This is a genomic window from Frankia sp. AvcI1 (assembly GCF_001420875.1).
GTDB classification, from domain to species: domain Bacteria; phylum Actinomycetota; class Actinomycetes; order Frankiales; family Frankiaceae; genus Frankia; species Frankia alni.
On record NZ_LJFZ01000008.1, the window covers coordinates 184272 to 241942 of the forward strand.

The following is a 57671-nucleotide window of genomic DNA, read 5'->3' on the forward strand; positions in this document are numbered from 1 at the left end:
CACGTGCTCGGGTGGAAAGGAGGTGTCGGTGAAGTAGCGCCAGATGGCGCGGTCCTCCGCCGCGGGCAGGAGGACGACCTCGGCGGTCTCGACGGCCCGGCCGGCCCGGCCGATCTGCTGGTAGTAGGAGATCGGCGACGACGGCGCCCCGACGTGCGCGACGAAGCCCAGATCCGGCTTGTCGAAGCCCATCCCGAGCGCGCTGGTGGCGACGAGCGCCTTCACCCGGTTCGCGAGCAGGTCCTCCTCGGCGGCGATGCGTTCGGCGGCCTCGGTGCCCCCGTGGTAGCAGGCGACCGGGTACCCCTCGCCGCGCAGGAAGGCGGTCAGCTCCTCCGCCGCCGCCTTGGTCAGCGTGTAGACGATCCCGGAGCCGGGCAGCTCACCCAGCCGTTCGGCGAGCCAACCGAAGCGATGCTCGGCCCGGGGCAGGTCGACGACGGCGAGCCGCAGGCTCTCGCGGTCGAGCGACCCGCGCAGTACCAGCGTGCCCGGCGTCGCCCCTGACTCTGACCCCGCCCCGGCGCCGGCACCCGCACCCGCCCCGGCGCCGGCACCGGCACCGGCACCGGCACCAAGCTGCTCGCTGACGTCCTCGACCACCCGCTGGTTGGCGGTCGCGGTGGTGGCTAGGACCGGGACCTGCGGACGCAGCCCGGCGATCAGGGTCCGCAGGCGGCGGTAGTCGGGGCGGAAGTCGTGCCCCCAGTCGGAGATGCAGTGCGCTTCGTCGACCACGAGCAGGCCGGTGGTCGCGGCGAGCTCGGNCAGGTAGTCGTCGCGGAAGGTCGGGTTGTTCAGCCGTTCCGGCCCGACGAGCAGCACATCGAGGTCGCCGGCGCGCAACGCCGCGTAGACCTCGTCCCACTCGGTGACATTGCCAGAGTGGATCTCACCCGCACGGATCCCCAGCCGGGAGGCGGCCGCCGCCTGGTTACGGATGAGCGCGAGCAGCGGCGAGACGATCACCGTCGGCCCGGTACGCCGACCCAGGTCCGCCGGACCGAGTCCGGCCTCGCCGCGCAGCAGGGCGGTGGCGAGGAAGTACACCGCCGACTTGCCCCAACCGGTGCGCTGCACCAGCAGCACCCGACGCCGGTGGGTGACCAACGCGTCGATCGCCTGCCACTGGTCCTCCCGCAGCACCGCGGCCGGCCCGGCCAACGCGCGCAGCAGCTCCTCCGCCCGCGTCCGCAGCGCCCCGCCGCCAGCCGCCAGCGCGGCCGCCGCCGCGGGTACGACGGCCACGCCGGCCGGCTGTGAGCTGGTCCCCGCCACGGACCCGTCGGCCCCCGGATGCGCTGAGGTCGTCTCGTCTGCTGCCATGCCCAGGTGTCTACCCGATGCCACCGACAAAGCCGGAACGGCCCAGGTCAGGCACTGAGCCATGGGCCGTGGGCCGTGGGCCGTGGGCCAGCGAAGGTCGGCATGATCTCGCCGAAAGTCATCCCCGGCCGATACCGAAGTACCTACGTCATAGAAGAATCCGAGCCGATCAGCTGCTTGGACGGGGCGACGTCTTCGGCGACGCTCGAACGACCGGCGCGTACCGCGCGGATACCAAGCCACCCGACCGCACTGCCCACCGCGAGGGAGACGACGGTCAGAACCAGGTGGACGGTGAAGAATCNGGTCGGGCCGTCATCCCAGGAACGATCATCCTTCCAGATGTTCCGCAGGAAATTCGGCCAGATCGCCCACGTCCAGACGCCAACCGCGATCAAGAACCAGGACGCGCGCTTCGACAGAGTCACCCCACCAGCCTCGCACCCACAGCCCCCCGTGGCCGCTCTGTGGGCGCGCGATTTCAGCCACGTTGATCGACATAGAGTGAGATAGCGGCCGGAGTCGCGACGGGCTCGTTGCTCGAGCTGTCTTGCATCGGTCCACCCGACCGACTGGCTGCGGATCGCGGACCTGGTCAACCAGGACCGCAACCTGCCCTGGGCACCGTGGATGCATCAGTGATCGCCTGCGCGGAACGACTCGGCGTCGATGAGGTCGCCACCGTCGACCGCCGACACTTCACCGTTGTCAAAGCCAGTCGGACGCTCACACTCCTGTCCTAGTCGATCACCGATCGGGGCGGCGTGGCTTCCGGAATGTGACGTGCACACGCGTCCAGCGAGACGCTCCTTCGCGAGTAACCCACCGTTCGACCCTCGCAGCGGTTGTCGTCGTTCTCGCNGNCTCATCAAGCGTTTGCGAGACGCCAAATTTCGGTCATTTCGCTCCGGAGGTACGCCCAGCGTCCCGGTGCACTGCCGATTTCTCTTTCCGGTCCACCACGTTCTTCTCGGGCGAGCCCGTCGGACCAGCGCGCCGCCCCGCATCGCGGTCGATGTGCGGCCGGTATAGTTCACCTCCGGCGAGTATCGCCGTAAAGCAGTGATGATGTGCGTGCCGGGGGCTGCATGACGTCGCGAGGGTTTTCTACGCAGCGTTACCGCTGCCTTCTGCTCACCGCGATCCTTCCGCTGGTGGTGGCCGCATGTTCGGGGTCGTCGTCCGGTCCCGCGGGAGCGCCGGCGGCATCCACTCCCATCGCACTGTCAGGGTCGTCGGAACCGGCGGACCATTCCCCGCCTGCGGACACCGTCGCGCCGCGTCCGGAGCACCCCACACCGGCCGATGCCTCGCCCTCGGCCGGCTCCGCCTGGTCGCCGCTCGCCGCGTCTCCCTCGCCGGCCGACTCCCCCTCCCGGTCCCCCCACGTTCCTCGGCAGGACGTCGGCTTACCGGGTCACGGCAGCCCGCGGCCGGCCAGCTCGGCGCATCACGGTGCGCCGACGCCTGGCCCGACCCGACCGGCGTCCCCCGACGCAGTGCAGGCGCGTCCGGCAGCGGGTGGGCCTTCGCCGACCGCGACACCGATGCCCTCGGCCGCCCGTGCCCCCTCCCAGACGGCCGCTGACCAGCCCGCAGGGCCGGCGGCTGCCGGTGACCAGGCAGAACCGGCACGTAGCCGAGCCGAGCCCGCCACGCCGTCCCCCGCTGGCTCCAGCGTCCTCAACGCCCACGATCTTCCGCCCGCAGGAGTGGATCTCAGCCTTGGCGCAGCCATCGGCGGCGATCTTCCCACCTGCCGGGAAATCGCCCAGGAATACAGCGGGCCGGCCCCGGTCATCCTCGTCAACGGGGTGGACCNCACCGGCGCGGACCTGGGCCTCCTGCGGAAATACCAGGTCTGCCCGGTCGGATTCGATCCAGGCACGCGCCTGGCCGTCGCGGTGACCGCGGCCTCCGGCGAGGTCGTACGTAGCACCGAAATCTGCATGGTCTGTGACTCCCCGGCAGATGCCGAGCTGCTGGACGCGCTGTACTGGACGCCCTTTCTCGGCACCCCGGCCGGCCGGTACACCGTCACGGCGACCGACGGCCGCCAGGTCTGGCGGACCGCGTTCACCCTGCTCCCAGGAGCCACCAGCCCGCTGATGGTCATCCGTGACTACGACAACGATCTGCATCCCGGCGACGAGGCCGTGGTGGAACTCGCCGGTTTCCGGNCGGGGGACCAGGTGGCGATCGACTTCTTCTTCGCCGGCGAGTCACAGGCGAAGGGCGAGTATCGGACGAGCGTCGTCCTACGGGCGGACGACCAGGGAAACGCGCGGTACCGGCTGGTCACCGACGAGGATGATCCCCGGGGCGGATGGAACCTGCTGGCCCGACCGGCAGGGGGATTCCCCTCGAAGCCGCCGCTCGCCGACATCATGGTGCCTTTCCACCTTGGCTGACCGGTCACGGGGACGGACGTGGGGCTGACCCCGGCTGAAGACCCTCGACGGAACATGAGGATGGGGCCGACACAGCGCCGGCCCGTCGAGNCTGGCGACACGAAGGACGTGGACGTCTTCGTGTCTCATGTGTCCGACGACGCCCCGTGGGCCACCTGGGTCGCGGCCGTCCTGGAGCAACGGGGCCTGTCAGCGCGAGTGCTCGCCTGGGACCTGCCTCCCGGCGTCAACTATGTGCTGTGGACGGACGCCCAGATGGCGGCCGCCCGGCTCACCATGGTGATCTCCTCCGCGGCCTACTTCGACACTCCGTGGAGTTCGCAGGTGTGGACGGGGGCACTCGTGTCCCGATCGGTGATCCCGCTGCGGGTGGAGGCCTGTCCGCTGCCCGGCATGCTGGCGACGATCGCCCACGTCGACCTGTTCGACGCGGACGAGACCGAGGCACGACGCCGTGTTCTCGTCGCCGCCGGCGTCGAGACGGTCGCGCGAGTCGCGACGCGCGGCTTTCCCACGGATCGGTCTACCGTCGGGATCGAGCCCACGACATTCCCGGGCGCCCCGCCGCCGTCCGAGGTCGGGTCGTCTGCTACCGAGGTCGGATCGTCGGCTGCCGAGGTCGGATCGCCGACCGCCGAAGTCGGATCGCCGACCGCCGAGGTCGGGGCATCGCCGACCGATACTCCGCCGGTATCGGCGGACGCGCCCCCCAGTCGTTCGTCCGGCGCTGACGCCGCCCGGTTACGACGGCGGCTGCCGCGGGCCGGCCTTGCCCTGCTGACTACGCGGGCGCTCATGGTGACCGTCGGCGTCGCGATAGTCGTCGCAGGCGCCGTCGCGGGCCTGCTCATGATCAGGGGCAACTCCGACGGGGTGCCATCCGCCCGGATGGTCAGCGATCTCCGGGTCGCCGTCACCGCGTTCGACGAGGTCGACGATGCCGGCCAGCGCCATCCGTCGGCATCGACGACCGACGCGGCCACGCTGGTCGCGGACCAGATGGTGCGCAGCCTCCAACCCGTCCAGCAGTCACTCGCCGTCCAGGTCTGGGGACCGTCGAAGATCGGACGGGCGCCCTCCGGCCGCGGCGACCAGGCCGGTTGGGCGGATCAGATAGTCCACAGGAGCAACGCGAACATCGTGGTGCGGGGCGTCCTGCGGCCGGCCGGCGCCGATCGCGTCGTGTTCACCCCGGAGTTCTTCATCGACCGGAGCCTCGTCCCCGGAGCCGAGGAACTGGCCGGCTACTACCAGTTCGGCACGCCCGTTGCGGCTCCCGCCGGGCTGGCCGACAATCCGGTCTTCCAGCGCGAAATACGCACAGTTCTTGCCGCCCGTGCCGGCGCGCTGGCCTGGTTCGTCCTCGGTGTCGGGCACTACGCGCTGGGCCACTATGACGAGNCCGCCGCCGATCTGCGGAAAGCCGCGGGCATGCCCGGCTGGCAGGACGCCGACGGCAAGGAGATCCTCTATCTGTTTCTGGGCAACGCCGCCGACAAGAAGGGTCGGTACGACGAGGCGATCGGCTGGTTCGGCAAGGCGACCGGCATCAATCCGCGATTCGGCCGCGCCCACACCGGCGCCGCCGAGGCCCGCTTTCACCTGTCCCGCGGACAGTGCACGACCGACACGGTGAAAGTCACCGATCTGCGCCAGTCAATCGACGTCTACCTCCTGGCGGCCGGCGAGGTGGCCCCTCCATATGAAAGGCTCACGAGAAGCAAGATCGACCTTGGCCTCGGGCGGGTCTATGCGTGCCTGAGTCAGGCGGCCGTGAGCGCGGACTGGGACGCGGCCCGGCGCCATTTCCGCCTCGCCATCGATGAGGGGACGGGGGATCCCGCCGGCCGGACCGTGCAGTCGGAGGCGTGGGTGGGCCTCGCGCTCGTCGAGCTTCCGCCGCGGGGGGTCGCCGATCCGGCGGCCTACCGGCGGGCCGTCGACGCCTACCGCAACGCCGTCGCCCTCGCGGACGGCTCGACGCGCAGCGCCCAACTGCTGTCCCTGCTCGGCCACGTCCAGTACATCAGCGGTGACCGCGCGGGTGCGCAGAAGTCGTTCGACCAGGCCGCGCAGCTGGATCCGACNAATCGTGCCCGTTACCTGGCCGAGTTCGCGAACCTGTCGAGCCCAGCCCCGTCAGCGCCGGCGCCGCAGGCCTGACGCCGCAGGCCTGACGCCGCGTGCGCCCGCCTGGCGAGCGGCTCGCCGACGGGCCCGGCCGGAGGGATTGGTGTTCGAGCGGGCTCAGGTGCGTAGCTGCTGGCGGGGGCCGGCGAAGGTGCGGATGACCTCGCCCAGCGTGGTGTCGGGCGGGTAGGCCGCGGGCTGGACCGCCGCGGCGGAGTCGTCGCCCGCCGGGCCGAACCGGATGGCCCACAGCATCGTCTCCGCGACCGGCAGAAGGGCGACCACGGCGTCGTTGTCGTCCTCCATCTGGGCGGTAAGCCAGCTGATCCGATCGGACTGGAGGGCGCAGACGAAGGTGACCTCGCCCGCGCCGCTCACGGGGCCTGAGCGCAGCTGCGCCCGCTGGCTCGCGACGCCGAGGGCGGCACCGAGCCGCTCGGCGACCCGCTCGCGCTCGTAGAGCTGGGTGTCCTGCGCCAGCCGGACGATGACGCCGTGCAGCTCACGCTCGCAGTGGACCTGGGGCTCGATCGCCGCGTCCTCGCCGAAGTACCAGGCGAGGACCTCGGGCAGCACGGCCCGCAGGTCCGCCGCGGCCNGCTGCACCATGGCGAGCCCCGGGTACTGCGGGGACCAGGCCGACCACGAGGGGCCGTCCTGACGCACGATGAGTGTGACGGGCCTACCCACGATGGATCATCTCCAGCGAACTCCTCCGCCGTCCCGCCGCTTTGATNAGTATCCGCGCTNGCGGGGGCGCCTGGGAGCCGTTTGCGCTAAAGGTCGTGCCGATTACGCCCAACACGGCTCTTTCCCCGCGCAACAATCACGCCGACGGACGCGCCGACCGCGGGACGTGGGGACATCGACCGGCGCCGGTCGTGNCCACGGCATCCCAGGCGAGACGAGACCCGATACCCGAGACACCGCCACGACAGAGGAGTCGAATACCGTGACGGACGGTAGCCATGGTCGTCATATCCGGCCGGACGAGGGGCCGCTGCTGCGCCGGCTGCGGCTGGCCGCGCTCGCCGACTCCCCCGCCGCCTTCTGGCAGACCCTCGAGGCGGCGCGGACCCAGCCGGCGGCCGAATGGGCGCGGCGTGCCGGCGCCGGGGCCGACTCCCCCGCAGAGCTGGTGGCGGTCGTGGAACAGGCCGGGGAGGCGGTCGGCATGGTCCAGGGATTCACCCCGACCGACNGGCCCTGGTTACGCGAGCTGGGCGCCATGTGGGTCGCGCCCCCGGCCCGGCGCACCGGCGCCGCAGACGTCCTGCTGGCGACCGCGGTGACCTGGGCCACCCGCGCCGGCGCCGAGGCGGTGAAGCTGTGGGTCGCGCCCACCAACTCACCGGCGCGACGGCTGTACCTTCGTCACGGCTTCGTCGTCCTCGGCGGTGCGCGGCCGATCACGGACGATCCGGCGGTCAAGACGTTCGTCCCGATGCTGCGCTCGCTGCACCCTCCGCGCGCCGGGCGGCGGCGATGACGTCGTGGACGAAGGAGAGCTTCGCCTGGACCGCGGGCGTCAGGACGAACGGATAGAGGTCGTCGCGCCCCATGCTGCGGTTGATCGCGTTGAGGGCGTAGGTCAGCGGCAGCCATTGAGCGACGATCTCGGCGAGCTCCCCCGAGCTCCGGTCGAGCCCGTCCACACCGAGCGGCGGCAGGTCGGCGGGCTCGGCGGCGAGGCTGCGTGGCGCGACCCCGAACGCGTCGAGGTCCGGGCCGGCCACCCGCAGACCGAACTCGGCGGCGGTTCGCAGCGTGTCGCGGATGTGCAGGTAGTGGGCGAAGGTTTCGGCCCAGTCCTCCCACGGGTGCATCGTGGCGTAGGCGCTGACATGGGTGTCGCGCCAGTTCGGCGGGGGACCGTCGGCGTAGTGCCGGTCGAGGGCGGCGGAGTAGTCGAGGCCAGCGTCGCCGAACAGCTCTCGGAACCGCGCGGCACGCTCGGGATCGGCGTCGACCAGCGAGGACCAGTAGTAGTGGCCGGTCTCGTGCCGGAAGTGCCCGAGCAGCGTGCGGTAGGGCTCCCCGAGCTGGGTGCGGACCGTCTCGCGGTGGGCGTCGTCGGATTCGGCCAGGTCCAGGGTGATGACGCCGTCGCTGTGCCCGGTCATCACCTTCTGCCTGGTGCTGCTCAGCAGGTCGAACGCGAGCCCGGTCGCCGGGTCGTCGAGGTGGGAGACGACGGGCAGGCCGAGTTCGAGCAGTTGGGCCACGAGCCGGCGCTTGGCCGCCTCCGCCCGTTCGAACTGCTCCTTGCCCACCGGATCGGTGTCCGCCGGCCGCGTCCGCGTGAGCCGGCAGCAGACGCACAGCCCACCGGCCGGCACGGGGATCAGCCAGTTGCAGCCGGCCAGCCGGGCGTTGGCGCAGCGTCGGTAGCGGCGCCGGCGCGACGCCGGAACGGCCTCGAGAAGATCCCGGGCGATCGGATCCGTCCCGGCGCCGGCGTCCGGCGCCGCGCCCGGCTGCGAGACCGCGCCCGGCTGGTGGACCGCCGGCCCCTCCGTCGCCGGCCCGTCGTCGAGCCCCGCCCCCACCTCCGCGACCGGCGGCAGCTCGAAGAACTCCGTCGCGGGTTCGAGGACATCGGCAGGGTCCGCGGTGCCCGGCGTCGGCGGCGAGTCGGGTACCAGGGTGAGGACCCGGCCACGCTCCGGCTCGAAGCCGAGCGGCGCCCCGCACCGCAGGCAGGCGGTGTTCTCGAAGAAGACGAGCTGCCCGCACCGAGCGCATCCGTTGACCTTCACCGTGTTCCCCTCATCTCACGGCGCCGATCCGCGGACGGCAACGGGACGAAACCCCAGATCCGCGGTGTACCGGCGCCAATCGGCCACGGNATANCCCGCCCCACCCCGAACGACCCCATCATGCGCAATCCCACTGCGAGTGACTGCGCGGCGACCCGAAGAGGATGAGGCGCCCCGGGGACCCTACCGACCACGCGCCACAGGTGACGCCTTCGCGACGGACGTCACGGATACCCCGGTAGGTCCGGTCACGGATGGGGCAGTTATCCTTGACACGCCCCCGAAGAATCCTCCACGGAGGACCAACGCGAGGAGGTGGCCGCTGTGAGTCCTGGCGGGTGCTCCAGTAACGGCCGCTTCCTGCTAGTGGACGCCAGCCGGCGTTGAGCTCCGGCCGGAGCGCGATGCGCCTCCGGCCCGCGTCCACGAACCCGGGGTTGACGACTCCCGGGGCACTGCTCGGAAGTCGGTCGAGGGTCGGCCCCGGTCCCCACGCGGGGTGCCGCATGGTCGACCGCTGCTTCTCCGGCCCGGGGTGACGTTCACCTGTCCCGCCGCGGCCTGACCGGCGCATCCGCGCGCCGGTGCCGACCTCTGGATCCGTGTCGCCCTCGGTCGGCGGATCTGATCGGGCAGTGCACGAGCAGGTGCGGTCGATTGATGTCGTGTCGACCTGAGGCCGCCGTGGCAACGGCGCGTGCGGCCTGCTCGAGGAGCGCGCGCACGTCGGCGGTGGCCGCCTGCGCGCGGGTGGGGAGCTTCCATGACCATCTCAGCAACGCGAACGACGGACCGTCGAGGTCTGGGCACCGATCGTCTCGATCTGCCGGTCTCCGGCCGGGGCGCGCTCCTTCCCCGGGTGGACCGGGAGACGGTCAGCCGCGTCGCGGAGACCATCGCCCGCTTCCTGGGCACCGGGCGCTATCTCGCGATCCAGACAGCCATCGTCATCGTCTGGATCGCCCTGAACATCGCGGTGCCGCTGATGCGCTGGGATCCCTACCCGTTCATTCTGCTGAACCTGGCCTTCTCCACCCAGGCCGCCTACGCTGCGCCGCTCATCCTGCTCGCCCAGAACCGTCAGGACGACCGCGACCGGGCTTCGCTCACCGAGGACCGGGCCGTCGCCGGCCGCATGCGTGAGGACACGGAGTTCCTGACCCGCGAGGTCGCAGCCCTGCGGCTCGCGCAGAGCGAGGCGGCGACGCGCCAGTACGTACGGGGGGAACTGGCCGGTCAGCTCGAGGCGCTGCGCGGAGACCTCGAAAGCCTGCTCCGGGAGGCCGTCGAGCTCCCCCGTCAGCCCCAGCCCGCCCGGCGATCCGGCGAACCCGCCCAGCCCGGCGCGTTCGTCCGCCCGGGTCCGTCGACCCACCCCGGTCCGTCGACCCACCCCGGTACCTCGGCCCACCCCGGTACCTCGGCCCGTTCCGGCGCGGACGACCGGAAGCCAGCCGGTTCGGCCGCCGCACCCTCCGCGGTCCGCGACGGCGGTGTGGGTTCCGCCGAGGATGCCGACGGGCCCGGCCTCCCCCGCCCCAGGGCGCCGAAGCGTCCCAAGGGCGCCAAGCGTGCCCGTATCGCCAAGATCGCGTCGGCGAACATGCCTGTCGACACCCCGACGGGCAGCGGCTCCCCGACCGAGGGAGCGCCGGCCGAGCAGTCGCCGGCCGAGGGATCGCCGGCGGACATGACGAGCCGCGACGGCGCCGACGAGCTCTCCCCGCCACCCTCCGGAGTCAGCCCGGCCGGCGGAGTCAGCCCGGCCGGGCACGCCGGTGGTATCTCCCGGACCGATGAGACCGATGAGACCAAGGCGGTCGAGGCGGTCGACGCCGGTCCCGAGCCGGCGCCGGCGCACCTCGTCGCGACTGCGATCGACGGTTCCCGACCCACCGCCGCGGGGATCCCGGGCGCGCCGGTGGCGACCGAACCTGGTGAGGCCGACCCGTCGGCGACCGACGCGGCCAGGGCAGACACGGGCGCCAGTGGCTCCGCCACCCATCGGGCGGGCCGGGCGGCACCGAGCCGCGGACATCATCGATCCCCGTTGCACGCCGGATCGGCCCGCCGATCGACGGAACACCCGAAATCAGCCGATTCGCCCACAGTGAACGCCACTTCGCGACACGTCTCGTGACCGCCCGCGCGAGAGCGGCCCAAGCCAGTAGCGTTCTGTAGGTGCGTGCCGGCCGGTCGTGTCGCTCCCGTCCAACCTTCCCAGCCGGTTCGCCCTTGCCAGCCGGTTCACCTTTGCCAGCCGGTTCAACACCGTCAGCCCCTCCCACTCTGCCGGCCCGTCCCACTCTGCCGGCCCGTCGCGCCCTGGTCCTCACCCTCACAGCCGTGGGCCTGCTGTTTGCCCCAGCGGTGTGGCTCGCCCCCGCCCTGGCCGCCGCCGCCGCGACGCCGGCGGCTCCCGGGGCGGGAGGCCAGGCCATCGGCGGTGCTCAGGCCGGCACCGGAGGCACCACGGGAGCGGGCGGCCAGGCGGGCGTCGACGCCCCGACGGCCCTGGCGGCTCCAGCGGCTCCAGACACACCCGCGCCGGCGCCCGCGGGCTCCCCCGCCCCGCCCGCACCGGCGGGGCTGACCGCGCAGGCCTGGCTGGTCGCGGACGCCGGCAGCGGCGCCGTCCTTGCCGCCTCCCGCCCGCACGCGCCGGATCTGCCGGCCAGCACCATGAAGATCCTCACCGCGCTGACCGTGCTCCCCGGCCTGCCGCCGGACCGGGTCATCACCGTCGACGAGAACGCCCCCCGCGTGGACGGCACCAAGGTCGGTCTGGTGCCCGGCGTCGGGTACACCGTCCGGGACCTGGCGACGGCGATGATGATCTCCAGTGGCAACGACGCGACGGTGGCCCTCGTCGAGGCCGCCGGCGGCACCGCGGCGGTCCTGGCCCGGATGAACGCGCTGGCCAGGTCACTGGGCACGCGCGANACGGTGGCCGGCGATCCGACCGGGCTGGACAGTCCGGGGCAGGTGACCAGCGTCTATGACCTCGCCGTGCTCGGCCGCGCCGCCCTCAACGACCCGAGCGTGCGGGGATACCTCACCATCCCGCGGGCGTCCCTCGCCGGGCGCGGCGACCAGCGCTTCGAGATCCAGAACCACAACGCGCTGCTGCGCACCTACGATGGCGCCGTCGGGGTGAAGAACGGGTACACGGTGGCGGCCGGTGCGACGTTCGTCGGGGCCGCCACCCGTGGCGGCCGGACGCTCATCGTCGCGTTGCTGCGCGCGGCCCCCGCCTACGGCACCGACGCACGCGCCCTGCTCGACTGGGGATTCGCGCACGCCGATCAGGTGACGCCGGTCGGCTACCTGCCGAACCCCGCGGCGTCCGTGGCCGGCGACGCTACCCGGCCGGTGGCCGCCGCGCAGGCGGTCGCGCGGCCCGCGGCGGCGCCCGTCCATCGAGCGGACCACTCGGGCGGTCTCGCCGGCGACATCGGCCCGATGACCTGGATCGCGCTTGCGCTCACAGCGGGCGCCTGCGTGATGACCGTCCTCACCCGACGCGCGGCCCGCGGCCGTCGCCGGCACCGCGAGTCGGGCCCGCCGGTGGTGGTGGGCACCTCACCGGCTGTGCCACGGGGCCGTTGCGCGAGTCGGCTCGGCGCGCGGCCGCGCCGAGCCGTGCCCCCTCAGCCCGACCCGCCGGAGGTCTCCGATGGATGGCGCCGGCGCAGCAGGGCGCGCAGCCTGGCGGTCAGCGTCGCGTCCGAGCGGGTGGCCACGGACCCGCCGGAGGAGTACGGCGTCGTGGAGGTCGACTCGTCGGGCTCCAGGCGGGAGGGCTGGCGGCCCGGCGAGGATCGCTTCGGCCGGGACAGGTCCGACGCGGACCCGTGCGACGGCGACGGGTCCGACCCGGGCGGGTCCGCCGGGGCGGTGCCCCGAGCGGACGGGGAGTCGGCCCCGTGGGGCACGGCGGGCCGCGAGGCGTCCCGGCTCGCGGACCCGTTCGGCCGGTGAGCCTCGGGGGGCACCGCCGTCCCCGAGGGGTACACGTCCGAGGCGTAGGGCGCGGTCACCGTCCAGGCGGCGGCGAACAGCGTCCAGCGCATCACGATGTTGATCCAGATGAGCAGTCCGACGATGACCGCGAACGTGCCGTAGACCGGGTTGCCCGTGGTCTTGCCGATCAGCCAGGTCCCCACCACCTTGAGGATCTCCAGCCCGACCGCGCCGAGGACCGCGCCGCGCGCCGACCGGCTCCGGTCGGTCTGCCCGGGCAACCGCCAGAACAGGTAGAGGAACACCGCGGTATCGATCGCGAGGGCGACGAGCAGCGCCAGGATGCCGGTGACCCACGCGGCGGCCGTGCTGCCGGACAGCCCGATCCAGTCCAGGAACGTCCCGGTCGCCGAGGTCGAAAGGCTGGTGACCACGAGCGAGGCCAGCAGCGTCAGCCCGAGACCGGCGAGGACCGTGATGTCCCGCAGCCGCCGCATGATGATGTTGCCGACGTCGATGTCCTGGTGCCAGATCAGCCGCAGGGCGTCGCGCAGCGCGTCGATCCAGGCGAGACCGGCGAGCAGCAGTCCGAGCAGGCCGACGATGCCGACACCGACCTTGGCGTTGCCGATCGACGTGACGTCGAGCCGGTCCGCCAGCCCCGGCAGGTAGTCGTTGATCTGCTTGGTCAGGCTGTCCTGCACGTCGGGGTAGGCGTCGACCACGAACCCCGTGACCGCGAAGGCGAGCGCGACGATCGGGAAGAACGACAGGAAGGCGAAGTACGTCGCCGACGCTGCCAGCCGGTCCCCGCCGTCGGCCGTGTACCGGGAGTACGCCCGAATGATGTGGTCAAGAAACGGACGTTTCGCCCTTACCGCCCCCGCGGTGTCGGAAACCGTGCCGACGCCGGCCCGAACCGCCTCACGAGGTTTTGTCACACCCGTCGATGTCCCCCCGCCGACGCCTGGTCATTCCCGTGAACCGAGGCCGGCGCGTCGCCCTCCGTCGCCATTCGGTTCGGACTCGTCCCCCTGCTGACCGAACGGATAGAAGCGTAGTTGCCGCCAGCGGAGGTCGACCCCTCTTTCGTAGAGGCCGAAGCCCTGGACCTCGAACTGTGCCTGATAGTCGGCCAGCGCCTCGTAGGCGCGGTCGAGACCGTCCTCGGCGATGTCGTGAGCCACGGTGACATGCGGGTGATAGGCGAAGTTCAGCGGCCGGTCCAGAGGGCCGGACCGCACCGCCGCCGCCAGCGTGGCGCAGCGGGCCGCACCCGCGACGAGAGCGACGAAGACAACGGGCGACAGTGGACGGAACGTCCCCGAACCCCGCAGACGAATCGTGAACGGAGCGTTCGGCGGGGCGATTCCCGCGAGATGGCGCTCGATCGCCGGCAGATCGGCCAGCCTGACCGTCGTCGGCCCGAGCAGGGTGACATGCGGAACGATGAGGGCGGCATTGGGATCCCCGAGCCGCTCCCGCCAGTCCTGCAGCTCGGTCCGGTAGGGCTCCGGAATGCCGATCGCGACGCCGATGTCGGCCAGGTCCACCGCGTCGGCCNGGCGGGCCGGATCCGCCGCGCGCACGACGGCGCCTGGTTCGAGCGACCTTTCACTCATGCGCGACCGGCACCGTGGCACGCGCGGCGCCCGTGACATCCCAGCCGAAGATCGTAACTCTCGGTACTTGCGGGCGCGCCATCACCGGGTCGGTGACCGGCCGTCGGGGTCGGTGTCGCCGAGGAAAGCATGCCGACATCATGGCCCACCGACCCCGCCTGTCTCCCGCGGACCAGAAGACCGCGACCCGATCACGCGCAGATCCGGCCAGAACGGCGACAACCCGCCATATGGATGCGGCTGATCGTGGGAGGATCCCGACAAGTGTCATCGGCGGCGGCTGCCCGCCCGTCGCTGCGCGGTCCGGTCACGCCGAGGGATTCACCACCTGGGGGCGGGCCTGCGCCAGCACGTCATCCGACAGGGGTGGCCACATGCGGCGCGCCCAGTCCCCGAAGTCCCGATCGCAGAGCGTGACGCAGGCGAGCCGGGCGACCGGATCCACCCACAGNAACGTGCCGGCCTGGCCAAAGTGGCCGAAGGTGGTCGGGGCGTTCGCGCCGCCGGTCCAGTGCGGATGCTTACTCCCGCGGATCTCGAATCCCAGTCCCCAGTCGTTCGGGTCCTGACGCCCGAAGCCCGGCAGGACACCGGTCAGCCCCGGGAAGGCGACCGAGGTCGCGGCCGCCGACGTCGCGGCCGACAGGAGGGTGGGGGCGAGCAGCTCGGCGGCGAAGGTGCGCAGATCGGCCAGGGTCGCCGTCACCCCGGCGGCCGCCGAGCCGATGAGGCTGGCCCGCCGCATCCCCAGCGGCTCGAACACGGCCTCGGCCAGGTAGTCGGCGAAGGCGATCCCCGTCGCCCGGGTGACCACCTCGGCCAGCCGGTCGAAGCCGGCGTTGGAGTAGATCCGGCGGGTGCCCGGTGCGGCGAGCACCTTGTCGCCCTCGAACGCCAACCCGGAGGCGTGGGCGAGCAGGTGCGCCACGGTGGACGACTCGGGGCCGNCCGGGTCGGCCAGCCCGATCGCGCCCTCCTCCACGGCGATGAGCACCGCGTAGGCGCTGAGCAGCTTCGACACCGAGGCAAGCCGGAACGGGTGATCGTCCGGGCCGGTCCGGCCGANCTCCCGCACCGTCCCGGTGCCGGAAGCGTCCTCGCGGCCGAGGACCGTGACCGCCACCGTCCCGACCGGCCACCGCGAAACCTGCTCCAGTGCGTCCACGCCACGCACTGTACGAACTGCGCCGCCGGGCCGTGGTCCCGACCGGACCCGGACGGATCCGACCTGACCCGGCCTGACCCGAACGGACCACGCCGACCCGGGCGACCCGCCCGCGCGGCGGGCGGGCCCACGCCAGGCACCGGGGGCGCCGGCGCACTGTCCCGCGGTCGGCTGCGAGACTGGCGGGCGTGCAGACCCCGTCCTCAGCGCCCCTCCCGTCCGACCCACGCCCCATCCCGGCGGGACCAGCGAAGGACATCGACACCATCACGACGGCGACCCCGATCGTGCGCGTCGACGAGTCGGTGGATCTACCCGACCGCACGATCGACGTGCTCATCGTCGGCGGCGGTCCGGCCGGCTGCGCGGCGGCGCTGGCGGCACTGCGGGAACGCCCCGAGGCCAGCGTCGTCATCGCGGACGCCGCCGCGTTCCCCCGGGACAAGACGTGCGGCGACGGCATCGCCCCGCACGGCCTGGACGTGCTGCGCGACCTCGGCGTCACCGACGCCGTCGCCGGCTACCGGCCGGTCGACCGGATGCGGCTGCGCACGCCGGGTGGCGCGGAGGTGGCCACCCCGTCGGTCCGGGCCAGCTACGTGGTTCCCCGGGAGGTCTTCGACGCCCGTCTCGTGGCCGCGGCCCGCGCCCGCGGCGCCCACCTGGTGCGACGCCGGGTGCGGACCCTGGAGCTCGCCGACCGGCCCCGGCCCGACGGGCGGGGGCGCGAACCCGTCGTCGTCGTCAACGGCACCCTGACGGCCCGGGTCGTCATCGGCGCGGACGGCGCGAACTCGGTCGTGCGACGCGGGCTGAACCTGGCGGCGAACCCGCCCGAGGCCATGGCGATCGCGGTGCGGGCGTATGCCGACCTCCCCGCCGACGAGCGTCCGCCCGAGCAGTTCATCCACATGACCGACGACGGCTGGCCGGCCTACGCATGGTCGTTTCCGATCGGCGACGGCCGGGCGAACATCGGCTACGGCATGCTGCGCTCCCGCCTGACCGGCGGCGACGACGGGACGAGCGCGAAGACGGTCCTGCACCGCACCCTGGCCCGGATGCTGCCGCAGACGCCGGCGGACCCGACCACGCTGCGGGCCCACCACCTGCCCCTGTCGACTCATCGGCCGCGCCAGCCCAACGGTCCGGTGCTCCTCGCCGGCGACGCGGCCTCGCTGATCAATCCCCTGACCGGGGAGGGCATCTACTACGCCCTGCTGTCCGGCTCCCTGGCCGGGCAGGCAGCGGTCGGCGTGGNGAACCCCACCGGCGCCGGCCGGCGCTACCGACGCTCGCTCGACGCCGAGCTCGGTCGGCACCTGCGGCACACCGCCCTGCTCGCCGGGCTCGTCGGCCGGCGCCGCACGATGATGGACGCCGCGGTGCGAGCCGCCCGCACCCGCACCGAGCTCTACGACACCCTCGTCGAGATCGGGCTCGGTCAGGGAACGATCCCGACCAGTTCCCTGACCCGGCTCGCCGTGCGGCGCACCATGTCCGGGCGGCGCTGACTCACGGTCCCAGGTAGGGCACCGCGGAGGTGAGCGTGATCACGGCTGCCCCGAACAGCATCAGGATCACGGTGTCGAACGCCCGCCCGCGCACCGCGAGCAGACCCACCCGCCGCGTCGGCAGCACGAGGCGGGCGAGTCCCGCCAGGGCCAGCACGACCCCGACCACCAGCATGCCGCGACGCCACCGGTCCTGATAGACGAGCGTCAACCCGACCATGACGCCCACCAGCACCGACGCAAACAGCATCTCGCGCCNCAGCCAGCCGACGATGCCGAGCCGACCGGCTCCGCTCCCGCCGGACACCGTGGACGCGGCAGGCCCGGCCGTCAGCCCGCGCCCGGCGGAAGCGTCCGGCGGCCCCGCCTGGGCATCGGGCCGCGAGGCCACGGATGCCACGGGTGCCCCGAGCGGCCCGCGGTCCGCGGAGTCGTCGGGTGGCCAGGCACGCACCGACAACTCCGCCGGATCCGGTCCGACTGCTCCCCCCGCGCGCCGGGCGGAAGGTCGCCGGTCCACCGCGGGACCCCTCGCCCCGAGTCGCGGGCGAGTGTCGGCCTCACGAGCCGCCCTGCGCTGCTCCTCGCCGCGCTGGTCCTCGCCGCGGCGCAGCCCGCCGCGCGCGGTACGGGTGGACGCCGGATCGGCCGGCGGCACCGGCGGCGCGGGTCGGTCCTCCCGGCGGCGCGGCTCGCGATGACGGTCGGCGTCGCCGCGGCCGCGTTCGTCGGGGTACCACGGCTGCGGCCGGACGCGCGCCGAGCGGTGCTCCGGCGCGGCACCCCGCCAGCCGGGTTCCCCGGCCGGGCCGCCCCGCGCATCCTTGCGGTTCCCCGGCTCGCCCCCGCCCCCGCCCCCGGGAACCCCGTCTCGGGGAAGAACCCCGTCCCGGTAAGTGGGTTCGTCCCGGGAAGTGGATTCGTCCCGGGAGACAGCCTCATCCCAGGAGGCGGCTGCGTTCGGGCTTTGAACCTCGTCCCGGCCTGCAGCCTCGGGCCGGTACCCAGCCTGGGGCCAACCCACGTCACCGGGCCAACCCTCATCACCGGGCCAACCCTCATCGCCGGGCCTGCGCGCATCCTCGGGTCGGAGCGGGTCGGGTCGGAACGGGTCGGAGCGGCGTGGGTCGGGCCGGCGTGGCGCGTCGGTCACCCCCACCTCCGGCGCCGGTCAGTGTCGTTGTCGGACGGGCCTGCCGTGCTGATCGTCGCGGTGCGACGCCGTCACCGACGGTCCCACCGCGACAGGACGCTGCAGAACACTCATCCAACCAGCATGACCGGATCCTCAGGACACACGGTAGGCCGTGCTCCGGCCGTCCACCGGTCACCTGTGAATCCGAAGCGGCCAGATCGTCCAAAAGTCGCGTGTTACTGACCCCCGACCGGGGATCACTGGCCAGAGGATTGCCCCAGCGCCCCGGATGCGGTCACCAGCGGTCACAGGGGAGCCGGCGCGTGCGATGCGGGGGGCGGGCAGGTCACGGACTAGCGTTGATCGATGGAAGCGAGGTTGGACAGAAGTGGACGGGCCGAGTCTGCGGATCGAGATCACCGGTGAGGTCATCTCTTTGCACACCGAGATCACGACGGTGGGGCGGGGACCGGGGGTCGACGTGCCGCTCGCCGATTCCAGCGTCTCCCGGCTGCACGCCGAGATCGTGCGGCGGGGCCCGTACCTCTACGTCTGGGATCAGGGGCTGTCTCGCAACGGCACCCGGGTCAACGGTCAGCCCGTCGGCCGGCGCATCCTCCATGACGGCGATGTCATCCGCTTTGGCGCGGCGGGCGTGCGCTTCCAGGACCGGCGCCCGCTGATCGAGTTCACCATCGAGGCGGGCGGCGGGTTGATGGGCCGGGACCGGACCGCAGAACTGCGCGTCCCCGACCCGCCCGATCTCACCCGCCGAGAATGGGACGTGCTGCGCGCGCTGTCCCGCCCGGCCGGCGCGCCGGGTGCTTTCGTCATCCCGTCATCGACGCGCGAGGTGGCCGAAAACCTCGTCGTCACCGAGGGGGCGGTCAAGCAGCACCTGCTGCGGCTCTACCGCAAGTTCGACATCGCGCCGGGACCGAACCGGCGGGGACGGTTGGCGAACGAGGTGATGCGGCTCGGGATCGTTCGCCCGCACGTGGCGGAGCCGATGCAGCACTCCTGAGCTCCCGAGCAGCGCACGCCGGGGCGATGGGCCCTATATCACATGCGGGTATGCAAGTGAGTCATCGCCCCATTCGGCCACATCGGGAACACAATGCTCAACACCCCCACCTGTGGGCCTCCCGCGCGCTTAGGGCAGACTTCCGGCCGCGGTGCCCACTTGGAGGGAGTTCGACGTGGCAGACGAATCGCCTCACAGCAAGAAGCTTCAGGAACTGATGTTCAGGGCCTGGGAGACCTTCGGTGACGCCCGACACCTGGACAGCGACGACAGGGTGTTCGTCCAGGCGTTGGCGCGGCAGACGGCCGACCGGATCTCGGTGCTGTACGGCGCGAGCTGGCGTGACGCCCTGGACTGGGTCGCCCAGCGCTACGTGCCCAACGGCGACCAGCCGGGCGGGACGGCGGCGGCGGCGAGCGCGCCGACGGCCACCACGGCGAACGGCAGCGCGACCGGCCGGCGGGGCTCCGCCGCCGCGGAGGCGAACGCCGCGTCCTGAAGCGGTGGCACCGGGCGGGGCGACGCGCCGCCGGACGGCGCCACCGACGAGTCATCCCGGGGTCCATCGGCGCCGGGATCTGATCCACGGCCGCCTGGTGCGCCGGTCCCCCCGGGGGGCGTGTGGTCCGCCGAGCACGGCACGGAGGCGGTCGCATCCAGCCCGCCCGAGGGTTCGGCGGAGCCGGAGTCGGACGGGCCGCGACCGCCGCCGCGCGCGTGGCCCCCGCCGGAGCTCCCCGCCGACGCCCACGAACCGCGTCCGGCGCCGGCGCCGGACGCGCCGGCTGCCCCGCCCCCGGGTCGAGCTGTCATCGAGCCGGAGCATCCGCGGCCGGCGCCACCGGCGCGGTGGGCCCCCCGGCGGTTCCGCTGAACCTGCCGGCAGGCTCCCCCGTCGCCCCACCGAGGGGCCGGCGTCAGTGCGCGAAGTGGCGCACCCCGCTGAAGTAGAGCGTCACGCCGGCCTCCCGGGCGGCCGCGATGACGAGTTCGTCGCGCACCGATCNGCCCGGCTCGACGACGGCCCGGACTCCGGCCTCGGCGAGGACCTCGAACCCGTCCGGGAACGGGAAGTAGGCGTCGCTGGCCGCGACCGCGCCCTTCGCTCGGTCCGCCGCCCGGGTCACCGCGAGTCGTGCCGCGTCGACCCGGTTGACCTGTCCCATCCCGACGCCCACGGTGGCGCCGTCGCTGGNGAGCAGAATCGCGTTGGACTTGACCGCACGCACCGCGCGCCAGGCGAAGCGCAGGTCGGCCAGCAGCGCCTCGTCCGCGGGGGAGCCCGCCTCCAGCGTCCAGCCCGACGGCTCGTCGCCCGGTTCCTCGACCGCGTCCCGCGACTGCAGCAGCAGGCCGCCGCTGACCTGACGCAACTCGATCCCGCGCTGATGCGGGGGCGCGGGGCACTCCAGCAGGCGGATCGACGGCTTGCGGGCGAGGATCTCCACGGCCCCCGCCTCGTAGGACGGCGCCACGACGACCTCGGTGAAGATCTCCGCGATCTGCTCGGCGAGCTCCACCGAGACCGGCCGGTTGGTGGCGATCACCCCGCCGAACGCGGAGACCGGGTCGCAGGCGTGCGCCTTGCGGTGGGCCTCGGCGATCGTCGCGCCGACCGCGATGCCGCACGGGTTGGCATGCTTGATCACGGCGACCNCCGGCTCGGTGAAGTCGTACACCGCGCGGCGGGCCGCGTCGGTGTCGGTGTAGTTGTTGTACGACATCTGCTTGCCGTGCAGCTGGCGGGCCGTGGCCAGGCCCGGCTGCCCCTCGCCACCGGCCTCGACGTAGAGGGCGGCCCGCTGGTGCGGGTTCTCGCCGTAACGCAGCACGTCCGAACGGTGNCACTGCGCGGACAGCACGTCGGGCCAGCCGGTCTCCCGGGCGACCTCGTCGGGGGCGACGACCCCGGCGAACCACGAGGACACCGCGACGTCGTAGGCGGCGGTGTGGGCGAACGCCCTGGCCGCGAGCCGGCGGCGGGCCGGCAGGTCGTAGCCCGGACCGCGGACCGCCTCGGCCAGCTGCGCGTACTCGTCCGGCGAGACGACGACGGCGACCGACGCGTGGTTCTTCGCCGCCGCACGGATCATCGCCGGGCCACCGATGTCGATCTGCTCGATCGCCTCGTCCTCGCTCGCGCCACCGGCCACCGTCGCGGCGAACGGGTAGAGGTTGACCACGACCAGATCGAACGGCGCGATGTCGAGCTCGGCCAGGACGGCCGCGTGCTCGGCGTTGCGCAGGTCCGCGAGCAGACCGGCGTGCACGTGCGGGTGCAGCGTCTTGACCCGCCCGCCGAGCACCTCCGGAAAGCCGGTGACGGTGCTGACCGGGATGACCGCCAGCCCATGGCGAGCCAGCACGTCCGCGGTCGACCCGGTGGAGACGACCTCGACCCCTGCGGCCAGGAACGCCTCGGCGAGCACGTCGAGCCCGCTCTTGTCGTACACGCTGACGAGCGCTCGGCGCAGCGGCCGTCGCCCGGTGGGGATCACCTCGGCGGACTCGGATCCTCGGGCGGCGCCGTCTGCGCCCGCCGTGCCTTCGCCCGATGACGTCATGATTCCTCCTGGACGTGAGCTGAGCCTCTGCCGGTACCTGAACCTCGCGTCGGCGCGCGCAGGTCGGGGGCACGCCGACGCCCGGCCGGAACCGCCTGCGCGCGCTCCGACCGCACGATCTCGCCGATCGTCGCGACGAACAGCCCTCGCTCGACACCCTGGATCCGGGCGCGAAGGGTCTGCTCGGTGTCGTCCGGCTCGACCGGAACCGGACGCTGGGCGATGATCGGCCCGGTGTCGACCCCCTCGTCGACCCAGTGCACCGTCACCCCGCTCACCTTCACCCCGGCGGCGAGCGCGTCGCGGACCGCGGCGGCCCCCGGAAAGGCGGGCAGCAGCGAGGGATGGGTGTTGATCGTCCGGAACCGGCCGATCACCCGCCGACCGAGAATCTTCATGTAGCCCGCCAGCACGAGCAGATCGGGCTCGAACGCGGCGATCCGCTCGGCGGTCGCCACGTTGAAGGCCTCTCGGTCGGAATGATCCTCGAGCCGGACCGTGAACACCGCGACGCCGTTCTCCCGGGCCCGCCGCTCCGCGCCGGTGTCGTGGCGATCGGTGCCGACCGCCACGACGGTCGCGCCGAACTCGGGATCCGCGGTCGCGTCGAGAACCGCCTGCAGGGTGGTTCCCGCGCCCGAGGCAAGTACGACGAGGCGAGCAGACACTTCACCCTCCGTGACCAGAATGGGACGGCCCGATGGACCCGGGCCGGACGCCCCGAGCGACCGGAGCGTCGACGCGCCACAGACGCAGGGGGACGGCCGCCGCCGCGCGCTGAGTGNCACCGCCACCGCGCGACGCTCACGTCCCCGACCGCGGCGAAGGACGACCCGTCCGACTGTACTGACTGGACCACCTGCGCCGCGCGCGGAACAGCCCAGGAGCAGCCCGCTGCCGCGATCACGCCGCCGGGGCCCACCCGGTCACGAACTCGGCCAGCCGAGCCTCGATGGCCGCGGCGGACGGGACGTCGCGGCCCGCCGGGGCAGCCAGGGGCGCGGTCATGGACAGCAGCCCCGCCAGCCGGTCGTCGTCGTCCCCGCCAGCACCCACACCGCACGAGCAGCCGGCAGCGGTCCGGTCGCCGGCGTCGTCCGCCCCCGGGTCGAGCTGGCCGAAGTCGGGCCCGTCGAGCAGGTCGCCCGGCCGGCACAGGTACAGCTCGGCCAGCCGGGCCAGCACCGTGGCCGAGGGTGCCCGGCCGCCCCTGNCCGGCCAGCTCTCCCAGTACGACCAGGTCTTACCGGTCTTGGCCGGTCCCCGCCCCGGCCATCGCTCGTTCCACCGGCGCGCCGCTTCCTCCTGGGTCCAGCCGTGGGCGAGGCGGAAGGCCACCAACGCACCGAGCCGATGACGATCCTGGAGCCTGCGGGCGATGCGACGGTAGGACCAGCCGAGTGCCCGCAGACGCCTGGCCTCGACTCGGATGTGGGCGACCGCGATCGGCACGACGACCTCCGTGAGGATGATCCAACGCCGGCACCCTANCCCGCGCCACGGACATTTTCGGCGACGATCCCGCCGGTCGATTTCGGCCGCCACGGCTTCCCGAGTGCGCGGCTCACCGAGTGCACTGGCCTACTGAGTGCACTGGCCTACTGAGTGCGCTGGCCTACTGAGTGCGCCGCGACGGCCGCGCCGAGAGCCCGGATCCGGGCAGCGACATCCGGCGCCNCCAGAACGACGGCTCCGCGTCCTCGGCCAGGAACGGCCGCTCGGCACGCCGGGCCGCCAGATCTATGCCGCCGAGCAGGAGCAGGCCGACGGCGGCGACCTCGCCCCCGGCGAGCAGCCCGCACACCCAGCCGGCAGTCGGCCCGTAGTGGGCGGCGGCCCCACCGACCCGCCCGATCGACGCCTGAATCGCCAGCCCGGTGAGCAGACCGCAGGTCACGCCCGCGACCAGCACGGTCGCGAGCCGGTCCCGCGAACGGCTCCCGGCGGTGGCCCGGTGGACCATCGCCACGAGCACGATGCCCGCGACGATCGGCACCAGGGCCAGGACAAGCCACCCGGGCCGCGGCAGCGCGTTCGGGGGCAGCGCGGCCAGCACCGGGAGGTCGGGCAGCTCGGCGGGACGGACCGCATCGACCCGGACCATGCCGGGCCCGGTCCGGAAGCCGGGCCCCAGGGCGTAGGACAGGCCCCACAGCACCAGGTTGGGGACGAGCGCGAGCTGCGTCGCCGCGAGCCCGATTCCACCGAGAACCCCGACGTCGAGCGCCCGCTCCGCCCCGGCCACCTCGGGCAGCGTGGCGGCGAGTACCAGGGCGACGCCGAAGGCGGCGATGGCGATGAACGACGCGAACGCACCCGCCCCGCACAGCAGGGAACTGCGCAGTATCCCGGGCAGGGTGCGCCAGGCAGTCCGCAGCCGGTGGCGACCAGCGAGGGCACCGAGCAGCGCGGCGGGCAGGCCGAGCGCGATCGTGCCGAGTGCCGCAGACAGCAGGGTCGGCCGCGCCGGGCCCGAGTTCACGACAAGCGCGACGAGCACGACGAACAACGTCTGCGCGCCGACGACGCCGACGATGTCGGCCACCACCGACCCCCAGGGAACGCCGATGAGCCCGTCGCGCCGGACCCGGTCGTCGGCCCCGCCCCCCTCGCCGGAGCCTGCGACATCGGAAGCACCGGGAGCCCGGCCCGTCGCCGGCGCCTGCCGGCCGGTCGGGTCACTGCCCCCGCCGACGGCACCTCTCGCGCCGGCGGCACCGCCTGCGCCGGCGATCGGGGGCCGATCCATCGCGTCCCGGTGCGACCCGTCCCCACCTGGCCGGCCCCAACCCGGCCGGCCCCAACCCGGTGGGCCCCAACTCGACGGGCGCCAACCCGGCCGGCCGCGGCCCTCCCGACCCCCACCGCCCCGCCCCTCACCGCCCCGGCCGGGACGCAGGAGCGCGGAGCCGACCGGCGTGGGGGCGGCCGCCGCCCGCCGGTGCGCGGCGCTGAGCGCGGCGGCCAGGGGGAACAGCGCCAGCCCGAGCGGCCGGAAGGAGATGATCCCGTCCGGCAGCCGCAGCGTCGTGCCGTGGGCGACGAGCCACAGGTCGGCGCCGACGCGCAGGGCCGCGGCGGGCCCGGTCGACGAACCGGTGTCCGCGCCCCACACGACCAGGACGATGAACTCGATGAAGACCAGTCCGGCCGCCGACGCGGCGATCGCCGCTGCCGCCGGCCGGCCGACCCGCTGCCACAACCGGTCGAGGAGCTGGCCGGCGGGGCCGGGACGGTGGGGGAAGGCGGGCACGGTAGGACGCTCGCACGCGGCTGCACGCCATCCCGGACAACACGCCGTCCGGATCCCGGAAATGCCGGGAACATCCCGAACGTCCGCGCTGCCCGGCATGGGGCGGCGGGACGCCAGGCCCGACGGCTAACGGTCCGCCGGCGGCTGCTGGCCGTAGGTGCCCGGAGGCGGGGACTGACCATAACCAGGCTGCTGCTGAGGCTGCGGCTCCTGGTGCTGGGGTGCCTGGTGCTGGGGTGCCTGCGGCTGGGACGGCTGGCCATAACCATCCTGCGGCTGGCCGTAGGCGGGCGGCTGGCCGTAGCCCGCAGGCGGCTGGGGGTAGCCGGCCGGCGGCTGGCCATAACCGGCCGGCGGCTGGCCATAACCCGCGGGCGGCTGGCCATAACCACCCTGCTGCGGCTGGCCGTAGCCGCTGGGCGGCGCGCCGTAGCCGCCCTGTTGGGGCTGGCCGTAACCGCCCTGAGACGGCTGTCCATAACCGGTCGGGGGCTGGCCGTATCCCTGCTGGGGCTGACCGTAACCGGGCTGGCCGTAGCCGCCGGTCGGAGCGCCGTAGCCGGGGGTCGGCTGCTGCCCGTAGGGCTGGCCGTAGGGAGGCTGACCCGGCTGCGGCCAGCCGCCGGGCGTGCCCGGGCCGCCCGCCCGACCGCGGCCGGGGATGGTGGCCCCGTTCGCCAGCGCGGCGAGGACACCGAAGACCGTCTGGGCGATGGCGGCGACCAGCGCAAGATAGAAGCCGTAGCTCGGGCCGGCGTCCAGTCCGCTCGGCACGTCGGGGAACCTGATCCAGCGGATGAGCAGGAGCAGGGCGGCGAACGCGGAGGCGCCCGGNAGGATCCACAGGGCGGACANCGGACCGACGTCCGGGATGCGCACGTTCGCGAACAGTCGCGCCGCGAGCAGACCGGCCACCGCGAGGACCAACAACACCGGGAACCAGGAGTTGAACCCGAGCCCCCAGCCGTTCTCGTGCGCCTTCGTGCCGCGGCCGAAGAACGAGTAGGTCACCGAATACCAGGGCAGGAAGCTCACGATGAACATGACCAGCCCGGAGGCGATCACCCCGATGTCGTTGGTCGCGACGCTACGACCNCCGATCTGTGCCACGACGGGAACCCCACTTCGTCAGCTCGGTCGGCACGACGACGCCGGTTCGCCCACGCACCGATGCAGGAGTCTTGCAGTCGTGGGGAGATGAGGGAAGACATCCGCGTCCCTCACTCCCGACGACCCACGACCCCTGGACCGCCTGGATGACGAGCCACCGCGGGAAGCGGAGGCCCATCATCCAGAAAGGTCTACAACGACCGCATGATGTCAGCCATCAGCCGGGCGGTCTCGGACGGGGTCTTGCCCACCCGCACACCGGCCTTCTCGAGGGCTTCCTTCTTGGCCTGCGCGGTACCGGACGAGCCGGACACGATGGCGCCGGCGTGGCCCATCGTCTTGCCCTCCGGCGCGGTGAAGCCGGCGACGTAGCCGACGACCGGCTTCGTCACGTGCGCCTCGATGTGCGCCGCGGCCCGCTCCTCGGCGTCGCCGCCGATCTCGCCGATCATCACGATCGCGTCGGTGCCCGGGTCGGCCTGGAAGGCGTCGAGGGCGTCGATGTGCGTGGTGCCGATGACCGGGTCGCCACCGATGCCGACGCAGGTGGAGAAGCCGAACTCGCGCAGCTCGTACATCATCTGGTAGGTCAGCGTGCCGCTCTTGCTGACCAGGCCGATGCGGCCGCCGGGGGTGATGTCCGCCGGGATGATGCCGGCGTTGGACAGGCCGGGGCTGGCGATGCCCGGGCAGTTCGGCCCGATGATCCGGGTCGTGCCCTTGGACTGGCCGTAGGCCCAGAACTCGGTCGTGTCGTGGACCGGCACGCCCTCGGTGATGACCACCGCGAGCGGGATGGCCGCGTCGATCGCCTCGATCGCCGCGTCCTTGGTGAACTTCGGCGGCACGAAGATGACCGAAACGTTCGCGCCGGCCTGCTCGATCGCGTCCGCGACGGAGCCGAACACGGGCACGCCCTCGACCTGCTGGCCGACCTTGCGCGGGTTCACCCCGGCCACGACGTTCGTGCCCGCGGCGAGCATCCGCTTGGTGTGCTTGGTGCCCTCGGAGCCGGTGATGCCCTGCACCACGATCCGGCTGTTCTCGTCAAGCCAGATAGCCATCGGTTCGCAATCCCTTCGCCCTGGTCAGGCCGCGGCCGCGGCGAGCTCGGCGGCGAGCTTCGCCGCGCCGTCCATCGTGTCGACCGGCTTGACCACCGAGAGGTTCGCCTCCTTGAGGATGCGACGACCCTCCTCGGCGTTGTTGCCGTCGAGGCGCACCACCAGCGGGGTGGTGACGTCACCGACGATCTTCAGCGCCTGCACGATGNCGTTGGCCACGGCGTNGCACGCGGTGATNCCGCCGAAGATGTTGACGAAGACGCTCTTGACCGACGGGTCGCCGAGGATGATCGACAGACCGTTCGCCATCACCTCGGCGGACGCGCCGCCGCCGATGTCGAGGAAGTTCGCCGGGCGCTTGCCGCCGAACTCCTCGCCGGCGTAGGTCACCACGTCCAGCGTCGACATGACCAGGCCGGCACCGTTGCCGATGATCCCGACCTCGCCCTCGAGCTTGNCGTAGTTGAGGCCCTTCTCCTTGGCCTTCTGCTCCAGCGGGTCCACCGCGGAGACGTCGACGAACGCCTCGTTCTCCGGGTGCCGGAAGTCGGCGTTCTCGTCGAGGCTGACCTTGCCGTCGAGTGCGACGACGCGACCGTCAGCGGTGAGGATGAGCGGGTTCACCTCGACCAGGGTGGCGTCCGACTTCACGAAGACGGTCCACAGCTTCGCCAGCAGCTCGGCGGCCCCGTCCAGCGCGGTCTCGGGCNGCTTGGCGGCGACCGCGATCTCGCGGGCCTTCGCCGCGTCGACGCCGGTCAGCGGGTCGATCGCGATGNGGGCCAGCGCGTCCGGGTTGGTCGCGGCCACCTCCTCGATCTCCATGCCGCCCTCGCGGGAGGCCATGGCGAGGAAGGTCCGGTTCGCCCGGTCCAGCAGGAAGGAGGCGTAGTACTCCTCCGCGATGTTGCTGGCCTCCTCGACGAGCACCGAGTGGACCGTGTGGCCCTTGATGTCCATCCCGAGGATCGCCGTCGCCTTCGCGAAGGCGTCATCCGGCCCGTCGGCCACCTTGACACCGCCGNCCTTGCCTCGGCCGCCGGCCTTGACCTGCGCCTTGACGACCACCTTGCCACCGAGCTCGGTGGCGATCGCGCGCGCCTCCTCAGGGGTGGTCGCCGTCTTCCCGGTGGGCACCGGAACGCCATGTTCGGCGAACAGCTTCTTCGCCTGGTATTCGAAGAGATCCACGGTCCGTCCAGTCGGATGCGGTCGTACGGGTTGGGTTACGTAGGGGGGCACAGAACGCCTGCGAGCCTACTGACGAGGCGGTTACGGCGCGCGTCACGCGGAGTGCCCCCGTGCGCGGCCGGCGGCGGCGACAAGCCGGGTGGCACCGGGTCCGGCCGGGGCCGTCGATGGTGCCATCGCCCGGGCTCGGCTGGCCGGGTGCCCACGTCAGGCCCATCGATACAGGACAAATGAGGTGCACATCGCGCCCCGAGCGGCACCCGCACGTCGCGCGGGGACGGATCATGCGTACGAGAAAAGACGCTGAGCGTGACCACCNCACGCGNCACCGCGAGCTGCCGTGGCCGAGGTCACGGAGTTGACCATCGGATATATGTCAGAAATCACACGGGAACAACACCGATCGTGGTCGACCTTCTGGCCGCTCCGGCCGGATCGGCGCGNAATTCACCGCAGCGCGAGGACGATCAGCAGACTGACGACCGTCAGCCCGATTCCGGTCCAACCCAGCGCGATCCCGACGGCGGCGAGCCGTCGCCCCCGCTGGTTGTGCCGACGGATCTGGGCCTGGGCCATCGAGCCGACCACGATCGCGGCGACGCTGCCCACCCCGAACAGCCAACCCAGGGCCAGGACAACCGACAGCAACGCCCGACCGTTGAGCCCGTGCTCCACCGGGGTGGTGGGCGGAAACCGGCGAGCGTCCGAGCCCTCCCCGCCCCCACCACCCACCGCCACGGGAATACGGTGCCCGCGGCCACCCGACGCCGCGGCGATCCCGCCCGGCGCCGCCGCGGCCGACCGGCGCGGCGGTGAGGCAGGCAGCGGCGCAGGTGTCGGGCGAGTCGGCGCCCGACTCGACGACGGGCTCGACGAGACCCGGCGCGACAACGGCGGGGCCGACAACGGCGGGGCCGACGACGAGGGGGCCGACGACGAGGGGGCCGACGACGACGCCGCACTCGCGGGCCTGATCCACACCTGGAACTCCGACGGATCCGGCGGCCGCGCCGGCGGGGTCGGGTCCGGCGGCCGGATGGTGTCCTCCGCCTGGTCCGTCCGGGATCGCGGGCGGGTCTCGCCCGCGGCGTGCGGGTCAGGCGGAGGTTCGCGCCGGGGCCGGACGGGCGCCCGCGAATCGGGTTCGTCCATGTCGTAGGTCCAGGGCGAGACGACCGGTTGGGATCCGGCGGGCGGGGAGGCCCCGGGGGGAACCCTGGCGGCCGAAGGCCTCGGGGCCGGCGGCGTGGACGGCGGCGGCGCGGACGGCGGTAGCGGCGCGGGCGGCAACGGGGTCAGGCGGGAGGCCGGCAGCGGCGGTGGCGGCGGGATCGTCGGCGGCGGCGAGACGGCGGGCCGGAACGCGGACGCGGGGGGCGGCGGGCCGACCGGCCAGGGGCCGGAGGCGGGCGGCGGCCCCTGGACGGAGGGCGACCAGCCACCCGCGGCGGACGGCCGCCCGCCACCCGACGGGGCGGGGTCGGACCGCCCGTCCCCCTCGGGGCCGTCGGCGGCCCGCGCGCGGTCCGCGCCGGACCACTCGCCGGCGGGCAGGACGGTGAGACCGTCGCTCGCTGCCCGGGCCGTGCCGGTCCAGGTCCGTTCGAGGAAGTCACCCGCGACGGCGTCGGCCTCGGTCACCCCCTGGACCTCCCGGCCGACCAGTGAGGCGAGCAGGGCGGAGGCGGTCGGCCGCTGTCGGGGGATCTTGGACAGGGNCCCGGCGACCGACGTGAGCAGGTAGGCGGGCAGGGCGTCGAGGTCCGGCGTGTCCCGCTGTACGCGCAGGGCGAGCTTGTCCGGCGTCTCGGCGTGGAAGGGGTGGCGGCCGGTCGCGGCGTACGTCACGCAGCTCGCCCACGCGAAGATGTCCGCCGACGAGTCCGACGCGTCCCCGCGCATCTGCTCGGGTGACATCCAGGCCAGAGTCCCGATCACGTGCCCGGTGCGGGTCAGCGTGCTGCTGTCGCTGATGTGGGCGACACCGAAATCGATCACTTTCGGCCCGTCCCACGCCAGCAGGATGTTCGACGGCTTCAGATCGCGGTGCACGACGCCCGCGGCATGGATGGCGACCAGCGCGTCGGCCAGCCCGACCGCGAGGCCGCGGACGAGATGGTTCTCCAACCGGCCCCGAGCCCGGACCGCCTCGGCCAGGCTGATGCCCTCGACGTACTCGGTGACCATCCACGGCGCCGGGGCTTCGGTGTCGGCGTCGAGCACGGCGGCGACCGCATTGCCCCGCACCCGCAGCGCCGCGTGCACCTCGCGCTCGAACCTGCTGCGGAACTCGACGTCCTCGGCGAGCTCCTCGGCAGCCACCTTCACCGCGACCGGATGTTGTTCCGGGGTGAAGCCGAGATAGACGGTCCCCATCCCCCCGGCGCCGATGCGGTTCTGCAGACGGTACGGGCCGATCTGGCGGGGGTCGTCCTCCAGCAGCGGTGTGAGCATCCCTCTCCTCACTCCACTGATCTCGCGGGAACTGATCTCGCGGGTGTGGTGCGGGCACCCACCCACTCAGGGGGCTGTGAACGAAAGGGTATGTCGCTGACTGCCGTGAAGCAGACTGCACGGTAGGTCACAAATGTCCCTTCCCTTCCGGCGTCGGGAGACATCCGAGCATCGCTCGGGGTGCCGCCGGTGAGCGTCCCGGTGCGGCGTGTCCTGCAACACCGCCGCCGTCCGGGCCATCGACACGGCCGCTGTCGGCCCCAAGATGCGGACATGGACAGTGACAGCCGACCGGGGCGGCAGACGTCCGCCGACTGGCGGACGGACCTGCTCGCCGGCATCACCTTGAGGCCGTCGGCCGCCCCCGCGGTCAACCGTCTCGGCTGGCCGGACTACGACGGACGGCCGGCGCTTAGGTGGGGTGCCGGCCTGATCGCGGGAGTGCCGGCGGTCGCGGCGGTCTGGGACTTCGCCGTCCACGGCGGCAGCTTCGGCGAGGCGGACGCCGCCGGCTTCGCCGAGGCGGCGGCCGCAGCGGTCGCGAGCCGCCGGCCGCTGGTGTCGTTCCTGCGCAGCGGCGGTACCCGGTTGCAGGAGGGTGTCGCCGGACTCGTCGGACTGCCCCGCGCCGCCCTCGCCCTCGCGGCCCTCGACGCGGCCGGGGTCGGCCACGTGGCCGTCGCCGACCAGCCGACGACCGGTGGGGTCTGGGTCACCATCGGCTCGCGCTGCGACCTGCGCTGCGCCGTCGCCGGGGCGACGGTCGGCTTCGCCGGTCCCCGCGTGGTCGCGGCGACGACCGGGACGCCGCCGCCCGCCGGCAGCCACACGGCGGCGTCCGCCTTCGCCGCCGGCCTCGTCGACGCCGCGCCCGCACCCGACAGCGTCGCGGACTGGCTGCGCCGGGCGTTGCGCGCGCTGACCCCGCCGGGCCCGATCGAACCGGTGGCCCGGGCGAGGCCGCCGATGCCGCCGGGCCCGCCGGCACCGGGGAGGCCGCCGGTACGCACGGCCCGGACCGATCTGCCGGCGGGTTTCGACAAGGTGGCCGCCCGTTCCGGCTGGGAGCAGGTGATGGCCGCCCGGACCGCGCAGCGGGCGGACGGTGCGACGGTGCTGCGCGCCCTGCTGCCCGACGGGGTCGATCTCGTCGGGCCCGATCCGCTGGTCGGTGCCCGCCTGGGTGCCCTGCTTGACGCCGGTGCCGGCGCAGGGGCCGGTGCCGGTGCGGGGGCCGGTGCCGGTGCCGGCGCCAGGGCCGGTGCCGGTGCAGGGGCCGCGCCGCACGGCGGTGGCGGGATGCGCGCGGTGGTCGTCGCGGTCGGGGCCCGACGCGGCAGCGCGCCGGGCCCGGCGGGGTACCGGCTGCTTGCCCGGGCCGCCCGGCTGGCCGGCAAGCTCGGGGTCGGGCTGGTCACGCTCGTCGACACACCGGGCGCGGCCGGCGGCGCGCACGCCGAGACCGCCGGGATCGCCGCGGCGATCGGGGATGCGATGGCGGCGGTCCTGGCCTGCCCCTCCCCGACCGTGTCGGTGGTGCTCGGCGAGGGCGGGTCGGGCGGCGCCCTCGCCGCAGCGGTCACCGATATGGTGATTATGACTCCGGAAAGTTACTTCACCGCGCTCTCCCCGGAGGGCGCCGCGACGACCCTGCGCATCCCGGTCGAGCAGGCGGCGGACCGGGCGGGGCTGCGTCCCACGGATCTGTACCGACTCGGTTTCGCCGACTGCCTGCTGCCCGCGACGACCGCGGACCAGGTGGCGCAGGCGGCCGCGGGGCTGCTCGCCGAGGTCTCCTGGCAGGACCCGGCGCAGCGGCGGGAACGCCGCCAGCAGCGCTGGTCGACAGAACTACGTGACAGTCTGTAATCTCTTTGCGTTTCTCGATCCGATCCCGACGAGGTCGGGCGAACACGCACGGGTCCACCCGGCAACAGCGTGACGCCTCGACGGCGCGACGAAGGAAGGTGATCGGCCATCGGCGAGCCGCTACCACCAGCACCCCGACAGGCACCGACCCGCCGCGCGCTCGTCGCGGGGCTGCGCGCCACCGGGGACAACGCCCGCGGACTCGCCGTCGAGACCGCCTGGGTCGCCGCCCACCTGGCCCTCTATCCGGCGAGCGCGCTGCGCCGCCAGCCGGAGCGGGACGACGAACCGTACTCTCTCGACGGTCTGCCGCCGTTGCAGCGCGGCCTGCTGGTGCGCGCGCCCGCCGCGGCCGGGACGCCGATCCTGCTGGTCCACGGGCTGGTCGACAACCGGTCGATCTTCACCCGCCTGCACCATCAGCTACGCCGCCGGGGCTTTCGCCGGGTGCGGGCGGTCGAGCTGCCTCTGTGGACCACCACCGTCGAGGACGGCGCCCGGGTGCTCGCCGCCGCGGTGACGGCCGCGGCGGGCGACGGCGGCCACGTGCATGTCGTCGCCCACTCCCTGGGCGGCCTCGTCGCCCGCTACCACGTCCAGCGGCTGGGCGGTGACCGGCAGGTCGACACTCTGATCNCCCTCGCCACCCCGCACGGCGGCACCCGCCTGGCCGAGCTGGTACCCCGGGCGCTGCCGTATCCCCTGCTCGCCCAGTTACGGCCGGGCTCGCCGCTGCTGGTCGAGCTCGGCCGCCCGGCGCCGGGATGCCGGACGCGGTTCGTCGCGGTCGCCGCCGGGCGGGACACGGTGGTCCGCCCGGCCCAGGCCGCGATCGACCATCCGGACCTGGACGCGGTGAACGTCACCGTCCCCGGGCTCGGTCATCACTCGCTGGCGTTCAACGGGGCGGTGACGCGCCGGGTTGCGGGCTGGCTGGCAGGGACGACGGCGCCGGAGCAGTCAGAGCTGCTCGACCAGGGCTCGGAGCTTCCCGACCAGGGGTCCGAGCTGCGTGCGCGGGACTCAGAGCTTCTCGACCGGGGCGTAGCGCAGCAGCAGGCGCTTGGTCCCGGCGTCCGCACCGAAGTCGATCGTCGCCTCGGCCGAATCCCCCACCCCACCGGTGGCGACGACGACTCCGAGGCCGAAGCTGTCGTGGGTCACCCGGTCGCCCTGGCGCAGCTCCAGCACGGGCCGCGCCGAGGGACGGCCGCGGCCGGCGAACGGTGAGTTCGGCAGCGGCTTGCGGGCCGGCGCGCTCCCGCCGCCCGCCCGGCCGGCGCCCTGCCCCGCCGAGCCCGACCCGAACCCGCCCGACCCGAACCCGCCCGGCCCGGACCCTCCGGAGCCGCCCCAGGGGCGCGCAGCCGGCTCCGGCGCCGCCTCGACGAGACGACGCCAGTCGACCAGCGCGTCGGGCACCTCACCGAGGAACCTCGACGGCGGGTTGTACGCCGGCTGGCCCCAGGCACTGCGGACGACCGAGCGGGTCAGGTACAGCCGGGAGCGGGCCCGGGTGACTCCCACGTAGGCCAGGCGGCGCTCCTCTTCCAACTGGGTGGGGTCGCCCAGGGTCCGCAGATGCGGGAAGACGCCGTCCTCCAGGCCAGTGAGGAAGACGACGGGGAACTCCAGGCCCTTGGCGCTGTGCAGGGTCATGAGGGTGACGACGCCGTCGGAGCCGTCATCGGTGGGAACCTGGTCGGCGTCGGCGACCAGTGAGACCTGTTCGAGGAACTCGGCGAGAGTGCCCTGCGGGTTGCNCTCGGTGAACTCCTGGACGACGCCGACCAGCTCCTGCAGGTTCTCCACCCGGCCCTGGGCCTCGACCGTGTCCTCCGCAAGAAGCTCGGACAGGTAGCCGGTGCGTTCGAGGACAGCCTCGACGACGGCGACCGGTCCGTCCGCCTCGATCGCGCGCAGCTCGGCGAGCAACGCCGCGAACTCGCGCACCGCCTTCGCCGAGCGGGTGGCGATCCCCGGCACCTCGCCGACCCGCTCCAGCGCCGCGGCGAACCCGATCCGCTCGACTTCGGCGAAGCCGGCGAGCGCCGCCTCGGCCCGGTCCCCGATGCCGCGCCGCGGCACGTTGAGGATGCGGCGCAGGTTCACCGTGTCGTTCGGGTTGGCCAGCACCCGCAGGTAGGCGAGCAGATCGCGGATCTCGCGGCGCTCGTAGAAGCNCACCCCGCCGACGACCCGGTAGGGCAGCCCGACCCGGACGAAGATCTCCTCGAAGACGCGGCTCTGCGCGTTGGTCCGGTAGAACACCGCGACGTCCGCGGGCCGGGCCAGCCCCGCGTCGGTGAGCCGGTCGACCTCCTCGGCGACGAAGGCGGCCTCGTCGTGCTCGTTGTCCGCGACGAATCCGACGATCTTCTCCCCGTCGCCCGCGTCGGACCACAGCCGCTTCGCCTTGCGCTGGTTGTTGCGCGCGATCACCGCGTTCGCGGCGGACAGGATGGTCTGGGTGGAACGGTAGTTCTGCTCCAGCAGGATCACCGCGGCGTCGGGGAAGTCCTCCTCGAACTCCACGATGTTGCGGATGTTCGCCCCGCGGAAGGCGTAGATCGACTGGTCGGCGTCACCGACGACGCAGAGCTCGGCGGGCGGCACGGCGCCCGACGCCCACGTGACGGTCGACACCGCCGCGTCCGCCGCCGCCCCCGGCCCTGGCACGTCGGCGTCGGCGTCGGCGTGCGCGGGCTGGCCGACGAGTTCCCGCACGAGGACGTACTGGGCGTGGTTGGTGTCCTGGTACTCGTCCACCAGCACGTGCCGGAACCTGCGCCGGTAGTGCTCGGCGACGTCGGGGAACGCCTGGAGCAGGTTGACCGTCATCATGATCAGGTCGTCGAAGTCGAGCGCGTTGGCCTGGGCCAGCCGCTGCTGGTAGGCGGCGTACACCTCGGCGAGGGTGCGCTCCTGGTGACTGCTCGCCCGGTCCCGGGCGGCCTCCCAGTCGATCAGCTCGTTCTTCAGGTTGCTGATCTGCGCGGCCAGCCCGCGCGCCGGGTGCCGCTTCGGGTCGAGGTCGAGATCCCGGGTGACCAGCGTGATCAGCCGCTGCGCGTCCGCGGCGTCGTAGATGGAGAAGGAGGACCCGTAGCCGAGCCGCTTCGCCTCCGACCGCAGGATGCGCACGCAGGCCGAGTGGAACGTGCTGACCCACATCGCCCGCGCCCGCGGGCCCACCAGCGCGCCGACCCGCTCCCGCATCTCGGCTGCGGCCTTGTTCGTGAACGTGATCGCCAGAATCTCCCCGGGCCGCACGCCCCGGGCCGCCAGCAGGTAGGCGATGCGATGGGCCAGCAACCGGGTCTTGCCCGAGCCCGCGCCCGCCACGACCAGCAGCGGCGCGCCGATGTGCACCACGGCGGCACGCTGCTGCGGATTGAGCCCGTCGAGCAGGCCCTCGGCATCGAGCCTGGGTGCCCCGCCGCCTGCGTCGCCGCCCGCGGACGGGGCGAGCACCGCCGGGCCGAACAGGTCGTAGGGCACGCCACCGCCGACGCCCGCGGCCGACTCGCCGAAGGCACGGGGGGACTCACCGAACAGAGTGCTCATCAGACCTCGATCGTACGTTCGACGCCGGACTGGTCGGAGCCGGGCTCGCCGGGGAGGCGCCGCCTCCCGGCCGGACCGGCGGCGGCCTGCCGCGGAGCGGCCCGCCGTGAAGCGCCACGCGCCCGCGACGTCGCCGACCCACGTGTCGCCACCTTATGGTCACCTCGGCCGCCCACCGCCCGGCGGGCCGCCTCAGGCCGTGGTCCGCAGTTCGCCGACGTCGTCGGTCGCGACCGCCGCGAGCGACTTGACCCGGCTGGCCACCCCGGGATCGATGTTGCCCCCCGACAGGATCGCCACCGTCGGCCCCTGCACGAGGCGGCCGTGGCGCAGCAGCGCGGCGACCGGCGCGGCTCCGGCCGGCTCCACCGCGAGACCGGCGCGGCGCAGCAGCACCATCGCCTCCCAGAAGGCGGCCTCGTCCACGGTCACCACCTCGTCGACCAGCCTGGTGGCCAGCGCGAAGGTCAGCGCACCCGGTTCGCTCACCGCCATGCCGTCGGCGATCGTGCGGGGCCGCGCCGCCGGTCGGGGCAGCACCGGCCGCCCGGACAGCCGGCTGCCCGGGATGGTGGGAACGCCCCGGCCGCGCGCCGCGGCGCCCGGCAGATCGGCACCCACCACCGCGGTGAGCCGCCGACCGGCTCGCAGCGAGGCGGCGAAGGCGGGGGCCAGCACCGACTGCACCCCGATCACGCGCACGCCGGGCCGGCGCGCTCGCAGCGCCGCGGCGACCCCGCTGACGAGCCCGCCGCCGCCCACACCGACCAGGACGGTCCCCAGGTCCGGCACCTGGTCGAGCAGCTCGAGACCGATCGTGCCCTGCCCGGCCACCACGGCCAAATCGTCGAAGGGATGCACGAGCAGGCGCCCGCCGCGGGCGGCGAAGTCGGCGGCCGCGGCGAGGGCGGCCTCCACCCCTCCGGGCACCTCCTCGACCCGCGCGCCCCACCGGCGGGTCCGGGCGACCTTGACGGGGTTCGCCCCCGCCGGTACGAAGATCGTCGCCGGGACGCCGAAGGTGGCCGCCGCGAACGCCACCCCCTGGGCGTGGTTCCCGGCGCTGGCCGCGACGACTCCCCGGGCTCGCGCCGCCGGGTCCGCGGTCGCCACCCGGTGGTAGGCGCCACGCAGCTTGAACGAGCCGGTGTGCTGCTCGTGCTCGCACTTGAACCACACGGGTGTGCCGAGCGCGGCCGACAGGCCGGGATCAGGCACGACCCGAGTCCGCCGCGCCACGCCGTCGAGCACCCCGGCCGCCGCCTCGATGGCTTCGACACGCAGATCCGCGTCGACACGCTGATCCGCTTCGGCACACAGGTCCGCCTCGACGCCCGGGTCGGCCTCGACATCCGGGTCGGCCTCGCCGGGCCCGGGGTCCCCGCTCCCGGGCGTCGGTTGGTCGTCGTCTGCGGCTGGTGCGGTCATGATGCCTCTCCCGGCGGCTGTGCGGCCACCTCGCCGTGACCGCGGCAACAAAAAAGCCCCCCGCCGAGAGGGCGGAAGGGCTGGCGCGCGGACCCGGAGCTCGGGTGCGCGCCTAAGTAATGGCCATCTCGTGCACGGTCACAGGTTCAGCGTGCTCCGGACTTGCCCGGACGTCAAACCGGCAGGCGCCCGGCGGCGGTCAGGACCGCCGGGCGCCTGCCGCCGACGGGCGTTCGGGCTACTCCCACTCGATGGTGCCCGGGGGCTTCGAGGTGATGTCGTAGACGACCCGGTTGACCTGTCCCACCTCGTTGACGATCCGGTTGGAGATCCGTTCGAGCAGCCCGTAGGGCAGCCGCGCCCAGTCGGCGGTCATCGCGTCCTCGCTGGTGACCGCGCGCAGCACCACCGGGTGCCCGTACGTGCGCTCGTCGCCCTGCACGCCGACCGACCGCACGTCCGCGAGCAGCACCGCGAAGACCTGCCAGATCTCCCGGTCCAGCCCGGCCCGGCGGATCTCGTCGCGGACCACCTCGTCGGCCGCCCGGACCACGTCGAGCCGCTCGGGGGTGACCTCACCGATGATGCGGACGGCGAGTCCAGGGCCGGGGAACGGCTGGCGCCAGACGATCTCCTCGGGCAGGCCGAGCTCCTCACCGAGGCGGCGCACCTCGTCCTTGAACAGGGTGCGCAACGGCTCGACCAGGCCGAACCGCAGGTCCTCCGGCAGGCCGCCGACGTTGTGGTGCGACTTGATCTTCGCCGCGGTCGGGGAACCGGACTCGATCACGTCGGGGTACAGCGTCCCCTGCACGAGGTGCTCGATCGTCGCACCCTCGGCCTCGGCGCGGGCCTCCAGCTCGCGGGCCGACTCCTCGAAGACCCGGATGAACTCCCGTCCGATGATCTTCCGCTTGTGCTCCGGGTCGGTCACGCCCNCCAGCGCCGCGGCGAACCGGTCGGCCGCCTTCACGTGGACGAGATCGACGCCGGTGGAGGCGACGAAGTCCCGCTCGACCTGCTCGGCCTCACCCGCCCGCAGCAGGCCATGGTCAACGAAAACGCAGGTCAGGGCATCACCGACAGCACGGTGCACGAGCGCCGCGGCGACCGCGGAGTCCACCCCGCCGGACAGCCCGCAGATCAGCCGGCCCGAGCCGACCTGGGNGCGCACCGCCGCCACCGCCTCGTCGACGATGTTCACCATGGTCCAGGTCGGCCGGCAGCCCGCACCCACCAGCAGGAAGTGCCGCAGCACGTCGAGCCCGCGCTCGCTGTGCACCACCTCCGGATGGAACTGGACGCCGTAGAGGCGGCGGGTCGGATCCTCGAAGGCGGCGACGGGGGTCGACGGGGTGGACGCCGTCACCCGGAAGCCGGGCGGGGCCGCGGTCACGGAGTCGCCGTGCGACATCCACACCTGCTGGGCGACCGGCAGGCCGTCGAACAGGACGCCCGGCCCGGTCACCGACAGGCGAGTCGCTCCGTACTCTGCCGTTCCAGTCCGGGCGACCGAGCCGGCCAGCGCCTGGGCCATCACCTGGTGGCCGTAGCAGATGCCGAGAATAGGCAGCCCGGTCTCGAACAACGCAGGGTCGACCCGAGGCGCTCCCGGCGAGTACACCGACTTCGGCCCACCGGAAAGGATCAGTGCGGACGGTCTGCGGGCGAGGATCTCGTCCACGGGCATGTCCCACGGCACGATCTCCGAGTACACATGGCATTCCCGGACCCGTCGGGCGATCAGTTGGGCGTACTGCGCGCCGAAATCGATCACCAACACCGTGTCGTAGCCGGGATGCCCCGGCGCACNGGCGCCCGCGGGCGTGCCGGGCCTGGCCACCGGCGCCGTCGGGGCGCCCCCCGCCGGGCCCACGGCCCCCGGTCTCACATCGTGACCAGCATCGCTGCGCTGCAACTCGCTCACCCCGCAAGCCTACGGACCCTGCGGCACCTGTGGGCCAGGCCTACTCGGGCGACCTTCCGGGCCCGGCCGCCGCCCATCGGCGCCCGTTCACGGGAACCGGCGGCGCATCGCGGCGCCCCCGAAGACCCGTAACGGCGGATGTCGCAGATGCCTGCTTTGCACCTTCAGTGCCACTCACCGGGACAACCGCTACGTCACGATGGGCGTACGTTGTCGGGCTTCGCGACGGTTACGCAGACGGTGACTCCGTGCGCCGTGACCACAACTGGCGTGCGGCCACCAAGGCGCTTACGGTAGGCGCCTTTCGGATGCCGACTTCGTACCGCTATGGTGCCTGGCAAGGGACATCAGGGCCCGATACCGAGCCATCCTGGTACGACGTGTTCCGGGAGGCTGGCGGAGAGGTTGCGAAGGTACGTGCGCAGACAACCGATGGCCAGCAGCACGGGCATCGNCGCAGATCCGGAGCCGACCTCGGCGCCGGGTTTGCCCGTGGACACCGAAGACGGCGGGCAGCGCGACGATCGCCCAGCGGCGCCACCGGACCCCGCGGGGTCCNGTCTGGTGCGCCTTCGTCGCGCCGCCAGCAACCCCACCAACTGGCGGGTCCGCACCAAGCTGATCGCGATTCTGGCCGTGCCGGTCATCGCGATCCTGGTCTACTCCTCCATCGAGGCCAGCACGGTGTTGACCAGCACCCGTGACGTCAACCGGATCTCGGATCTCACCGAGATCGGCCGGTCCGCGTCGACGCTCGCCCATGCCCTGCAGACGGAACGGACGTACAGCACNGGCTTCGTGGCGAGCGGCCCGGTCGGTTCCCGCGACGACGCCGCCGTCCCGCCCCGCCAGGCGGCGGTGAACGATGCCTACCAGGCCTACAAGGCGGTGGCCAACGGACGGCGCGGTTCCTTCGGCGGCGAGGTCCGGCGGGCCCTCGACGACGTCCAGACCCGGATGGACTCGCTGCCCGCGAAGCGGCAGACGATCCAAAGAGTTGTCGACCCGAAAGCCGTCCAGACGGCCTTTCAGCCGATCATCGACTCGCTGATCAACCTGGTCCAGCTCATCCCGCAGGGAAATGACGACCAGCAGCTCGACGACGGCGTCAATACGGCCTACTTCCTCATGTCGGGGACGGAACTCCTCGCGCAGCAGCAGGCCCTCGTCTACGGCCTGCTTCCACGCGGCAGCAACCAGGTCTTCACCGAAGGTGACTATCGCGAGTTCCTGTCGGCCGAGACGCAGCGGTCACGGGAACGCGACGACCTCGAAAACGTCGCCGGGCCAGCCCAGCAGGCCATCTACAACCCGACAATCGACACCGAAAACAATGGCGACATCCGCAACACCCAGAATTACGTCGAGGAGGTCCTGGACGCGCCCATCGGCCAGCCCCTGACCGTCGTCGAGTCGGAGAAGTGGAACCGGGCGACCCAGGAGACCATCGACACCAGCACCGACGCCACGGACAAACTCCTGGGTCTCGTGGACGACCGGGTCGACACCCTGCGCGGCAACATCCAGCACCGGGCCCTGCTGTCCGGTCTGCTCATCGTGCTCATCCTCGCCGCCGCCCTGCTGTCCGCGCTCGTCGTGGCGCGGTCGCTGGTCCGGCCGCTGCTGGCGCTGCGGACCGCGGCGCTCGACATCGCCGACCGCCGGCTGCCGGAGGCCGTCCGCCGCCTGCGTGACTCCACCGACCAGGACATCGACGACTCGATCGAACCGGTCGGTATCAACACCGACGAGGAGGTCGGTGAAGTTGCCCGGGCCTTCGACGAGGTCCACCGTGAGGCGATCCGGCTGGCCTCCGAGCAGGCGTCGCTGCGAAACAACGTCAACGCGATGTTCGTGAACCTCTCCCGCCGCAGCCAGGGGCTGGTCGAGCGCCAGCTCCGCCTGATCGACGACCTGGAGAACCGCGAGCAGGACCCCGACCAGCTCTCCAACCTCTTCAAGCTGGACCNCCTCGCCACCCGAATGCGGCGGAACAACGAGAGCCTGCTGGTCCTCGCCGGCACGGACACCGCCCGCCGCTGGACGCACCCCGTGCCGCTCAACGAGGTGGTCCTGNCCGCCATCTCCGAGGTGGAGCAGTACACCCGGGTGAAGCAGACCTCGGCCGCGCCGGTGTCCATCGCCGGCAACGGTGTCAGCGACGTCGTCCACCTCGTCGCCGAGCTGCTGGAGAACGCCACCTCGTACTCGCCGCCGGTCACCGAGGTGCTCGTGACCAGCCATTCCCTCGGCCCCGGCGCCGGCGCGATGATCGAGATCGAGGACCAGGGCATCGGCATGCCGGCCAAGGAGCTCGAGCGGGTCAACGAGCGGCTGGCCAATCCCCCGGTCGTTGACGTGTCGGTGTCGCGCACGATGGGACTGTTCGCCGTCGACCGGCTGGCCGGCCGGCACGGCATCCGCGTCCAGCTGCGGGAGTCGGCGTCGGGCGGTATCACCGCCGTCGTCCGGCTGCCCGCGAAGCTGGTCACCGGCGACAGCGCCGCCGGCGCCCTGCCCGGCCGTCCCCCGGCCCTGAACCGGCCCGCGACCGCCCCGGCGATCGGCGGCGGACGGCCCGCGGAACGCACCGAGCGGCCGAGTAACGGCGTGGCGCCCGACCGCGCGAACGGGGCCCCGACCCCGGCGGGTACCGGCGCGAGCAACGGGGTGAGCAACGGGCACCGGCCCGAGTCGGAGCCCGCGACGCGGGAGAACATCTTCGACGACTCCAGTGGTCCGCGGCGCTTCCCCAACACCGGTCCGTTTCCGCTGACCGGCCCGCTGGCCGCGCAGCTCGGCTCCGACCGGACCGGTCCGATGCCCACCGCGGACCGGCGCGACTTCGGTCTGGAGGAGTTCTCCCCCGGCCTGGACGGCCGCAACGACCGGGACAGCGAGACCGGCGGCACGGCGTCCACCCCGTCGACCGCGCCACGTGAGGGCGACGGGGGCACCGCACGACGGGCCGCGCAGTTCCCGAGCACCGGCCCGCAGGACCGGGCGCCCGACGGCCCCGCCGACGACGACCGCGGCCCGCGGGACTTCGACAGCCAGGAGATCGACCTCGACGTCCGGCCCGGCCACGACAGCGGGCCACGGGGCCGCGCGGGCACGCCACCCGGCGGCACCGCCGGCGGCACCGCTCCCCGCGGCGCGTCACCCGGCGGGGTCACCCCCGACACCGAGGCCATCGACCGGCGCGGGCCGGCCGCCCGCCGCGAGCAGCCCGCACCGGACGTCACGAGCCCCGTGTCGTTCGGGGACAACCGTTGGCCGACCCGCCCCCGGCCCACGGACGCCGAGCCCGCCACGGGCGAGCAGCCCGAGGCGACGCCGAAGCTGCCCGTGCGGGAGCGCCCGAACCTCCGGGACCGCGCCGACCACGAGGCACCCAGGCATCCGGTCGAGCCGGTCGCCCCGCGGCCGGGCGACGTGTTCGCCCGCGCGGACGACCGGCCCGAACCACAGGCGCGGCCACGCCCCGAGCCCGCCACCGGATCGCCGTCACCGGCCGGCCTGCCGTCACCGGCCGGCCTGCGGCCGCCGATCCGCCCGCAGGCGCCGACCGGTCCCCAGTCACGGACCGGTCCCCAGTCGCAGGCGGGGCCTCAGCCGCAGGCACGGACCCTCCCGCAGGCCGGACCGCAGACACCGACCGTTCCCGGTCGGGTCGCGGAGCCGGCGCCCGCCGAGATCACCGGCGAGCAGGCCACGGCCGAGTCGGAGACCGACGACGTCGAGACCTCGCCGATCTTCGACTCGGTGTCCGCGTGGTTCCAGCGCCGGACACCGGGCGACGCGGCATCGGCCCAGCGCCAGGCCTCCGCGGCTGCCGCGCGTGCGGCCGGCGAGCCGGCGGCCGCGGTCCCGGCCCGGCCGGTCGGGCGTCCCGGCATCGGCGGGGCCTTCGGGCAGCGCGGTCCGGCCCGTCCGGCGGCCGAGCCCGCCACACCCGCCCGCCCGGCGGCGGCCGAGCCGGCCGCGCCGGCGCCGGTGGCCGCCTTCGCCGCGCCGCACCAGTCCCCGGCCCCCGGCGGCCCGGTGCGGCCGGGGGCCGGGCAACCGGGCACCAGGCCACAGCCCACGGCGGCGCAGTCCCACCAGCCACCGGCACCGAACCAGTCCGTGCCACCGCTTCAGGCTGCACCACCGCTTCAGACGGCACCACAGCACCAGACGNCACCACAGCACCAAACGGCACAGCCGCCGGACCGGGGAGGCTGGAGCTCTCCCGGGGACGCCGGCTGGCAGGCAGCCGAGTCGTTGCGCCAGCCGAGCAGCGGTGGCGTGACGCGATCGGGCCTGCCGGTGCGAGTTCCCATGACCCATCTCGTGNCCGGCAGCGCCGAACCCGCGCCAAGCCGGCGTCCCGCCGAAACCTCGACCAGGTCTCCCGAGGCCGTCGGTGGCCGGCTTGCCAGCTTCTACCAGGGCGTGCGGCAGGGACGTGATGTCGGAGTCGACACCACGAGGAATCCCCGACGTGACGCGCAGGAGGAACGGTGACACCCGTGAGTTCTGAGGCTCAGAACCTCAACTGGTTGATCAACAATTTTGTCGATCGAGTCCCGGGTGTCGCCCACACCGTGGTGGTGTCCGCGGACGGGCTGCTGCTGGCCGTCTCCGACGGCTTTCCCCGCGACCGGGCCGACCAGCTCGCCGCGGTGGCCTCCGGGCTGGTGAGCCTGACCCAGGGGGCGGCACGCGTGTTCGAGGCGGGCGCCGTGACGCAGAGCGTCGTCGAGATGGAACACGGCTTCCTGTTCATCATGTCGATCAGCGACGGGGCGAGCATGGCGGTGCTGGCGGCGCCGTCGTGCGACATCGGCCTGGTCGGCTACGAGATGGCACTGCTGGTCAGCCGGGCGAAGGATGTTCTCACCCCGGCGCTGCGGGCCGAGCTGCAGGGAACGCTTCCGCGGTGAACGAGCGGCAGCACAGGGAGTCAGGGTGAGTATCGATCCCGAGAACGCGCCCGGTCCGGTCGTCCGTCCCTACGCGATGACCGGCGGGCGTACTCGGTCACGCTACGAGCTCGCCATCGAGGCGCTCGTCTTCACGACGCCGCTCGGCGAGGAACGGGCCATCGGCCTCAACCTCGAGCAACAGACCATCGCCGCCATGTGCCGGCAGGTGCGATCCATCGCGGAGATCGCCGCCGGGCTCCGGGTGCCTCTGGGAGTCGCCCGTGTGCTGGTCGGCGACATGGCGGACGAAGGCTTCGTCCGCGTCCACCAGCAGCCTGACCGCGACGAGGCACCGGATCTCGCGTTGCTCGAAAGGGTTCTCAGTGGCCTTCGAAAGCTCTGACAACAGACGGGTCAACTCCTCCGTCGCCACGACTTCGGTGAAGATCGTGGTGGCGGGAGGATTCGGCGCCGGGAAGACCACCTTTGTGGGCTCGGTGTCCGAAATCGTCCCGCTGCGTACCGAGGCCGTCATGACCGAGGCGGGAGCCCACGTCGACGACCTCACCCACCTGTCCGACAAGACCACGACCACGGTCGCGATGGACTTCGGCCGCGTCTCCCTCGACGAGGACCTGATCCTGTACCTGTTCGGGACGCCCGGGCAGTACCGCTTCTGGTTCATGTGGGACGACATCGTCCGGGGCGCCATCGGCGCGATCGTCCTGGCCGACACCCGCCGGCTGGCCGACTGCTTCGCCGCCGTCGACTACTTCGAACAGCGTCAGCTGCCGTTCGTCATCGGCGTCAACTGCTTCGANGGCATCCTGCGGCACTCCATCGAGGATGTCCGCGAGGCACTGCAGATCAGCCCGACCGTGCCGATCATCACCTGCGACGCCCGCAACCGGGACTCGACCAAGAGCGCGCTGATCGCCGTGGTCGAGCACACGATGTCGCGGGCGGCCGCTCGCGCCTGACCCGCTGCAACCCTGCAACCCTGCACCGCTGCACACCTGCACACCTGCACTGCCGCGAACCTGAGCTGCCGCAGTCCGGACCCACCAGACAACGCGAGGGGCCCCGGGACACGTGTCCCGGGGCCCCTCGCGTGTGTGCGTCGGCGGTCCGCCGCTCAGACCGGCGGCGGGAGCGGGCGCAACTGCGTGTCCACCCCGACCTTGCTGTTGCCGCTGTTGTTCACGACCTTGAGCGCGAAGTCGTTGTCGACCTGGTCCCACTGCCCGCCGACCAGCGCGGTTCGGGCCACGTTCTTCGGCACGTTCGACTGGGATCCGAACGCCACCGGGCCGACGATCGTCTGGGCGTCGACCTCCTTGACGGCCGCGGCGATCGCCTCCCGGTCCAGCGAGGCGGCGCCGCCGAGCGCCTTCACGGCCACCTCGAACAGTGCGTAGGAGAAGCCCAGCGACTGCGTCCAGCCGCGGCCGCGGGCGCTGGCGAAGTCACTGGCCAGGTCCTGGGAGGTCTTGTTGTTCAGCGAGCTGCGGTAGGGGTGTGCGGGCGACCAGGCGACCTCGGTGGTCAGCCCGTCGCCGTTGGACCCGAGCGCCCGGACGTCCTCCTGGAAGTTCAGCGCCTTCGACACGGTCAGCGCCTTCGGGGTGAAGTCCGCGGTTCGGGTCTGGCGCCGGAAGGTGGCGAAGTCCGCTGCCTGGGCGATGCCGACGACCGCCTGGACGCCGGCGGCCTTGAAGGCGCTCAGGTAGGAGTCGAACGACGGCGCTCCCACCTGGTAGCCCGAGGTCGCCGGCGAGGTGAGCTGAAAATCAAAGTTGCGGATGGTGGGAATTCCGAAGTCGGGGTTGGCGAATGCCTGGCCGTCATCGTCCGCGGGATACATCAACCCCACCTTGGTGATCCCGAGCTGGCGCCACATCGCCACATAGGTGGCGACGACGTCCTCCATCCCCCAGTAAAAGTGGTAGGTCCAGTGGAAGGGCATGTCGACGTTACCGCCGCGCCCGTTCCACCAGGACTGCCAGGGGGCGCTCGTCGAGATACACGGAACCTGGTTGATCTCACACTGATCGGCGACCGGAATGGCCGTGTCCGAGGTTCCGCCGACCAGGACGATGTCGACCTTGTCCTTGAAGATCAGGTCGGTCGCGGCGATCCCGGCCCGGTGCCGGTCGNACTCCGCGTCGCGGACGAAGATCTCCACCGGGTAGCTGCGACCGCCCACCTTGACCCCGTCGGCGAGCAGTGACCNCATCGTCTGGACGACGTACGAATCGACCACGCTGTAGGAGCTGAGCGTCCCGGTACGGGAGGTCACGTACCCGAGACGCACCTTGCGCGGACCATCGGAGGACGACGACCCGCCGCAGGCGGCGAGCAACCCGGCGGCCGGCGCGGCCACCGCGGCGGTCCCGGCCCAGCGGAGCAGACTGCGCCGGTCGACGGCCGGTCGACCGGTCCCGACAGCCGCCGGGACACCGCCGCCCACCCCGCCGGCCACATCCTTCTCGTTGCCGGCGGCGGAACGCCGCCAGCCACCCATACCACGGTCAGACCTGAGCATGGCACCTGATCCTGCCGCACCGCCGTCTAAACCCGACAACCGGGGTCGCCCGCCGACCGGCCGGCATCGCCGACCCACCGGTTAGAACAGACATTTCGCCGTTCCCGCTTACAGTCAGCATAGGGACGGATGTTCTCAGTTCACTCCNCAGATTCGATGCGGCGCAGTCCCGTTGGCCTTGAGATCCAGGGTGCCCTGCGCCTTCCCGCGGATTCCGTCCCCCGGCTTGGCGATGTGCACCGCCGCGAGGTCCTTCAGCGGACCGCTGGTGAACCTCACGTCGCCGATCACATTCCCGCCGTCGTTGCCGGCCACGGGGGTGATCGTGTACTGGCCGCCCACGCCGTTCCAGGTGTAGTCGCCCGCCGTGCGTTGGACCACCAGCACCCCCACCACCTCGTGGGACAGGCTGATCGGATCGGTGACGGTGACCAGGCGGCACTGCCAGCTGCCGTCGATCATCGCCTTGCCGGTGAGGGCGTCCGGGTTGGTCGTCGCCGGGGTGGCCGAGGCGTCGGCCGACGGGCTCGCGGTGATCGGCCCGCCGCCCTCGTTGCCGCCACCGCGCAGCAGGACATAGCCGCCGACCGCCAGCAGCGCCACGACCAGCGCGACCGCCAGCGGGCCGATCCAGCCCTGCCGGAGCCAGGCCAGCCGGTCCTCGAGCGGCGGCTCGTCGTCGGGCGTCGCGTCCCGGCGGTCGGTCGGTTCCAGCAGTCCCGAGGACGTCGCCGCGCGCGCGGACCGCCGCTGCGGGCTCGCAGGGCCGCCACCCCCATGGCCCCCACCCCCATGGCCGCCACCGCCATGGCCGCCACCGCCATGGCCGCCGGTGGTGTCCGCTCGCCGACCCGTGGCGCGGCGCGCCCCCGGCCCGGCCGCGCCGCTGCGGGCTGCCCGGTCGGCTGTGCGCCGCCGCCGCTCGCCGGTGTCGGAACGGCCTTCCACCCGACCGCCGGCAGTGGGCCGTCCCGCGGACGGGGCGGAGACCGGCTGCAGGCTGTCGGTGTCAGTCACCGGATTCGGCGTGCGGCGACGATCGGCGGGAACGCTGCGACCGCTCGGCTTGCGCACCGTCCGGGACGGCTGCCAACCGCTGTCGTCGTCCCCCGCCGAGTTCGCGGCGCCGCCCCGTCCCCGGCCCGATGCTCGCCGGGTGACCAGGGAGGTCATCTCGGCCGGCGTCTCCGGCCGGCGCCCGGTGGGGCCGGCCGCGCCGGGGCTCCGACCGCCCGCCTCGCCGGGCTGCCCGGGACTGCCCTCGGGCTGCCCACCGGTAGCCGGTGCATCCGGCCGGTACAGCGGCCGGGCTGTCGTCATCGTCTCCTCGACCCGCCGCGGAGGCGGGCCACCGGCTCGCATGCCGACCGGGGCCGCGTCCGGCGCGACCGAGGCGGAACCGGCTCGGTCGACGCCTGTCGCTGCTCCCTCCCGAGCAGGGGACAGGTGGCGCTCCCCCGCCGGCGAGGCGGCGGGCGCACGCCAGCCGGTGCCGGCTCCCCCGATTCCAGGCGCTCCGACTCCAGACTCACCGATTCCAGGCCCGGCGGGTCCGGGCGCTCCAGCCTCCGGCACTCCAGCCCCGGCCATCCCGACCCCGGACCCACGGCGACGCCGTCCCACCGGCAACGGCCCCGACAGGGGATCTTCCCGGTCGGCGAGCGAGCCGGGGACGCCGGGCGGCGGCAGCGGGCGGACGAAACTGCCGGTGTCGGTCAACGGGTTGCGCCAGGCCGAGGCGCCGGGCGCACCCTGCGACGCATCCCGGGGGCGTTCTGGTCGAGCGAGGGGCGCCGCGGTGGGGCCGGAGCGCCCGCGATCGACCGCAGGCCCCGGCTCGATCCCAGCGGCCGGTCCCGACAGGCTCGCCGACGCCGCGCCGGCGCCGAGAAGCGGGCCGGCGCCCGCGCGGTCGTACACACCTCCTGCCGGGGGCGCCGCCGCCCCGGCTGCGAACGCCTCGCGGGCGGCCGCGGCCTGGCCGCGCGCGGCGAGGTCCCCGGGTCGGCCCGCAGCTCCAGCTCCGGACTCCCGCGACGGGTAGGCACCCACCCCACCGAAGCCGCGCGGCGGCACCGACGGGTAGTCGGGAGCCTGCCCGCCCGTCCCCCAGCCTGCCTGGGCCGGGTCGGCTGCGGGTGACGCCGGCGGCCGCAGCCGCGGCGAGCTGTGGCCGTTCCACGGATCCGTCTGCCGAGGGGCCTCCCGCCCACTGCCCGCGGTGGCGGGCAGGTCGGCCCCGCCCTGGGGTCCGTAGCCGCCGGGGCCGGTCCAACCCGGGCCGCGACCGCCGGGCATCGCCGGCCGAGCCGGATGCGGGCTGGCGTCGGTCACGCCGAAGCCGTCCGGTCCCACGCGCTGTTGCGTCCCGGGCTCCGGCTGGCGGGCCCCCCCGAACGGCGAACCGGTCGCCCGGCCGGCCGTTCCCGGCGGTGCGGCTGCAGACGCGGCTCCGGCCACGGGCATGCCGTTGGTACCGGGCATGCCGTTGCTGCCGGGCATGCCGTTGGTACCGGGCATGCCGTTCGTGCCGGGCATGGCGGGGGCCGCGGAGAAGCCCGCGGACGCCGGCGGGCCGGCGGGCGCGGACGGCGGGTACGCGGCCTGCCGTGGCGCCGCGACCGGGTAGGCCGCCGGGGGCTGAGACGACAACGGGGTCGGACCCGTACGGGGACCGGTGGCGGGGACCGGACGGGCGGAGATGGGGAAACCGCCGGTGAACGGGTCGGTGTAACCGCCGGCGGACCGGTCCGCCGCGGGCGCGCCGTGCTGGGGCGAGTCACCGACGCGCACCGCGTCCGCGGACGAACCACCCCACGCCCGCTGGTCACCGGGCCCGGTCCGGCCACCTGCCACCGGCGATCCGATCCGGTCGACGCCCGGCTCCCGACGGGCGGACGGGCCGGCGCCGGCGGATGCGGGCGGTACCGGGGGTGACATCGACGGCAGGTTCGCCATCGGCCGGAAACCGCCCGGCGCGACGGCGTCGACCGGAGGCGCCACGGAGATCGACGAGGACCCGCCTCCGGGTCGCGGCGCCGGACCGTCCCAGGTGCTGGTGACGTCGAAGGGATCGGTGCGGCGCGGCGGCCCGCCGGGCGGCGCCACGGCGGAGTCCTGCGGCCGGACCGCCCGCGGCCCGGAGTTCACCGGCCCCGCGTTCACCGGCCCCGCGTTCGGCGGCCCCGCGTTCGGCGGCTCGGCGGACTGCGGTGGCCAGGGGGTCGGGGCGAAGGAGACCTGGGACGGCGCGGCGGAGGGGCGGGACTCGGGCTCGCCGACCCGCTCGACGGCGAAGAAGTCGTCGTCGCGGCGGGGCGGAGCCGGCCGGGCCGGGCCGTTCACATCGGCATCGTGGGTCGTCACCGAACTGCCCCCCGCCTCGGCACGCGGGTGGACGGAACGGCAGACGCAGGGCCCTCGGGCCCCGGGCTACGGTGCATGGTCATCGGGCGGCATCTCCTGCCCCCCAGATCAGCACGATGTGGGCAGCCATCGTGTGGACGTGNATTGTCTGAACCATCTCGTCGCAACCCGCACCCAGCCAGATCAGTCGGTCGGGAGCAGCGCCGCTCGGAGGCATGCGATCCCGGTCTGCGGCCCCNCGCACCGCCTGGCCGTGATCGTGTGGCTATGCGTGATGGACGTCCTACCGTACGGCCGNCAAAAAAGCAATAGCTCGCTGGCGGGTCGCCCATAAGCCCGGAAGGATATGGGGTCTTAGCTCCGACTGACCATGGTACACGGGAGGGAGTCATCGCTTGTCACGACAGGCGGCGTACATCTCGCGCACGATGCGCCGCGACGACTCCGACTGGACGCTGGCGTTGAACCGCTTGTACTCCTCCTCCGTGTAGGTGGCCTCCAGCTTGTCCAGAGTGCAGGTGCAGTACCCCTCGTTGCCGTTGCTGACGTCCAGGCAGGAGCTCAGATACGCCTCGCGGACGGCCTTGCTGTAATGGCCCTTGCCGGCTGCCGCGGCACCCACGGCCGACCCACCGTCCGAGCCGCCCCCGCCGAAAGCGAGGAATCCCGCGACCCCAAGGCCCACGCAGACCAGCACGACGATGGCCGCGATCAGCAGCGGGGGACGATCGCGGGCCTGCCGGAGGAACCCGCCGACGCGTTCGCCCAGCCCCCCGGCGGCGGCCGGGCGGGCGACCGCCGACGCCGGCCTGCGCGGTCCCGACGGTGCCCAACCGGACTCGGGTTCGCCATCGAACTTCGTGCCGCGGCCAGGCTCCGTGCCGCCGAAGGGATTCCCGCCACCGAAAGCGTCGGTGCCGGAGTCACCCTCGTCGTCGAGGTCATCGTCCCAGTCCGCCACACCGGCCGCCCGCGCCGGCGGGGCCCCCGTACCCGTCGGCGCACCGACCCGCCGAAACTCGCCGGTCGCATCGCCGTCGTGCCAGCCCCCGGGGGTGCCGGCGGGGCCGGGGCCCGTGGTGCCGGCGGAAGTCATCCCGGTGGCAGCGGTCGGCGCGGTCACGTGCGGCGGGCCGCTCGGCCCGGCTGCGTCGGCGTCCGGCGGGGCGTCCGGCGAAGCCCACCGCCCGAACTGCCCGGTGCCGCCGTAGGACGCCAGTTCCCCCGTGGTCATGCCAGAGCCAGGGGCCGAGCCGGAGCCGGCGGCCGGGCCGGAGCCGGCGGCCGGGCCGCCAAGGTCACCGGCCGAGCCCGGTCCGCCCGCCGAGCGCACGCCGCCGGTCAGGCCGGCGGCGCCGAACAGGCCGCGAACACCCGGCGGGTTCGCACCGGCCGGCGGTTCGCCCGCGGCCGAGCTTCCGGGACGCGGCGATCCAGGACGGACCTCGTGGCGCACCACGGCGGGCGATCCGAGCCCCGCACCGCGCGCCGGGGCGGCGGCGCCCCGCCCACCGTCCGGCGTGCCACCCGGGCCGGACCCGAAGACCGACCCCGGGTAGGCCGGGGAGCCCGCAGCGGTGGCGTCGGCCAGGCCGCCCGGGCGCGCATCGCCGCCATCACGCGACCCGGCGTCGACGGTGCCGGCCGGCTGCGCCCGCGCCGGGTCGCCGCTGGAGCCTGCCGGCGGCACAGCGGAGGACGGCTGCCACGTCTGGGCGGCTTCGTCCCAGAGGTAGGCGCCGTCATCGCTGACCCAGCGGCCGTGCTCGTCGAGGCGCATCTGTCGTCCTTCGTGCCGGAGACGGACGCTCCCAGGGTGCCATGTCCACCAGGGGTCCGGATCGGCCGGGTACCGCCGCCACCGTCGGGGCGTGGACTGTTCCGCCGGAGTCGGGTATCGGCCCGCCGCGCGGCCGATCGCCCNCCGGGATACCCGCGGCCGGCTCGGGCGCCAACGGCCCCCGGGCCGGTCAGGAGCCGGCGGTCACCATGATCTCGGCCTTCTGGAACTCCTTGAGGGTCGCGTACCCGGTCGTCGCCATGGCGGTCCGCAGACCGCCGGCGAGGTTGAGCAGGCCCGTTCCGGTGGCCGCGCCGGGCCCTGTGACGATCTGCGCCAGGGTGCCCGTCGGGGGGGCCGGCGCCCACCGTCCACGCGGCAGGTCGGAGTGCAGCACGTCCATCGGCCACATCCCGCCCTGGCCCGGCGCGTCCTCTGCCGCCGCCAGCGCCGCGTCCACCATGACCGCGTCGGCGCCACAGGCGATCGCCTTTGCGAGGTCACCGCCGGTCTGCAGGTCGCCGTGCGCGACGACGTGGACGTAGCGGCCACCCGACTCGTCGAGGTAGCGCATCCGGGCTCCGGCGGCGTCCGCGATGGCGGTGGCGAGCGGGACCCCCACCCCGAGCACGTCATGGGTCCGGTCGCCCAGGCCCGAACCGACGCCGACGATGACCCCGGCGGCGCCGGTCCGCATCAGGTGCAGCGCGGTCGAGAACGACGCGCACCCCCCGACCAGCACGGGAACGTCCAGCTCGCCGATGAACCGCTTGAGGTTGAGGGGCTCGCTGCGCCGGGACTGGTGTTCGGCGGAGACCGCGGTGCCGTGGATGACCAGCAGGTCGACACCGGCCGCCAGCACGTGCTGGCTCAGCGCGCGGACCTTCTGCGGGCGCAGCGCCGCGGCGACGACCACCCCGGCGTCGCGCAGCTCGCCGAGACGGCGAGCGATGAGCTCCGGCAGCACCGGCGACTCGTACAGCGCGCGCAGCCGTTCGGTCGCCGCCTGCTGTCCCTCCTTGGCGCCGATCTCGGTGAGCTCGCCGATGTGGTCCTCGGGCTGCTCGTACCGGGTCCACAGCCCCTCGACGTGCAGGACGCCGAGCCCGCCGAGCCGGCCGAGCGCGATCGCCGACGCCGGCGAGGTGACGGCGTCGGCGGCGGCCGCCACCAGCGGCAGGTCGAAGCGGTAGGCGTCGATCTCCCAGGCCAGCGAGACGTCCTGCGGATCGCGGGTCCGACGCGACGGGACGATGCCGACGGCGTCGAGACCGTACGCGACCCGCGCGTTCTTGCCGATACCGATCTCGACCTCTGCCACTGCTGGCGCCTCCTGGTTGGGTCGGCGGGCTCACGCCGGCCGGACACTGACGTACCTGCTCTGGTCGCCCGCGCGCCGACGCCCCCGTCACGGGCACCTGATCGCCGGTGTCGGGACGGGGCCGGGGGGTGACGAGGGGCGCAACCGCGGCGGCGGCCTCAGCGCGAGGAGTTGTAGTTCGGCGCCTCGACGGTCATCTGGATGTCGTGCGGGTGGCTCTCGGTCAGGCCCGCGGAAGTGATCCGGATCAGCTGCGCATCATCCTGCAGCCGCCGGATGGTCGGCGAGCCGGTGTACCCCATCGCGGCCCGCAGCCCGCCGACGAGCTGGTGCGCCACGGCCGCGAGCGGGCCACGGTAGGGCACCTGCCCCTCGACGCCCNCCGGGACGAGCTTGTCGTCGGAGAGCGCGTCGTCCTGGAAGTAGCGGTCCTTCGAGTAGGACCGGGCCCCGCCCCGGCTGCGCATCGCCGCGAGCGACCCCATGCCGCGGTAGGCCTTGTACTGCTTGCCGTTGATGAAGATCAGCTCGCCCGGGCTCTCGTCGACGCCGGCGAGCAGGCTGCCCAGCATGACGGTGTCCGCCCCGACCGCGATGGCCTTCGCGATGTCGCCGGAGTACTGCAGGCCGCCGTCCCCGATCACCGGCACCCCGTGTTCCCGGGCGACCCGGGACGCCTCGTAGATCGCCGTCACCTGCGGGACGCCGACCCCGGAGACCACCCGGGTGGTGCAGATCGAGCCGGGACCCACGCCGACCTTGATCGCGTCCGCGCCCGCGGCGATGAGGGCCGCGGCGCCCGCGCCAGTCGCGACGTTGCCGCCGATGACGTCCAGGGGCCGACCGTCGACCCCGGTCGGGATGTCGGTCTTGATGCGGCGGACCATGTCCGGCACGGCCCGCTGGTGGCCGTGGGCGGTGTCCACGATGAGGAAGTCGACGCCCGCCGCGACGAGGACCTGCGCCCGCTTGTAGGCGTCCTCGCCCACCCCGATCGCGGCACCGACCATCAGCCGGCCGTCGGCGTCCTTGGTGGCATGCGGGTACTGCTCACGCTTGGTGAAGTCCTTGACCGTGATCAACCCGCACAGCCGACCCTGATCGTCGACGATCGGCAACTTCTCGATCTTGTGCCGGCGCAGCAGCTCCAGTGCGTCCTCGGGCGACACGCCGACCGGCGCGGTGATCAGCGGCATTCGCGTCATGACGTCCTGCACCCGGCGGGAGTAGTCCCGCTCGAAGCGGATGTCGCGGTTGGTCACGATCCCGACCAGCCGGCCGTCCGGCTCGGTGACCGGAACACCCGAGATGCGGTAACGCGCCATGAGCACGTTCGCGTCCTCGAGGGTGGCCTCCGGCCCGCAGGTCACCGGCGCGGTGATCATCCCGGACTCGGACCGCTTCACCATGTCGACCTGCTGCGCCTGGTCCTCGATCGAGAGGTTGCGGTGCAGCACCCCGACGCCGCCCTGGCGCGCCATCGCGATCGCCATCCGCGCCTCGGTCACCGTGTCCATGGCGGAGGACACCAGGGGCACGGCGAGGGAGATGGACCTCGACAACCGGGTCGTGGTGTCGGCCTCGGCGGGCACGAGATCGGAGGCCGCCGGCAGCAGCAGGACGTCGTCGAAGGTCAGGCCCAGCATTGCCAGCTTTGGCGGCACCGGTGCGTCGGCTCCCAACAGGTCCACCTGGGAGTCGACGGAGCCACCCGCCGACGCCGCGCGAGCCGACGTGCGGGGAGCCGACGGGGAGTGATCGGTGGCGACGGGAGCGTTCATGGCACCTTCCGTTCCGCGATGACCGGTGCCGCGGCGCTGACCGGTACCGCGGCGCTGGGAACCCGCCCGGCGGCCACGGCCCCGCCGGATGCCTGGTGGGCGGCCGGCCCGGCCGCCCACCAGGCGGAACGGGTCATCAACCCGTCACCGGCGAGCCGGTCGCCAGGCGGCGGCATGTACCCCATCGTAGAGGTCGGTGGCGCTTGTGGGCGGTCGCGGCGTGACGGAGATCGCGGCAGGTCCGCCGCGGGCGGCTCATCCGGGGTCCGACCAGCGCCACGCGGGTCGCGCAACAGCAGACGGACCTACACGGACCTGTCCACAAGCACTGCACAACGGTGCCGAGACTCCTGATCGGGACCACTTAGCAGTCCGGGCAAGCGTAGCGTGGTCGACGTGAGCGACGAGCCTGTCGACCCCTTCGCGGGTGACCCCGAGGATCCGGCCGCCGAGCTCGCGCGCCTCGACTCCGTCGACGACCTCGACCTGCTCGAACCGCTGTCCTTGCACGAGCGGGAGGAGGTCCTCGCCGAGCTGGGAGACCTCGACGTCTTCCGCACGCTGNTCGAGCCGCGCGGCTACCGCGGCCTCGTCGTCGACTGCGAGGGCTGCGCCGAGCCCCACTACTTCGACTGGGAGCTGCTGGCTGGCAATCTGCGCAACCTCCTCAACGAGGGGCGGACGCGCGTCCACGAGCCGGCCTTCTCTCCCGACCCGTCGTGCTACGTGAGCTGGGAATATGCCCGCGGCTTCGCCGACGGCGTGTACGAGGCCTCAGCCGCCTCGGAGGCCGACTCCCGCTGAGCCCGGGCACGTCCCCGGCCTGGCGGGAGCCCCCGCGGGTGGAGGCGGGAGCCACCGCGGGCAGGTCCAGTAGCGCCTGTGCGCCGGACCTCCCCCTCCGGCCGCCTGGGCGCACCCGCGCCGCCGTGACCACCTTCGCGTTCTCGCCGCGGGACCGTCGCCGCGCATGTGGTCGGCGGCGTGCACCCGGCCGATCACCGGGTTCGCCGGCGCCACACCACGCCCCCTCCGGCCCACCATCGCGGGCTCCCGAGCCCTGTTCTCGGCGATCCCGACGGCCGGCTTCGACTCCGGCCGGCGTCCCGGCGCCGCCCGCGCGCCTCCCGCCGACCCGCCGCCATTACGACTTTCGGGCCAGCCCGGACTGTCCGTTCCCGGACAGTCCGCGGGCAGCCCGGCGCCACCTGTCGCCCGCTGGCATGTCCCTGCCAGCCGACGGTCGACCCAGGGCGTTCCCCGGCCGTCCGACGTCGGCTCTCCATCGGTCGCTTGTACCGGTTAATCCGTTTTGTTTATTTCTTCCGTTTCGCACGATTAGTCCGGCGCCGGTGGCCCCGCCGGGGATATGCCGGGCCGCGGAGGCCGCCCAGGNGGCCCCGAGTTGCAGCCTTCGCCGGTGACGTTCCGGCCGGGCCGTGTGACCAGGCGATCGCCGGGGTAGGCGAACCACCGTCCACGAAGTTGTCCGCCGGACCCACGGACCGGACGTCCCTCCCGATTCCGGATCCGTCCGGGCGGCCGGTGGCACCGGACGGGAGGCCTCGCCCGGTCACGCGACCATCGGACGACCCGTGGATCCGCGCCGCGTCCCGGCGGGGGCTGTGCCGGCGCGGCACACCGGACCTGACGACAGGCGACGCGGGGTCGCCCGGGTGAATTTTTTCAAGATCACCGAAAGGGTGACCGTACTACGGTGAGCCCGCGGCGCTTGCCGCTCAGGTCGAAAGGGGGGCTCAGGCCGATGACCGACGTCCGACGACTTCCCGGCCCCGGCGCGGAGAAGTGGGAGTGGCAACTGCATGGCGCGTGCCGCGGGGAGAGCACCGAGCTGTTCTTCCACCCGGAGGGCGAACGCGGACCGGCCCGGGCCGCCCGCGAGGCCGCGGCCAAGGCGATCTGCGCCCGGTGCCCGGTCATCCGCGCCTGCGGGGAGTACGCACTGACCGCCCGGGAGCCCTACGGCGTCTGGGGAGGGCTCAGCGAATCGGAACGGGAGGCGATCCTCACCGGCCGCTCGCGGCGGGGGGTGGCTCGCCGCGTCCCCGCGCGGCCGGGGCTCGCGCCGGCCTGCTGACCGGCCCCGCGGCAGGTGACGACTTGGCCGGACATCCGATCCCGACCATGACGATCACCCGCGACGGGTGAGCGGGCCCACCGGCCGGTCTCGCCCAGTCGTTCGGGTGGCGCCCGCCGGCCGGCCGCCCTTCGTCGAGCGGCCGGCCGCCGGATGAACACCCGGAAACGGCGACGGCCCGCTCGGACCCCTGATCGGGGACCGAGCGGGCCGTTTCGCTGCCGCGGGCGGGGCGCCGGCCGGAGTCACCCGGCCGGGCCTCGCGGGACGGCTTCCGATCAGAAACCGGGGCCCTGCGGGTGGCTGTGCCCGTGGCTGTGGCCGTGACCGTGGGAGTGCCCATGGTCGCCGTCGGACACCGCCGGCTTCTCGACGACGAGGCTCTCCGTGGTGA

General features: G+C 73.5%; 34 protein-coding genes and 33 pseudogenes (2 of these 67 cut by a window edge). 22 read left to right on the top strand and 45 right to left on the bottom strand.

Annotated features, from left to right (window positions below; translation table 11 throughout):
* The coding region annotated (locus UK94_RS10935) for a helicase-related protein (protein ID WP_235487422.1) crosses the window boundary (this coding region is incomplete at its 5' end): on the bottom strand, positions 1-767 show 767 of its 1820 nt. 1053 nt of the annotated region lie to the left of the window's left edge.
* 1 nt (position 768) lies between these two features.
* A pseudogene (locus UK94_RS47600) lies at positions 769-1326 on the bottom strand (DEAD/DEAH box helicase); the annotation flags it as partial.
* A 2531-nt stretch (positions 1327-3857) separates the two neighbouring features.
* Between UK94_RS47600 and UK94_RS47605 the strand changes: the two are divergent.
* From UK94_RS47605 to UK94_RS47615, 3 genes and pseudogenes are all read left to right on the top strand, one after another.
* Positions 3858-5138 (top strand): toll/interleukin-1 receptor domain-containing protein (locus UK94_RS47605; protein WP_235487424.1); only part of this gene is annotated, 1281 nt, incomplete at its 3' end.
* A gap of 1681 nt (positions 5139-6819) precedes the next feature.
* Positions 6820-7068: pseudogene (locus UK94_RS47610) on the top strand (GNAT family N-acetyltransferase); the annotation flags it as partial.
* A 1-nt stretch (position 7069) separates the two neighbouring features.
* Positions 7070-7356: pseudogene (locus UK94_RS47615) on the top strand (GNAT family N-acetyltransferase); the annotation flags it as partial.
* On the opposite strand, the gene UK94_RS10965 reads toward UK94_RS47615, so the two are convergent.
* Positions 7295-8626 carry a putative zinc-binding metallopeptidase gene (locus UK94_RS10965; protein ID WP_055749721.1) on the bottom strand — a complete coding sequence of 444 codons (1332 nt, stop codon included), beginning with the start codon at positions 8624-8626 and terminating at the stop codon, positions 7295-7297. The pseudogene UK94_RS47615 and the gene UK94_RS10965 sit on opposite strands and share 62 nt — an antisense overlap.
* Before the next feature lie 763 nt (positions 8627-9389).
* Between UK94_RS10965 and UK94_RS10970 the strand changes: the two genes are divergently transcribed.
* The 3 genes and pseudogenes from UK94_RS10970 to UK94_RS47625 form a co-directional block, all read left to right on the top strand.
* Positions 9390-10766 carry a DUF1003 domain-containing protein gene (locus UK94_RS10970; protein WP_055749722.1) on the top strand — a complete coding sequence of 459 codons (1377 nt, stop codon included), beginning with the start codon at positions 9390-9392 and terminating at the stop codon, positions 10764-10766.
* A gap of 206 nt (positions 10767-10972) precedes the next feature.
* The coding region (locus UK94_RS47620) for a serine hydrolase (RefSeq protein WP_235487426.1) at positions 10973-11568 on the top strand (596 nt) is incomplete at its 3' end.
* Position 11569: 1 nt separating this feature from the next.
* Positions 11570-11812: pseudogene (locus UK94_RS47625) on the top strand (D-alanyl-D-alanine carboxypeptidase); the annotation flags it as partial.
* 464 nt (positions 11813-12276) lie between these two features.
* On the opposite strand, the gene UK94_RS10975 reads toward UK94_RS47625, so the two are convergent.
* The 6 genes and pseudogenes from UK94_RS10975 to UK94_RS75995 all read right to left on the bottom strand — a co-directional run.
* The gene (locus tag UK94_RS10975) at positions 12277-13530 is read right to left on the bottom strand and encodes a YihY/virulence factor BrkB family protein (protein WP_011602374.1); all 1254 of its coding nucleotides are present in this window, start codon (positions 13528-13530) and stop codon (positions 12277-12279) included.
* Positions 13531-13560: 30 nt separating this feature from the next.
* Positions 13561-14142 (bottom strand): 2'-5' RNA ligase family protein, encoded by a 582-nt coding sequence (locus UK94_RS10980; protein ID WP_235487428.1) that lies wholly within the window; start codon positions 14140-14142, stop codon positions 13561-13563.
* 376 nt (positions 14143-14518) lie between these two features.
* Positions 14519-14662 (bottom strand): annotated as a pseudogene (locus UK94_RS47630) (penicillin-binding protein); the annotation flags it as partial.
* 1 nt (position 14663) lies between these two features.
* Positions 14664-15158: pseudogene (locus UK94_RS47635) on the bottom strand (serine hydrolase domain-containing protein); the annotation flags it as partial.
* Position 15159: 1 nt separating this feature from the next.
* Positions 15160-15276, bottom strand: a pseudogene (locus UK94_RS47640) (serine hydrolase); the annotation flags it as partial.
* Between the two features lies 1 nt (position 15277).
* Positions 15278-15604: pseudogene (locus tag UK94_RS75995) on the bottom strand (hypothetical protein); the annotation flags it as partial.
* On the opposite strand from UK94_RS75995, the gene UK94_RS10990 reads away from it, so the two are divergent.
* On the top strand, positions 15565-16636 hold a 1072-nt coding region (locus tag UK94_RS10990; protein WP_235487430.1), incomplete at its 3' end, for a geranylgeranyl reductase family protein. The pseudogene UK94_RS75995 and the gene UK94_RS10990 sit on opposite strands and share 40 nt — an antisense overlap.
* A 1-nt stretch (position 16637) precedes the next feature.
* Positions 16638-16890 (top strand): annotated as a pseudogene (locus UK94_RS47645) (geranylgeranyl reductase); the annotation flags it as partial.
* 1 nt (position 16891) lies between these two features.
* On the opposite strand, the gene UK94_RS10995 reads toward UK94_RS47645, so the two are convergent.
* Positions 16892-17140 (bottom strand): DUF3017 domain-containing protein, encoded by a 249-nt coding sequence (locus tag UK94_RS10995; RefSeq protein ID WP_041940178.1) that lies wholly within the window; start codon positions 17138-17140, stop codon positions 16892-16894.
* Positions 17141-18413: 1273 nt separating this feature from the next.
* Here UK94_RS10995 and UK94_RS11000 point away from each other — a divergent pair.
* Entirely contained in the window at positions 18414-19049 is a 636-nt protein-coding gene (locus tag UK94_RS11000; RefSeq protein ID WP_011602368.1) for an FHA domain-containing protein, read from the top strand.
* Between the two features lie 175 nt (positions 19050-19224).
* Positions 19225-19548, top strand: a complete 324-nt coding sequence (locus tag UK94_RS11005) for a hypothetical protein (protein ID WP_041938866.1) — start codon at positions 19225-19227, stop codon at positions 19546-19548.
* Between the two features lie 418 nt (positions 19549-19966).
* Here the strand turns inward: UK94_RS11005 and UK94_RS47650 are convergent.
* From UK94_RS47650 to UK94_RS47730, 19 genes and pseudogenes are all read right to left on the bottom strand, one after another.
* Positions 19967-20055: hypothetical protein (locus tag UK94_RS47650; RefSeq protein WP_235487492.1), on the bottom strand; the 89-nt coding region annotated here is incomplete at its 5' end.
* 1 nt (position 20056) lies between these two features.
* Positions 20057-20244: pseudogene (gene purH, locus UK94_RS47655) on the bottom strand (bifunctional phosphoribosylaminoimidazolecarboxamide formyltransferase/IMP cyclohydrolase); the annotation flags it as partial.
* Between the two features lies 1 nt (position 20245).
* Positions 20246-20705 (bottom strand): annotated as a pseudogene (gene purH / locus UK94_RS47660) (bifunctional phosphoribosylaminoimidazolecarboxamide formyltransferase/IMP cyclohydrolase); the annotation flags it as partial.
* A 1-nt stretch (position 20706) separates the two neighbouring features.
* Positions 20707-20893: pseudogene (gene purH / locus UK94_RS47665) on the bottom strand (bifunctional phosphoribosylaminoimidazolecarboxamide formyltransferase/IMP cyclohydrolase); the annotation flags it as partial.
* Position 20894: 1 nt separating this feature from the next.
* Positions 20895-21613: pseudogene (gene purH / locus UK94_RS47670) on the bottom strand (bifunctional phosphoribosylaminoimidazolecarboxamide formyltransferase/IMP cyclohydrolase); the annotation flags it as partial.
* Positions 21610-22281, bottom strand: a complete 672-nt coding sequence (purN, locus tag UK94_RS11020; RefSeq protein ID WP_055749727.1) for a phosphoribosylglycinamide formyltransferase — start codon at positions 22279-22281, stop codon at positions 21610-21612. The pseudogene purH (UK94_RS47670) and the gene purN, both read right to left, overlap by 4 nt.
* A 235-nt stretch (positions 22282-22516) precedes the next feature.
* Positions 22517-22826 (bottom strand): annotated as a pseudogene (locus UK94_RS47675) (XRE family transcriptional regulator); the annotation flags it as partial.
* 1 nt (position 22827) lies between these two features.
* Positions 22828-23065, bottom strand: a pseudogene (locus UK94_RS47680) (XRE family transcriptional regulator); the annotation flags it as partial.
* Between the two features lie 226 nt (positions 23066-23291).
* Positions 23292-24965: pseudogene (locus UK94_RS11030) on the bottom strand (DUF6350 family protein); the annotation flags it as partial.
* Positions 24966-24992: 27 nt separating this feature from the next.
* On the bottom strand, positions 24993-25700 hold a 708-nt coding region (locus UK94_RS11035; protein WP_235487431.1), incomplete at its 5' end, for a hypothetical protein.
* Positions 25701-26167: 467 nt separating this feature from the next.
* On the bottom strand, positions 26168-27040 hold the full coding sequence (gene sucD, locus UK94_RS11040; RefSeq protein WP_011602360.1) for a succinate--CoA ligase subunit alpha: 873 nt from the start codon (positions 27038-27040) through the stop codon (positions 26168-26170).
* A gap of 24 nt (positions 27041-27064) precedes the next feature.
* Positions 27065-27248, bottom strand: a pseudogene (locus UK94_RS47690) (succinate--CoA ligase subunit beta); the annotation flags it as partial.
* A 30-nt stretch (positions 27249-27278) separates the two neighbouring features.
* A pseudogene (locus tag UK94_RS47700) lies at positions 27279-27497 on the bottom strand (succinate--CoA ligase subunit beta); the annotation flags it as partial.
* Between the two features lies 1 nt (position 27498).
* A pseudogene (locus UK94_RS47705) lies at positions 27499-27749 on the bottom strand (succinate--CoA ligase subunit beta); the annotation flags it as partial.
* Between the two features lies 1 nt (position 27750).
* A pseudogene (locus UK94_RS47710) lies at positions 27751-27818 on the bottom strand (hypothetical protein); the annotation flags it as partial.
* Position 27819: 1 nt separating this feature from the next.
* Positions 27820-28064, bottom strand: a pseudogene (locus UK94_RS47715) (ATP-grasp domain-containing protein); the annotation flags it as partial.
* 1 nt (position 28065) lies between these two features.
* Positions 28066-28282, bottom strand: a pseudogene (locus tag UK94_RS47720) (ATP-grasp domain-containing protein); the annotation flags it as partial.
* Between the two features lie 396 nt (positions 28283-28678).
* Positions 28679-29383, bottom strand: coding sequence for a DUF4190 domain-containing protein (locus tag UK94_RS76000; protein WP_313949482.1), 705 nt, complete (start codon positions 29381-29383; stop codon positions 28679-28681).
* 567 nt (positions 29384-29950) lie between these two features.
* Positions 29951-30685: pseudogene (locus UK94_RS47730) on the bottom strand (serine/threonine-protein kinase); the annotation flags it as partial.
* A gap of 273 nt (positions 30686-30958) precedes the next feature.
* Between UK94_RS47730 and UK94_RS11055 the strand changes: the two are divergent.
* Together UK94_RS11055 and UK94_RS47735 are read left to right on the top strand one after the other, a co-directional pair.
* A complete protein-coding gene (locus UK94_RS11055; protein ID WP_055749732.1) occupies positions 30959-32554 on the top strand; it encodes a carboxyl transferase domain-containing protein in 1596 nt (531 codons plus the stop codon).
* A 258-nt stretch (positions 32555-32812) separates the two neighbouring features.
* A partial coding sequence (locus tag UK94_RS47735) for an alpha/beta fold hydrolase (protein ID WP_235487493.1) occupies positions 32813-33190 on the top strand: 378 nt, incomplete at its 3' end.
* A 387-nt stretch (positions 33191-33577) separates the two neighbouring features.
* On the opposite strand, the gene UK94_RS47745 is transcribed toward UK94_RS47735, so the two are convergent.
* The 7 genes and pseudogenes from UK94_RS47745 to guaA (UK94_RS47770) form a co-directional block, all read right to left on the bottom strand.
* Positions 33578-34317 (bottom strand): 3'-5' exonuclease (locus tag UK94_RS47745; protein WP_235487435.1); only part of this gene is annotated, 740 nt, incomplete at its 5' end.
* A 1-nt stretch (position 34318) separates the two neighbouring features.
* Positions 34319-34737 (bottom strand): annotated as a pseudogene (locus UK94_RS47750) (3'-5' exonuclease); the annotation flags it as partial.
* A 1-nt stretch (position 34738) separates the two neighbouring features.
* Positions 34739-36121 (bottom strand): annotated as a pseudogene (locus tag UK94_RS47755) (UvrD-helicase domain-containing protein); the annotation flags it as partial.
* A 192-nt stretch (positions 36122-36313) separates the two neighbouring features.
* Positions 36314-37549: a threonine/serine dehydratase gene (locus UK94_RS11070; RefSeq protein WP_063845199.1), complete on the bottom strand. Its 1236-nt coding sequence runs from the start codon at positions 37547-37549 to the stop codon at positions 36314-36316.
* A gap of 238 nt (positions 37550-37787) precedes the next feature.
* On the bottom strand, positions 37788-38487 hold a 700-nt coding region (guaA, locus tag UK94_RS47760; RefSeq protein WP_235487437.1), incomplete at its 5' end, for a glutamine-hydrolyzing GMP synthase.
* Position 38488: 1 nt separating this feature from the next.
* Positions 38489-38716, bottom strand: a pseudogene (locus UK94_RS47765) (GMP synthase (glutamine-hydrolyzing)); the annotation flags it as partial.
* 1 nt (position 38717) lies between these two features.
* Positions 38718-39361 (bottom strand): annotated as a pseudogene (guaA, locus tag UK94_RS47770) (glutamine-hydrolyzing GMP synthase); the annotation flags it as partial.
* 799 nt (positions 39362-40160) lie between these two features.
* Here guaA (UK94_RS47770) and UK94_RS73480 point away from each other — a divergent pair.
* The 7 genes and pseudogenes from UK94_RS73480 to UK94_RS47785 form a co-directional block, all read left to right on the top strand.
* Positions 40161-40267 (top strand): hypothetical protein (locus tag UK94_RS73480; protein WP_268761304.1); only part of this gene is annotated, 107 nt, incomplete at its 3' end.
* 1 nt (position 40268) lies between these two features.
* A pseudogene (locus UK94_RS47775) lies at positions 40269-41445 on the top strand (nitrate- and nitrite sensing domain-containing protein); the annotation flags it as partial.
* A 164-nt stretch (positions 41446-41609) separates the two neighbouring features.
* The coding region (locus tag UK94_RS47780; RefSeq protein WP_235487496.1) for an ATP-binding protein at positions 41610-43658 on the top strand (2049 nt) is incomplete at its 3' end.
* Positions 43659-43990: 332 nt separating this feature from the next.
* The gene (locus UK94_RS11085; protein ID WP_035921109.1) at positions 43991-44404 is read left to right on the top strand and encodes a roadblock/LC7 domain-containing protein; all 414 of its coding nucleotides are present in this window, start codon (positions 43991-43993) and stop codon (positions 44402-44404) included.
* 25 nt (positions 44405-44429) lie between these two features.
* Positions 44430-44789 (top strand): DUF742 domain-containing protein, encoded by a 360-nt coding sequence (locus tag UK94_RS11090; protein ID WP_011602350.1) that lies wholly within the window; start codon positions 44430-44432, stop codon positions 44787-44789.
* The coding region (locus tag UK94_RS11095) for an ATP/GTP-binding protein (RefSeq protein WP_235487439.1) at positions 44770-45206 on the top strand (437 nt) is incomplete at its 3' end. The genes UK94_RS11090 and UK94_RS11095, both read left to right, overlap by 20 nt.
* Before the next feature lies 1 nt (position 45207).
* Positions 45208-45366, top strand: a pseudogene (locus tag UK94_RS47785) (ATP-binding protein); the annotation flags it as partial.
* 155 nt (positions 45367-45521) lie between these two features.
* On the opposite strand, the gene UK94_RS11100 reads toward UK94_RS47785, so the two are convergent.
* The 8 genes and pseudogenes from UK94_RS11100 to UK94_RS11125 form a co-directional block, all read right to left on the bottom strand.
* On the bottom strand, positions 45522-46542 hold a 1021-nt coding region (locus UK94_RS11100; RefSeq protein ID WP_235487441.1), incomplete at its 5' end, for an ABC transporter substrate-binding protein.
* Between the two features lies 1 nt (position 46543).
* Positions 46544-46618, bottom strand: a pseudogene (locus tag UK94_RS47790) (hypothetical protein); the annotation flags it as partial.
* A gap of 1 nt (position 46619) precedes the next feature.
* A pseudogene (locus UK94_RS47795) lies at positions 46620-46931 on the bottom strand (twin-arginine translocation pathway signal protein); the annotation flags it as partial.
* Between the two features lie 3754 nt (positions 46932-50685).
* Positions 50686-52077 (bottom strand): hypothetical protein, encoded by a 1392-nt coding sequence (locus UK94_RS11110; RefSeq protein ID WP_055749740.1) that lies wholly within the window; start codon positions 52075-52077, stop codon positions 50686-50688.
* A gap of 190 nt (positions 52078-52267) precedes the next feature.
* Complete coding sequence (locus UK94_RS11115; RefSeq protein WP_011602345.1) at positions 52268-53398, bottom strand: GuaB3 family IMP dehydrogenase-related protein; 1131 nt, start codon at positions 53396-53398, stop codon at positions 52268-52270.
* Positions 53399-53556: 158 nt separating this feature from the next.
* Positions 53557-53779, bottom strand: a 223-nt coding sequence (locus tag UK94_RS47810) for an IMP dehydrogenase (RefSeq protein ID WP_235487445.1), incomplete at its 5' end; no start/stop codon positions are given.
* 1 nt (position 53780) lies between these two features.
* A pseudogene (gene guaB / locus UK94_RS11120) lies at positions 53781-55179 on the bottom strand (IMP dehydrogenase); the annotation flags it as partial.
* Complete coding sequence (locus UK94_RS11125; RefSeq protein ID WP_055749742.1) at positions 55176-55355, bottom strand: hypothetical protein; 180 nt, start codon at positions 55353-55355, stop codon at positions 55176-55178. The pseudogene guaB and the gene UK94_RS11125, both read right to left, overlap by 4 nt.
* Before the next feature lie 220 nt (positions 55356-55575).
* Between UK94_RS11125 and UK94_RS47815 the strand changes: the two genes are divergently transcribed.
* The 3 genes and pseudogenes from UK94_RS47815 to UK94_RS11135 all read left to right on the top strand — a co-directional run.
* Positions 55576-55743: DUF5319 family protein (locus UK94_RS47815; RefSeq protein ID WP_235487498.1), on the top strand; the 168-nt coding region annotated here is incomplete at its 3' end.
* A gap of 1 nt (position 55744) precedes the next feature.
* Positions 55745-55983: pseudogene (locus UK94_RS47820) on the top strand (DUF5319 family protein); the annotation flags it as partial.
* Between the two features lie 961 nt (positions 55984-56944).
* Entirely contained in the window at positions 56945-57277 is a 333-nt protein-coding gene (locus UK94_RS11135; protein ID WP_011602341.1) for a WhiB family transcriptional regulator, read from the top strand.
* Positions 57278-57555: 278 nt separating this feature from the next.
* On the opposite strand, the gene groEL is transcribed toward UK94_RS11135, so the two are convergent.
* On the bottom strand, positions 57556-57671 hold part of the coding region annotated (gene groEL / locus UK94_RS11140; RefSeq protein ID WP_235487447.1) for a chaperonin GroEL (this coding region is incomplete at its 5' end). Its footprint extends 1095 nt past the window's final position; 116 of 1211 annotated nt are visible.

Bases quoted from the DNA above. Each gene is read 5' to 3' on its own strand.
- UK94_RS10970 (WP_055749722.1), top strand. From the start codon at position 9,390: ATGACCATCTCAGCAACGCGAACGACGGACCGTCGAGGTCTGGGCACC.
- UK94_RS10995 (WP_041940178.1), bottom strand. From the start codon at position 17,140: ATGCTGTTTGCGTCGGTGCTGGTGGGCGTCATGGTCGGGTTGACGCTC.
- UK94_RS11110 (WP_055749740.1), bottom strand. From the start codon at position 52,077: ATGCGCCTCGACGAGCACGGCCGCTGGGTCAGCGATGACGGCGCCTAC.
- sucD (WP_011602360.1), bottom strand. From the start codon at position 27,040: ATGGCTATCTGGCTTGACGAGAACAGCCGGATCGTGGTGCAGGGCATC.
- UK94_RS76000 (WP_313949482.1), bottom strand. From the start codon at position 29,383: ATGGACGAACCCGATTCGCGGGCGCCCGTCCGGCCCCGGCGCGAACCT.
- UK94_RS11055 (WP_055749732.1), top strand. From the start codon at position 30,959: ATGGACAGTGACAGCCGACCGGGGCGGCAGACGTCCGCCGACTGGCGG.
- UK94_RS11125 (WP_055749742.1), bottom strand. From the start codon at position 55,355: ATGCCGCCGCCTGGCGACCGGCTCGCCGGTGACGGGTTGATGACCCGT.
- UK94_RS11070 (WP_063845199.1), bottom strand. From the start codon at position 37,549: ATGACCGCACCAGCCGCAGACGACGACCAACCGACGCCCGGGAGCGGG.
- UK94_RS11135 (WP_011602341.1), top strand. From the start codon at position 56,945: ATGACCGACGTCCGACGACTTCCCGGCCCCGGCGCGGAGAAGTGGGAG.